This is a genomic window from Pseudomonas sp. CFII64, assembly GCF_000416235.1.
GTDB lineage: Bacteria > Pseudomonadota > Gammaproteobacteria > Pseudomonadales > Pseudomonadaceae > Aquipseudomonas.
In genome coordinates this window covers 57,672-114,057 of the sequence record NZ_ATLO01000026.1, presented here as the reverse complement: position 1 = coordinate 114,057, position 56,386 = coordinate 57,672, and the positions used below count along the sequence as shown (strand labels likewise).

The 56,386-nt window shown below is 57.8% G+C and carries 55 protein-coding genes and 6 tRNA genes (1 of these 61 running past the window's edge); 25 read left to right on the top strand and 36 right to left on the bottom strand.

Annotated features, from left to right (window positions below; all coding sequences use genetic code 11):
* The 3 genes from CFII64_RS12135 to CFII64_RS12125 form a co-directional block, all read left to right on the top strand.
* Positions 1–591: the 3' portion of a WecB/TagA/CpsF family glycosyltransferase gene (locus tag CFII64_RS12135; protein WP_020291070.1), read on the top strand. 177 nt of this gene lie to the left of the window's left edge; 591 of the gene's 768 nt are visible here — the last part of the coding sequence; its start codon lies off the left edge, out of view; its stop codon occupies positions 589–591.
* Between the two features lie 210 nt (positions 592–801).
* Positions 802–1,095, top strand: a complete 294-nt coding sequence (locus CFII64_RS12130; RefSeq protein WP_020291069.1) for a hypothetical protein — start codon at positions 802–804, stop codon at positions 1,093–1,095.
* A gap of 50 nt (positions 1,096–1,145) precedes the next feature.
* The gene (locus CFII64_RS12125; RefSeq protein WP_020291068.1) at positions 1,146–1,418 is read left to right on the top strand and encodes a hypothetical protein; all 273 of its coding nucleotides are present in this window, start codon (positions 1,146–1,148) and stop codon (positions 1,416–1,418) included.
* Positions 1,419–1,543: 125 nt separating this feature from the next.
* Here the strand turns inward: CFII64_RS12125 and CFII64_RS12120 are convergent.
* Together CFII64_RS12120 and CFII64_RS12115 are read right to left on the bottom strand one after the other, a co-directional pair.
* Positions 1,544–1,620 (bottom strand) — tRNA-Thr (locus CFII64_RS12120).
* Between the two features lie 46 nt (positions 1,621–1,666).
* The gene (locus CFII64_RS12115; RefSeq protein ID WP_020291067.1) at positions 1,667–2,101 is read right to left on the bottom strand and encodes a pilin; all 435 of its coding nucleotides are present in this window, start codon (positions 2,099–2,101) and stop codon (positions 1,667–1,669) included.
* Positions 2,102–2,325: 224 nt separating this feature from the next.
* Here CFII64_RS12115 and pilB point away from each other — a divergent pair, with 224 nt between their 5' ends.
* From pilB to yacG, 5 genes are read left to right on the top strand one after another with little or no spacing between them, the layout of a single operon-like run.
* Positions 2,326–4,023: a type IV-A pilus assembly ATPase PilB gene (gene pilB / locus CFII64_RS12110; RefSeq protein WP_020291066.1), complete on the top strand. Its 1,698-nt coding sequence runs from the start codon at positions 2,326–2,328 to the stop codon at positions 4,021–4,023.
* 2 nt (positions 4,024–4,025) lie between these two features.
* Complete coding sequence (locus CFII64_RS12105) at positions 4,026–5,243, top strand: type II secretion system F family protein (RefSeq protein WP_020291065.1); 1,218 nt, start codon at positions 4,026–4,028, stop codon at positions 5,241–5,243.
* Between the two features lie 2 nt (positions 5,244–5,245).
* On the top strand, positions 5,246–6,118 hold the full coding sequence (locus CFII64_RS12100; protein ID WP_020291064.1) for an A24 family peptidase: 873 nt from the start codon (positions 5,246–5,248) through the stop codon (positions 6,116–6,118).
* Positions 6,115–6,738 (top strand): dephospho-CoA kinase, encoded by a 624-nt coding sequence (gene coaE, locus CFII64_RS12095; RefSeq protein ID WP_020291063.1) that lies wholly within the window; start codon positions 6,115–6,117, stop codon positions 6,736–6,738. Before CFII64_RS12100 ends, coaE begins: the two co-directional genes overlap by 4 nt.
* On the top strand, positions 6,735–6,938 hold the full coding sequence (gene yacG / locus CFII64_RS12090) for a DNA gyrase inhibitor YacG (RefSeq protein WP_020291062.1): 204 nt from the start codon (positions 6,735–6,737) through the stop codon (positions 6,936–6,938). Before coaE ends, yacG begins: the two co-directional genes overlap by 4 nt.
* A 22-nt stretch (positions 6,939–6,960) precedes the next feature.
* Here yacG and CFII64_RS12085 read toward each other — a convergent pair whose 3' ends face one another.
* Together CFII64_RS12085 and CFII64_RS12080 are read right to left on the bottom strand one after the other, a co-directional pair.
* The gene (locus CFII64_RS12085; protein ID WP_020291061.1) at positions 6,961–7,656 is read right to left on the bottom strand and encodes an energy-coupling factor ABC transporter permease; all 696 of its coding nucleotides are present in this window, start codon (positions 7,654–7,656) and stop codon (positions 6,961–6,963) included.
* Positions 7,653–8,120, bottom strand: coding sequence for a hypothetical protein (locus CFII64_RS12080; protein ID WP_020291060.1), 468 nt, complete (start codon positions 8,118–8,120; stop codon positions 7,653–7,655). Before CFII64_RS12080 ends, CFII64_RS12085 begins: the two co-directional genes overlap by 4 nt.
* A 229-nt stretch (positions 8,121–8,349) precedes the next feature.
* Between CFII64_RS12080 and CFII64_RS12075 the strand changes: the two genes are divergently transcribed.
* The 5 genes from CFII64_RS12075 to CFII64_RS12055 all read left to right on the top strand — a co-directional run bounded on the left by CFII64_RS12075 (position 8,350) and on the right by CFII64_RS12055 (position 12,723).
* On the top strand, positions 8,350–8,979 hold the full coding sequence (locus CFII64_RS12075; protein WP_020291059.1) for a DUF1780 domain-containing protein: 630 nt from the start codon (positions 8,350–8,352) through the stop codon (positions 8,977–8,979).
* Positions 8,976–9,485, top strand: a complete 510-nt coding sequence (locus tag CFII64_RS12070; protein WP_020291058.1) for an MOSC domain-containing protein — start codon at positions 8,976–8,978, stop codon at positions 9,483–9,485. The genes CFII64_RS12075 and CFII64_RS12070 overlap by 4 nt, the downstream gene beginning before the upstream one ends.
* A gap of 40 nt (positions 9,486–9,525) precedes the next feature.
* Positions 9,526–9,699 (top strand): DUF3094 family protein, encoded by a 174-nt coding sequence (locus tag CFII64_RS12065; protein ID WP_020291057.1) that lies wholly within the window; start codon positions 9,526–9,528, stop codon positions 9,697–9,699.
* Between the two features lie 69 nt (positions 9,700–9,768).
* On the top strand, positions 9,769–11,067 hold the full coding sequence (locus CFII64_RS12060; protein ID WP_020291056.1) for an NAD(P)/FAD-dependent oxidoreductase: 1,299 nt from the start codon (positions 9,769–9,771) through the stop codon (positions 11,065–11,067).
* A gap of 171 nt (positions 11,068–11,238) precedes the next feature.
* Positions 11,239–12,723, top strand: coding sequence for a diguanylate cyclase domain-containing protein (locus CFII64_RS12055; RefSeq protein WP_020291055.1), 1,485 nt, complete (start codon positions 11,239–11,241; stop codon positions 12,721–12,723).
* A 158-nt stretch (positions 12,724–12,881) separates the two neighbouring features.
* On the opposite strand, the gene CFII64_RS12050 is transcribed toward CFII64_RS12055, so the two are convergent.
* From CFII64_RS12050 to rluD, 8 genes are all read right to left on the bottom strand, one after another.
* Positions 12,882–12,958, bottom strand: a tRNA-Pro gene (locus CFII64_RS12050).
* A gap of 123 nt (positions 12,959–13,081) precedes the next feature.
* Positions 13,082–13,158, bottom strand: a tRNA-Pro gene (locus CFII64_RS12045).
* A 102-nt stretch (positions 13,159–13,260) separates the two neighbouring features.
* Positions 13,261–13,336 (bottom strand) — tRNA-Lys (locus CFII64_RS12040).
* Positions 13,337–13,341: 5 nt separating this feature from the next.
* Positions 13,342–13,418: transfer RNA gene (locus CFII64_RS12035), tRNA-Pro, on the bottom strand.
* Between the two features lie 21 nt (positions 13,419–13,439).
* Positions 13,440–13,515, bottom strand: a tRNA-Asn gene (locus CFII64_RS12030).
* A gap of 307 nt (positions 13,516–13,822) precedes the next feature.
* Positions 13,823–16,387 carry an ATP-dependent chaperone ClpB gene (gene clpB / locus CFII64_RS12025; RefSeq protein WP_020291054.1) on the bottom strand — a complete coding sequence of 855 codons (2,565 nt, stop codon included), beginning with the start codon at positions 16,385–16,387 and terminating at the stop codon, positions 13,823–13,825.
* A 246-nt stretch (positions 16,388–16,633) separates the two neighbouring features.
* Complete coding sequence (pgeF, locus tag CFII64_RS12020; RefSeq protein ID WP_020291053.1) at positions 16,634–17,362, bottom strand: peptidoglycan editing factor PgeF; 729 nt, start codon at positions 17,360–17,362, stop codon at positions 16,634–16,636.
* On the bottom strand, positions 17,359–18,321 hold the full coding sequence (gene rluD, locus CFII64_RS12015) for a 23S rRNA pseudouridine(1911/1915/1917) synthase RluD (protein ID WP_020291052.1): 963 nt from the start codon (positions 18,319–18,321) through the stop codon (positions 17,359–17,361). Before rluD ends, pgeF begins: the two co-directional genes overlap by 4 nt.
* A gap of 148 nt (positions 18,322–18,469) precedes the next feature.
* Between rluD and CFII64_RS12010 the strand changes: the two genes are divergently transcribed.
* The 4 genes from CFII64_RS12010 (at position 18,470) to CFII64_RS11995 (ending at position 23,054) form a co-directional block, all read left to right on the top strand.
* A complete protein-coding gene (locus CFII64_RS12010) occupies positions 18,470–19,486 on the top strand; it encodes an outer membrane protein assembly factor BamD (RefSeq protein WP_020291051.1) in 1,017 nt (338 codons plus the stop codon).
* 403 nt (positions 19,487–19,889) lie between these two features.
* Positions 19,890–20,129 (top strand): PP0621 family protein, encoded by a 240-nt coding sequence (locus CFII64_RS12005; RefSeq protein WP_080290886.1) that lies wholly within the window; start codon positions 19,890–19,892, stop codon positions 20,127–20,129.
* Entirely contained in the window at positions 20,119–21,711 is a 1,593-nt protein-coding gene (locus CFII64_RS12000; RefSeq protein ID WP_020291049.1) for a PAS domain-containing sensor histidine kinase, read from the top strand. The genes CFII64_RS12005 and CFII64_RS12000 overlap by 11 nt, the downstream gene beginning before the upstream one ends.
* 5 nt (positions 21,712–21,716) lie before the next feature.
* Positions 21,717–23,054, top strand: coding sequence for a sigma-54 dependent transcriptional regulator (locus CFII64_RS11995; RefSeq protein ID WP_177325416.1), 1,338 nt, complete (start codon positions 21,717–21,719; stop codon positions 23,052–23,054).
* Positions 23,055–23,157: 103 nt separating this feature from the next.
* Here CFII64_RS11995 and thiO read toward each other — a convergent pair whose 3' ends face one another.
* The 7 genes from thiO to CFII64_RS11960 are packed head-to-tail and all read right to left on the bottom strand — an operon-like array spanning position 23,158 to position 30,174.
* Positions 23,158–24,264: a glycine oxidase ThiO gene (gene thiO, locus CFII64_RS11990; RefSeq protein WP_020291047.1), complete on the bottom strand. Its 1,107-nt coding sequence runs from the start codon at positions 24,262–24,264 to the stop codon at positions 23,158–23,160.
* 26 nt (positions 24,265–24,290) lie between these two features.
* On the bottom strand, positions 24,291–24,686 hold the full coding sequence (locus CFII64_RS11985; protein ID WP_020291046.1) for a type IV pilin protein: 396 nt from the start codon (positions 24,684–24,686) through the stop codon (positions 24,291–24,293).
* Between the two features lie 12 nt (positions 24,687–24,698).
* Entirely contained in the window at positions 24,699–27,965 is a 3,267-nt protein-coding gene (locus CFII64_RS11980) for a pilus assembly protein (RefSeq protein WP_044901313.1), read from the bottom strand.
* Positions 27,952–28,437, bottom strand: a complete 486-nt coding sequence (locus CFII64_RS11975; RefSeq protein WP_020291044.1) for a PilX N-terminal domain-containing pilus assembly protein — start codon at positions 28,435–28,437, stop codon at positions 27,952–27,954. Before CFII64_RS11975 ends, CFII64_RS11980 begins: the two co-directional genes overlap by 14 nt.
* A 35-nt stretch (positions 28,438–28,472) precedes the next feature.
* Positions 28,473–29,180, bottom strand: coding sequence for a PilW family protein (locus CFII64_RS11970; RefSeq protein ID WP_020291043.1), 708 nt, complete (start codon positions 29,178–29,180; stop codon positions 28,473–28,475).
* Positions 29,177–29,707: a type IV pilus modification protein PilV gene (pilV, locus tag CFII64_RS11965; protein ID WP_020291042.1), complete on the bottom strand. Its 531-nt coding sequence runs from the start codon at positions 29,705–29,707 to the stop codon at positions 29,177–29,179. The genes CFII64_RS11970 and pilV overlap by 4 nt, the downstream gene beginning before the upstream one ends.
* Complete coding sequence (locus CFII64_RS11960) at positions 29,707–30,174, bottom strand: GspH/FimT family pseudopilin (RefSeq protein WP_020291041.1); 468 nt, start codon at positions 30,172–30,174, stop codon at positions 29,707–29,709. The genes pilV and CFII64_RS11960 overlap by 1 nt, the downstream gene beginning before the upstream one ends.
* A 132-nt stretch (positions 30,175–30,306) precedes the next feature.
* On the opposite strand from CFII64_RS11960, the gene CFII64_RS11955 reads away from it, so the two are divergent.
* Positions 30,307–30,807 carry a GspH/FimT family pseudopilin gene (locus tag CFII64_RS11955; RefSeq protein ID WP_020291040.1) on the top strand — a complete coding sequence of 167 codons (501 nt, stop codon included), beginning with the start codon at positions 30,307–30,309 and terminating at the stop codon, positions 30,805–30,807.
* 137 nt (positions 30,808–30,944) lie between these two features.
* Here CFII64_RS11955 and ispH read toward each other — a convergent pair whose 3' ends face one another.
* The 6 genes from ispH to murJ form a co-directional block, all read right to left on the bottom strand.
* Positions 30,945–31,892 (bottom strand): 4-hydroxy-3-methylbut-2-enyl diphosphate reductase, encoded by a 948-nt coding sequence (ispH, locus tag CFII64_RS11950; protein WP_020291039.1) that lies wholly within the window; start codon positions 31,890–31,892, stop codon positions 30,945–30,947.
* A gap of 71 nt (positions 31,893–31,963) precedes the next feature.
* Complete coding sequence (fkpB, locus tag CFII64_RS11945; RefSeq protein WP_020291038.1) at positions 31,964–32,431, bottom strand: FKBP-type peptidyl-prolyl cis-trans isomerase; 468 nt, start codon at positions 32,429–32,431, stop codon at positions 31,964–31,966.
* Positions 32,424–32,930, bottom strand: a complete 507-nt coding sequence (gene lspA / locus CFII64_RS11940) for a signal peptidase II (protein ID WP_020291037.1) — start codon at positions 32,928–32,930, stop codon at positions 32,424–32,426. The genes fkpB and lspA overlap by 8 nt, the downstream gene beginning before the upstream one ends.
* Entirely contained in the window at positions 32,923–35,754 is a 2,832-nt protein-coding gene (gene ileS, locus CFII64_RS11935; RefSeq protein WP_020291036.1) for an isoleucine--tRNA ligase, read from the bottom strand. Before ileS ends, lspA begins: the two co-directional genes overlap by 8 nt.
* The gene (gene ribF / locus CFII64_RS11930) at positions 35,751–36,701 is read right to left on the bottom strand and encodes a bifunctional riboflavin kinase/FAD synthetase (protein ID WP_020291035.1); all 951 of its coding nucleotides are present in this window, start codon (positions 36,699–36,701) and stop codon (positions 35,751–35,753) included. The genes ileS and ribF overlap by 4 nt, the downstream gene beginning before the upstream one ends.
* 132 nt (positions 36,702–36,833) lie before the next feature.
* On the bottom strand, positions 36,834–38,372 hold the full coding sequence (murJ, locus tag CFII64_RS11925; protein WP_020291034.1) for a murein biosynthesis integral membrane protein MurJ: 1,539 nt from the start codon (positions 38,370–38,372) through the stop codon (positions 36,834–36,836).
* Positions 38,373–38,623: 251 nt separating this feature from the next.
* Here murJ and rpsT point away from each other — a divergent pair, with 251 nt between their 5' ends.
* A complete protein-coding gene (gene rpsT / locus CFII64_RS11920) occupies positions 38,624–38,902 on the top strand; it encodes a 30S ribosomal protein S20 (protein WP_020291033.1) in 279 nt (92 codons plus the stop codon).
* A 195-nt stretch (positions 38,903–39,097) separates the two neighbouring features.
* Here the strand turns inward: rpsT and CFII64_RS11915 are convergent, their stop codons facing one another.
* From CFII64_RS11915 to rplU, 5 genes are all read right to left on the bottom strand, one after another.
* The gene (locus CFII64_RS11915; RefSeq protein ID WP_020291032.1) at positions 39,098–39,562 is read right to left on the bottom strand and encodes a CreA family protein; all 465 of its coding nucleotides are present in this window, start codon (positions 39,560–39,562) and stop codon (positions 39,098–39,100) included.
* A 29-nt stretch (positions 39,563–39,591) separates the two neighbouring features.
* Positions 39,592–40,710 carry a glutamate 5-kinase gene (gene proB / locus CFII64_RS11910; protein WP_020291031.1) on the bottom strand — a complete coding sequence of 373 codons (1,119 nt, stop codon included), beginning with the start codon at positions 40,708–40,710 and terminating at the stop codon, positions 39,592–39,594.
* 103 nt (positions 40,711–40,813) lie between these two features.
* Positions 40,814–42,037, bottom strand: coding sequence for an Obg family GTPase CgtA (cgtA, locus tag CFII64_RS11905; RefSeq protein WP_020291030.1), 1,224 nt, complete (start codon positions 42,035–42,037; stop codon positions 40,814–40,816).
* Positions 42,038–42,272: 235 nt separating this feature from the next.
* Positions 42,273–42,548: a 50S ribosomal protein L27 gene (gene rpmA, locus CFII64_RS11900; protein ID WP_020291029.1), complete on the bottom strand. Its 276-nt coding sequence runs from the start codon at positions 42,546–42,548 to the stop codon at positions 42,273–42,275.
* A 32-nt stretch (positions 42,549–42,580) separates the two neighbouring features.
* A complete protein-coding gene (gene rplU / locus CFII64_RS11895; RefSeq protein WP_020291028.1) occupies positions 42,581–42,895 on the bottom strand; it encodes a 50S ribosomal protein L21 in 315 nt (104 codons plus the stop codon).
* A gap of 240 nt (positions 42,896–43,135) precedes the next feature.
* Here rplU and CFII64_RS11890 point away from each other — a divergent pair, with 240 nt between their 5' ends.
* Both CFII64_RS11890 and CFII64_RS11885 read left to right on the top strand, forming a co-directional pair.
* Complete coding sequence (locus CFII64_RS11890; protein WP_020291027.1) at positions 43,136–44,104, top strand: polyprenyl synthetase family protein; 969 nt, start codon at positions 43,136–43,138, stop codon at positions 44,102–44,104.
* 255 nt (positions 44,105–44,359) lie between these two features.
* Complete coding sequence (locus tag CFII64_RS11885) at positions 44,360–44,602, top strand: hypothetical protein (RefSeq protein WP_020291026.1); 243 nt, start codon at positions 44,360–44,362, stop codon at positions 44,600–44,602.
* A 90-nt stretch (positions 44,603–44,692) separates the two neighbouring features.
* Here the strand turns inward: CFII64_RS11885 and CFII64_RS11880 are convergent, their stop codons facing one another.
* The 5 genes from CFII64_RS11880 to CFII64_RS11860 all read right to left on the bottom strand — a co-directional run bounded on the left by CFII64_RS11880 (position 44,693) and on the right by CFII64_RS11860 (position 49,647).
* The gene (locus CFII64_RS11880) at positions 44,693–45,310 is read right to left on the bottom strand and encodes an FKBP-type peptidyl-prolyl cis-trans isomerase (protein ID WP_020291025.1); all 618 of its coding nucleotides are present in this window, start codon (positions 45,308–45,310) and stop codon (positions 44,693–44,695) included.
* Between the two features lie 219 nt (positions 45,311–45,529).
* Positions 45,530–45,835, bottom strand: a complete 306-nt coding sequence (locus CFII64_RS11875; RefSeq protein ID WP_020291024.1) for a DUF6482 family protein — start codon at positions 45,833–45,835, stop codon at positions 45,530–45,532.
* Between the two features lie 140 nt (positions 45,836–45,975).
* Entirely contained in the window at positions 45,976–46,464 is a 489-nt protein-coding gene (locus tag CFII64_RS11870; RefSeq protein WP_020291023.1) for a TIGR00645 family protein, read from the bottom strand.
* A 170-nt stretch (positions 46,465–46,634) separates the two neighbouring features.
* Entirely contained in the window at positions 46,635–46,964 is a 330-nt protein-coding gene (locus CFII64_RS11865) for a hypothetical protein (RefSeq protein WP_044901312.1), read from the bottom strand.
* Between the two features lie 247 nt (positions 46,965–47,211).
* Positions 47,212–49,647: a Lon protease family protein gene (locus CFII64_RS11860; RefSeq protein WP_020291021.1), complete on the bottom strand. Its 2,436-nt coding sequence runs from the start codon at positions 49,645–49,647 to the stop codon at positions 47,212–47,214.
* A gap of 277 nt (positions 49,648–49,924) precedes the next feature.
* Between CFII64_RS11860 and CFII64_RS11855 the strand changes: the two genes are divergently transcribed.
* The 4 genes from CFII64_RS11855 to CFII64_RS11840 all read left to right on the top strand — a co-directional run bounded on the left by CFII64_RS11855 (position 49,925) and on the right by CFII64_RS11840 (position 53,471).
* A complete protein-coding gene (locus tag CFII64_RS11855; RefSeq protein ID WP_020291020.1) occupies positions 49,925–50,413 on the top strand; it encodes a DUF3015 domain-containing protein in 489 nt (162 codons plus the stop codon).
* An 80-nt stretch (positions 50,414–50,493) separates the two neighbouring features.
* Complete coding sequence (locus tag CFII64_RS11850) at positions 50,494–52,347, top strand: DUF4105 domain-containing protein (protein WP_020291019.1); 1,854 nt, start codon at positions 50,494–50,496, stop codon at positions 52,345–52,347.
* A gap of 211 nt (positions 52,348–52,558) precedes the next feature.
* Complete coding sequence (locus CFII64_RS11845; protein WP_020291018.1) at positions 52,559–52,912, top strand: hypothetical protein; 354 nt, start codon at positions 52,559–52,561, stop codon at positions 52,910–52,912.
* A gap of 61 nt (positions 52,913–52,973) precedes the next feature.
* Positions 52,974–53,471, top strand: coding sequence for a GreA/GreB family elongation factor (locus CFII64_RS11840; protein WP_020291017.1), 498 nt, complete (start codon positions 52,974–52,976; stop codon positions 53,469–53,471).
* Between the two features lie 246 nt (positions 53,472–53,717).
* On the opposite strand, the gene ettA is transcribed toward CFII64_RS11840, so the two are convergent.
* Positions 53,718–55,382 carry an energy-dependent translational throttle protein EttA gene (gene ettA, locus CFII64_RS11835; protein WP_020291016.1) on the bottom strand — a complete coding sequence of 555 codons (1,665 nt, stop codon included), beginning with the start codon at positions 55,380–55,382 and terminating at the stop codon, positions 53,718–53,720.
* Positions 55,383–56,386 lie beyond the last annotated feature (1,004 nt).

The window sequence follows — 56,386 nt, the reverse complement described above, 5'->3', positions numbered from 1 at the left end:
TGCGACAGCCGGGTACTTTTCCCGCTGTTGAATCGACTGCACGCCGACATCGCCGAAGCGATTCCCGGCAGTACGCTGACGCGGGACATGATCCAGATTGCGCAGGAGCGCGGCTGGACGGTGACGGTCATCGGCTGTGAACAGGAAGTCATCACCACGTTGCAGCAGATGCATCCCTCGATCACCTTCCGCCACTACAACCCGCCGATGGGCTTCATCGACGACGCCCGGGAAATCCAGCGCGCCGTTGATTTCATCAATCAACATCCGGCGCGCATGGTGGTGTTTTCAGTCGGCTCGCCGCGCCAGGAAATACTTGCGCTGCGCGTGTTCGAAGGTCGCGCGGCGGTCGGGGTTGGCCTCTGCGTTGGCGCGTCGCTGCTGTTTCTTTCAGGGAAAGTCAGGCGCGCGCCGGAATGGATGCAACGCCTGTCACTTGAATGGCTGCATCGTTTCATTCATGAGCCACGGCGGCTGGGCAAGCGTTACGTGAAGGATGCCTACCGGATCGTTCCCGTCATCATCAAAGAGATCAGGAGCGACACAGAGAAACCCTCGAATTCCGACAACGACCCGCGAGGCCTGTCCTAGAGATGCAGCCCGCTGGGATGCCTGGAAGACCTGCAGCCAGTGTAGCCACAGATGATTTTTTTGCAGGCGATGTAAGGCTCTGCTGACAAGTGGTTCTCGCTTGGGAGAGAGACGCGGACAGCGGCGACGAGCGGCGCTGCACTTGCACGAATTTGTACTAACTTCTACCGAAGATGTGCGCACGTATTACGCCAGACTGGGGTCGCGGCAATGAACGACAACCTGGATGAATCGCTGAAAACCCAACGACGACTTGAACTCCATATGGCACTGGAGGAGTTGGGGCAACCCGACGAAGTCGCGACCCGCATCTTCCGCATCGGCATCTTTTGCGGACGGCTGCTGGAGCTTCAGCGTACCGGCGTATTCACCTTCGCCGAATACCAGGAATGGGCAAGCAATGCCTGCAGAGCGTTGGCCAATGGAGAATCGGCCGACCTGTCATTGCAACTGGCCGAATGCATCTGGCTAACCGCCAACCAGACATCAACCTCCAACAACTGAACAGACCTGGTCTTACGTGCAGTCGGCCACGCCTGAAAACGGACACTGCCATGACTGCCAACTTCGTCTTCGACCCTGCCGCCACCTACGACGTAAAAGACCCCGATCAGAAAAACCCCGTCTGGCGCATCCAGAACCGACGGGTCTACGCCTACCTCGAACACGACCCGCGCCGCGACTGGAGCGGCGACATCGGCATCCTCGTCCTCTGCTCACCCAGACGCCTCGTCGACCACGACGGCCACGACATGGCTTTTATCGACGGACCAGATGTGCGCTGCGTTGATGGGCGGCATTTCGGGCTGTATCAGGTGAATGTCTGACGCGGTGGTTGTGCTGGAAGAGATGTGATCGACGACCGCTATAACGCGAAAAGCCCCGCATGTGCGGGGCTTTTCGTTTGCGGCGGTGTAGGTAGGTGAAGCGTGAAACGGGTAAATCATGAAGCTGGTGCCGAAAACAGGAATCGAACCTGCGACCTTCGCGTTACGAGTGCGCTGCTCTACCGGGCTGAGCTATTTCGGCTTGAAATATCCAACGCTAGTAGAGCCGTACCTCAAAAGCCAATCGCTTAACGACAGCTAGCAGGTAAGTGTTTCGCTTCACCAGCGGCCGAAGCGCACGTCCAAGTGATTTGGTCGTTAACACTTGCTTGAACTGGCGTCAGGGTAAATGACGGCTGCGTCGCAGCGCCTGTATTTTGCGTTACAACTGTAATTGCACCGCCAGCGGCAATCGCTACTGACGCGACATACGTATTGGTGCCGGTGGTGACCTGAGTGAAAGTGTACCCGGAGTTTGCTTGTGTAACGTTAGCAACACCACCAAGAGATGCAGCAGCTTCCGTTACTGCAAGCTTGGCAGATGCAGCCTGCCCCATACCTTCAGTAACTTTGGCGCGAATGGTGTAATCCTGATATGCAGGCAGCGCGACGGCCGCCAAAATGCCGATGATCGCAACAACGATCATCAGTTCGATAAGAGTAAAACCTTTTTGTGCCTTCATGGGTACCGCTCCGCTACGTCAATAAGATGTTGCCTGCGGAGACAAAAGCATAGGTCGTGCCAACATAATACTTACGCCTTCTATTACTCGCTTTGCCTTGAGGTCGATGTTCTCAGCGTGAGCTTCTACGCACAAACTGACAAATTACGTCACATTGCCATACGTCATTGGCAGCATCGCCCGACTACGCTATAAACCTCGCACTGTCTGTGTCTGGTGGTTTTATGAGTGATGTCGTCCTCACCGGTTTGGCCAAACAACTGGTTGTTACCGAACTTCTGAATGAAAAAGCTGCGCAGCAGGCGTTTCAGCAAGCGCGCCGTGACAAGGTTTCGTTGGTCAGTTATCTGGTCCAGAACAAGCTGGTCAAGGCGCTGGTACTGGCGGAAATGGCTTCGGACCAATTCGGGATCCCGTTTTTCGATCTGAGAAGCCTGGACAAGGACAGCCAGCCCAAAGGTTTGGTCAGCGAAAAACTCATTCGCCAGCATCAGGCGCTGCCTCTCTGGCGGCGTGGCAACAAGCTGTTTGTCGGAATTTCGGACCCGTCCAATCATCAGGCCATTACCGACATTCAGTTCAATACCGGCCTCACGACAGAGGCCATTCTGGTCGAAGACGATAAGCTCAGCGATGCTATCGAAAAGTTTTTCGACTCCAGTAGCGGTTTGGGTGATCTGACGGATGTTGATCTAGGTCTGGAAATCGAAACAACCGACGACAGCAAAGAAAGCACTCTTTCCACCAAAGGCGATGCAGACGATGCGCCGGTGGTGCGGTTCGTCAACAAAATGTTGCTGGATGCAATTCGCCTCGGTTCATCGGACTTGCACTTTGAACCCTACGAAAAAATGTTTCGGGTGCGCTTGCGCACCGACGGCATCCTCCATGAAGTGGCCAAGCCACCGATCCATCTCGCCAGCCGCATCGCTGCACGCCTGAAGGTAATGGCCAGCCTGGATATCTCCGAGCGGCGCAAACCGCAGGACGGGCGCATCAAGTTGCGCATTTCTAAAACCAAAGCCATCGACTTCCGGGTCAACACCCTGCCGACGCTGTGGGGCGAGAAGATCGTAATGCGGATTCTTGACCCTACCAGCGCGCAGATGGGTATCGACGCGTTGGGTTATGAACCAGAGCAAAAAGAACTGTACCTGGAAGCGTTGCGCCAGCCTCAGGGCATGATTTTGGTCACCGGGCCTACCGGTTCCGGTAAGACTGTATCGCTGTATACCGGGCTGAATATTCTCAACACCGTGGATATCAATATCTCCACCGCCGAAGACCCGGTCGAGATCAACCTTGAAGGTATAAACCAGGTCAACGTCAATCCGCGTCAAGGAATGGACTTTTCCCAAGCGCTGCGCGCCTTCCTGCGTCAGGATCCCGACGTGATCATGGTCGGCGAGATCCGTGACCTGGAAACCGCAGAGATCGCCATCAAGGCTTCGCAGACCGGTCACCTGGTATTGTCGACCCTGCACACCAACAGTGCAGCGGAAACCCTGACTCGCTTGCACCATATGGGCGTCGCGGCATTTAACATCGCCACGGCCATTAACCTGATCATTGCCCAGCGGCTGGCGCGCAAGTTGTGCCCCCATTGCAAGAAAGAAGCGGATATTCCCCGGGAAACCCTGATCAAGGAAGGCTTCCCGGAAGACCAGATCGGCAAATTCAAAATATACGCGCCGGTTGGGTGCGATCTTTGCAATGGCGGTTACAAGGGCCGCGTCGGGATCTACGAAGTGGTCAAGAAAACCCCGGCGCTGGAACGGATCATCATGGAAGAGGGCAACTCCCTGGATATTTCCATTCAGATGCGCAAGGACGGCTTCAATGATCTGCGTACATCGGGCCTGAGAAAGGCCATGCAAGGCATAACCAGCCTCGAAGAAGTCAACCGCGTGACCAAGGACTGACCATGGCCAGCAAAGCAGTAAAAGTCGGCACGTATACATGGGAAGGCACGGACAAGAAAGGCACGAAAATGACCGGCGAACTGACCGGGCATAATGTTGCCTTGATTAAAGCTCAGTTGCGCAAGCAAGGTATCAACCCGTTAAAGGTACGCAAAAAATCCGTCTCGATTTTTGGCCAGGGCAAGAAAATTAAGCCGTTGGACATTGCATTCTTCTCCCGGCAAATGGCGACAATGATGAAAGCCGGTGTACCGCTGCTGCAGTCCTTCGACATCATCATTGAAGGCGCAGACAACCCGAACATGCGCAAGCTGATCAATGACGTCAAACAGGAAGTCGCTGCTGGCAATAGCTTTGCCACTGCGCTGAGGCAAAAACCGCAATATTTCGATGAGTTGTATTGCAGTCTTGTGGACGCAGGCGAACAGGCTGGTGCACTGGAAACCCTGCTGGAGCGGGTAGCCACCTATAAAGAAAAGACCGAAGCACTCAAAGCCAAGATAAAAAAAGCAATGACGTATCCTATTGCCGTACTGGTCGTTGCCTTTATCGTGTCCGGCATTTTGCTGATTAAGGTTGTACCGCAGTTTCAGTCAGTATTTGCGAGCTTCGGTGCGGACTTGCCAACATTTACTTTGATGGTGATTGGCCTTTCCAATGTCGTTCAGGAGTGGTGGCTCATCATTCTTGGAGCAATGTTTGCCACCTACTTTCTTCTAAAACGGGCGCACAAACAGTCGCAAAAATTTCGCGACAGCATCGACCGAGGTCTGTTGAAACTGCCAGTTGTTGGACCCCTGCTTTATAAATCGGCAGTCGCTCGTTATGCGCGCACGCTCTCTACCACTTTCGCAGCTGGCGTGCCCTTAGTCGAAGCTTTGGATTCCGTCGCTGGCGCCACCGGCAACGTCGTTTTCAAAAACGCCGTCATGAAAGTCCGTCAAGACGTTTCAACTGGCATGCAACTCAACTTCTCCATGCGCGCAGCTGGAGTGTTTCCCAGCCTGGCGATACAAATGACCGCCATCGGCGAAGAATCCGGCGCACTCGATAACATGCTCGACAAAGTCGCCACCTACTACGAAGACGAAGTCGACAATATGGTCGACAGCCTTACAAGCCTGATGGAACCGATGATCATGGCTGTGCTTGGTGTTCTTGTCGGCGGATTGGTCATTGCCATGTATCTGCCTATTTTCAAACTCGGAAACGTCGTCTAAACATGTCCCTCCTCGACTTTCTCGCCACCTCCCCCCTCGCCTTCATCCTGTCCACACTCATCCTGGGCGTGTTAATCGGCAGTTTCCTCAACGTCCTGATCTATCGCCTGCCGAAAATGATGGAGCAGGACTGGAAAGCGCAGTCCCGGGAAATGCTTGGTCTGCCCGCCGAGCCTGCGGGGGAAACGTTCAACCTGATCCTGCCGCATTCGCGCTGCCCGCATTGTGCCCATCAGATTCGCCCTTGGGAAAACCTGCCGGTATTGAGTTATCTGTTTTTGGGCGGCAAGTGTTCGAGCTGCAAGGCGCCGATCAGCAAGCGTTACCCGCTGGTGGAATTGGCGTGTGGCGTGTTGTCGGCATTTATCGCCTGGCATTTCGGCTTTGGCTGGCAGGCCGGGGCGATGCTGGTGTTGACCTGGGGTTTGCTGGCGATGAGCCTGATCGATGCCGACCATCAGTTGCTGCCGGATGCGCTGGTGCTGCCGTTGCTGTGGCTGGGCCTGATCGTCAACTCGTTCGGGCTGTTCACCAGCCTGGGCGATGCGCTGTGGGGCGCGGTGGCGGGTTATCTGACGCTGTGGTCGGTGTTCTGGCTGTTCAAATTGGTCACCGGCAAGGAAGGCATGGGCCAGGGTGATTTCAAGTTGCTCGCCATGCTCGGCGCCTGGGGCGGCTGGCAGATTTTGCCGCTGACCATCCTCTTGTCCTCGCTGGTGGGCGCGATTCTGGGCCTGATCATGCTGCGTATGCGCAACGTCGCGACCAGCACGCCAATCCCCTTTGGTCCTTATCTGGCCATTGCAGGCTGGATCGCTTTGCTCTGGGGTGGTCAAATAACCGCCTCTTATTTGCAGTTTGCCGGTTTCAAATGACCAACAGCGTTGTCAAACCCTGGATTCTCGGCCTTACCGGCGGCATCGGTAGCGGCAAAAGCGCGGCTGCGCAGTGTTTTATCGGCCTTGGCGTTCACGTGGTCGATGCCGATCACGCCGCGCGCTGGGTAGTCGAACCGGGCCGGCCTGCGCTGACGAAAATCGTCGAGCATTTCGGCCCCACGGTGTTGCAAGCCGACGGCACCCTCAATCGCAGCGCCCTGCGCGGTCTGATTTTCGAAGATGCCGAGCAGCGCCGCTGGCTGGAAGCCCTGCTGCATCCGCTGATCGGCGAAGAAATCCAGCGTGATCTGGCCAGTGCGACTTCGCCCTACGCGATTCTGGTTTCGCCGCTGTTGATCGAGTCAGGTCAATACAAGCTGACCCGCCGCGTATTGGTGATCGACGCGCCGCAACAGCTGCAAGTGCAGCGCACCATGCTGCGCGACAGCTCCAGCGAAGAGCAGGTCCAGGCGATTCTCAAGGTGCAGGCCAGTCGCGAAGAGCGGCTGAGCCATGCCGACGATGTATTGGTCAACGACCGCGATCACGCCTGGCTGCAAAGCGAAGTCGAGCGGCTGCATCATTTCTATTTAACGTTGTCTGGAGGCCAGTCATGAGCCAAGCAAAAACCGTCGATTGCCCAACCTGCGGCGCACCTGTGGAATGGAGCGCCGCCAGCCCTGCCCGGCCATTCTGCTCCGACCGCTGCAAGCTGATCGACCTGGGCGCCTGGGCGTCGGAAGAACACGCGATCCCGGTCAGCCCGGATGCCGAAGACGAATTGTTTTCCGGTGATTTGCCCGAACGCGGCCATTGATCAACGCGGCACCGGGCACGGCTCAGGTGTCGTCGCCTGAGCGCCCGTCATTCCAGGGCGCCGACAGGTAACGCGTACGATTGAAGGTCTCCAGCCATTCAGGGCTGAACACCACCAGAGCGCTGACGATCATGCCGTTGATAAAGGCTTCGGGGAAAATGATCAGCCACAGGTAGCCGATAAAGTCCGACAGCCAGATCGGCATTTCGAACAGCCCTTCAAACCACAACAGCCCCAACGCCAGCAGCAGGCACAGCAATGCTGCCAGCGCCGCCGCGAGAAATCCCGAGCAGAAGATATACACGAACGGGCTTTTCGGTTGCGCCCGCTCGACGAGGATCGCGCAGGCTTCGGTGACCAATACCGGCAGCCCGATGAACAGCAGGCCGTTGACGCCTAGTGCGGCCAGATCCTGGCGACCCAGCGCCACTAATCCCAACTGCGCCACCAGCCCGCCAACAAGCGCTAAAGGCCAGTCCAGCAGCAGGGTCACGGCGGTCATGCCGATGAAGTGATACGACACGCCGGTGTCGAAATCCCGCCGCACCAGCCAGAGCAAAAACAGCGCGAACACGGTTCCGAACAGCAAATGCTGACGGCGGCTGTCGGTGAACAGCTCAACCCAGGGCGAACGCCAGATGGCCCAGCACAACACCGGCACGTATAGCAGCCAGGCTGTGGTCATGGTTTCCGCAGTCAAGACCTGCGCGCCGATCATGGTTGTTCAAGCGCCTCCCGCAATTCGTCCGGGCCGTTGAATTCCCGACGCTCCACCAGCTTGCCGTCCTTGAGTTGCAGCCATTGCACTTTGCTGGCGTCGCCGCCGTAACCTGGCGCAATCAAGGCTTCGCGGTCCAGCGCCACGCGATAGGAATACACCTTGCGCATTTTTGGCACAGCGAAAAACTGAGTGATCAGCGCGGGCATCGGCTTGATGTCGGCGATGAATACCGTGCGGCGCGCTTCGAGAAAGCCTTTGGGCTTGTCCTTGAGAGCCTTTTCCATGGTCTTGCCGGCGCTCATGCTGCTGGCGACCAGAATCGTCTGGGTTTTGTGTTGGTCCATCGCGTAAGGCTGGTCGAACTGATCCAGCAGAGACCATGACGGCACAGGGTCGCCGATTTCAATGGCCTGCGCGGTCAATGGCAGCAAGATCAATAACAGGATTGGCCAGAGCTTCAAACGTCAGTTCTCCCAGGTTGGCTAAAACCACAGGATAGCCGAGATGGCCGTCCTAAATCTGTTGGAGCGAGCGGGCGGCGATCCGACTTGCCCGCTAATCGGCCGTAGGAGCGACTTTATCCGCGAGACCGTCAATTGCCCTCCCGGCTAAAGCCGGTCCTGCAGCAAGCCGGGCCTGGAGACTAAACATCGTTTCAGTTATCGCGAATTGAACGCTAAGCTTGGCCGTATGGATGACTCAGACTACCTTCGCCTGCTCACGATCCAGGCCGAACAAGCCAACGCGTTCCTCTCCAATGCGCGAAAGTGGGAGCGTGAGCGATGGGTTTGTCAGCGCCTGCTGCAGGGCTTGAACATCCCCCATCGCAATGAAGACTTCGCCGCCGCCGGGCAGGAACCGCCGGATGTGCTGTTTCGCGACGCCTGTTTCGAGGTGTTTTTCGTGCTCGACGAAGGCCGGCGCCTCAACGACGAGTGGCGCGAGGAACTGGCGCGGCGGCGCAGCGCGTTTTCCCTGAGCCAGCTGGTGCGGCGTGAAGCCAAGCCCAAGCGAATTCCCGCGCCGGAATTGCTGCAACGCCTGGGTCCGACCTTGCGGAAAAAAGCCCACAATTATCGCGAACGCGGCCTGGATCTCGGTGAGCTGGACATCATCGCTTTCGCCAGTCTCAAGCGCGAAGTGCTGGATCTGAACAGTCATTTCCCGCCGCCCACCGAATACCTGCGCCAAGGCTGGCGGTCGCTGTCACTGGTCGGCCCCACGTTTGCCAGGGTGCTGTTTGCCCATCCCGGCGCACCAGATTTTCTGCGGACCAATCTGGGTCGCAGCGTTGTCTTCGATGTTGGAATCAGTTTATGAGCCCACTGCAAGAACTGCTGGCTGATGTGCCCCAGCAAGGCCGCGTGCGCTGGATCGGCGTGCGTCCCGAATCCCGCGCCGAGATGATCGAGCTGGAGGCCGTGGAAGCGCGGCGTGAAGCAGGCCTGACCGGCGACCATTCGCGCCCCGGCCCACGCAACGCGCGCCAGGTGACCTTGATTCAGTGGGAGCATCTGGCGGTAGTCAGCTCGCTGCTCGGTCGCGCCGCCGAGCAACCCATCGTGCCCCAGGACTTGCGGCGCAACCTGGTGATCAGCGGCATCAATCTGTTCAGCCTCAAAGGCCGACGCTTCAAGGTCGGTCAGGCTATTCTGGAAACTACCGGTTGGTGCCAACCCTGCGCCCGCCTGGAACAACGGCTTGGGCATGGCACGTTTCAAGCGGTACGCGGGCATGGGGGCATTACTGCCCGAGTGATCCAGAGCGGAATCATTCGTCTTGATGACGGATTGAGCGTCGAACCACTGGATTTCATTGCCGACTAGCCGTTCTATTCAACGAGGCAGCTTTTTACAGAGAGGCTTTATGTCCAGCCGTCTGAACCCTGAAGACCAACAGCGTGTCGAAGAGTACCTGCAAGCTCCCCAACATCAAGTCGAGCGCCGGCCTTTTCGGCCATGGCTGCTCCTGATCGTGGTGGTGTTTGTCGTGGTTGGCCTGGGCCTGTTGAGCCGTTTGTTGAGCTATCTGACGCTATGAGCTGCCTTTTCGCGCTCGCGCAGATTCCGCCTTCCCCCCCGAATTCCTTAAACCTTATGAGATATCCCTATGACCCATCGTATTGTCATCGTTGGCGGAGGCGCCGGCGGTCTGGAGCTGGCTACCCGTCTGGGTAAAACCCTGGGCAAGAAAGGCACGGCCAGCGTCACGCTGGTAGACGCCAATCTGACCCACATCTGGAAACCGTTGCTGCACGAAGTGGCGGCGGGCTCGCTGAATTCCTACGAGGACGAACTGAACTACGTGGCGCAAGCCAAGTGGAACCACTTTCAGTTTCAGCTCGGGCGCATGACCGGCCTGGACCGCGAGCAACGCCAGTTGCATCTGGCTGCAACGCTGGATGAAAACGGTCAGGAACTGGTGCCCGCGCGCAGCCTGGACTACGACTCGCTGGTCATATCGGTTGGCAGCACCACCAACGATTTCAACACCCAAGGCGCGGCAGAACATTGCCTGTTCCTCGACACGCGTGTGCAGGCGGAAAAATTTCACCAGCAGCTGCTCAACCAATACCTGCGCGCCCATGCAGGCCAAACCGACATCACCGAAGAAATCACCGTGGCCATTGTGGGCGCCGGTGCGACCGGGGTGGAGCTGGCGGCCGAGTTGCATAACGCGGCACACGAACTGGCGGCTTACGGCCTGGGCCGCATCAAGCCGGAAAACCTGCGTATCACGCTGATCGAAGCAGGCCCGCGAGTCTTGCCAGCGTTACCCGAACGCATCGGCGGCCCGGTCCACACCACGCTGGAGAAACTCGGCGTCACGGTCCTGACCAATGCGGCGGTCAGTGAAGTCACCGCCGACAGCTTGATCACCGCCAGCGGCCAGGTGATCCCGGCCACGCTGAAGGTCTGGGCGGCCGGCATCCGTGCGCCGGTTTTCCTGCATGAACTGGACGGCCTGGAAAGCAATCGTATCAACCAGCTGCAAGTGCGCACGACCCTGCAAACGACCCGCGACGACAATGTCTTCGCCTTCGGTGACTGCGCGGCCTGCCCGCAAAAAGGCTCGGACCGCAACGTCCCGCCCCGCGCCCAGGCGGCGCATCAACAGGCCTCGCTGCTGGTTAAATCCTTGCGCCTGCGGATCGAAGGCAAGCCGTTGCCCGAGTACAAGTACACCGATTACGGCTCGCTGATCTCGCTGTCCAAGTTCTCCGCCGTGGGTAATTTGATGGGTAACCTGATGGGCAGCGTGATGCTCGAAGGCTGGCTGGCGCGGATGTTCTACATCTCGCTGTACCGCATGCATCAAATGGCCTTGTACGGCACCTTCCGCACCCTGATGCTGATGCTCGGCAGCCGCATCGGCAAAGGTACTGAACCGCGGATGAAGCTGCATTGATGTAACGTCCTGCGCTGCCGGGTAGCCAACATCCACCGTAGGACCGGCTTCAGCCGGGAGTTCGTCCTCCCAGCTAAAGCCGGTCCGACGGAATGCCGCTGCGAGCCATCCAATTGACAAGGTCAGCGGCGCAGACAATGATGCCCGTCACCCGTTTCTGGATGTCGGTGAATGATCGTTCCACCCGTAAAATTCTGGCAGCGCCCTGGCTTGCTGTTCTGCGCGCTGCTCATGCTGATTCATTTCGCCAGTGTCAAGCTGACCTTTTTTTGCGCGGTCACACCGGACAACGTCGTTGTCGTATGGCTCCCCAACGCGGTGTTGCTCGCGGCATTGCTGCGGGTTCGTGGGCAGCGCGCGCCACTGCTGGCCGCCATCACTTTCAGTTCCGACGTGCTGGCCAATCTTGGCGTATTCAGCTGGTACGAAGCGGTTTTGCTCAGCGCCATCAATCTCACCGAGGTCGTCGTCGCTTACCTGCTGATGAAACGCAGCGGTGCCTCCCCGCGCTTGCAGCGCCTGGAAGACCTGGTCAAGTTCGTCCTCGCCGGTCCGTTGATCGGCGCGCTGCTCGCCAGCCTGATGGCGGCGTTCGTGCTCCAGCAACTCGGCGGCGCCACCAGCCACTATCTGACGCTGGTCCGTTTATGGTGGTTCGGCGATGCGCTGGGCCTGCTGATCTACACACCTCTGCTGCTGGCCTTGACTCAGCCAGTACTGCAGAAAATTCGCCTGACGCGGTTCGACAAGGCCTTGCTGGTCCTGACGCTGATGGTGGTAACCACGGTCATCGTCGAGCATTTTGACGGCAACCTGGACGAAATAACCGTGACACCGACCCTGCTGCTGCCGGGCGCCGCCGTCATCGCCTTTCGGTTCGGTATCCGCCTGACCACCGTTTTCGTCGCGTTGGTGTCGCTGTCGATCACCATGATGATGAGCATGGGGTTCAAGCCGTTCGGTGGTCTGTCCATGCAGCTGGAAGTGCTGCGCGCCCAAGAGTTTATTTTCACCCTGAGCCTTATTGGCATTGGCTTTTCCATTTTGCTCAAGGAAATGCAGGTGCGCGAACTTGAGCTGGAGGCGCGGGTGCGCAGCCGCACTCACGAACTGGAACTGTCGAACCGACAACTCGCCGCGATCAGCGCCACAGATGGTCTGACCGGCATTCCCAATCGCCGCCAATTCGACGAAACCCTGACCACCGAGTGGAATCGCGCACGCCGCAACGACCAGAAACTGATGCTGGCGATGCTCGACGTAGATTTGTTCAAGCAATACAACGACCGCTACGGCCACCAGGCCGGGGATGAGGTGCTGCGGCGGGTGGCGGCAGAGTTGACGACCCATGTGCGTCGCAACGGCGACTTTGTGGCGCGCTACGGCGGAGAAGAGTTCGCCATCATCTTGCAATCAACCGGCGAAGAACGCGCGCGGGCGTTCGCTGACACAATTTGCCGGGAGATCGAGCAATTGCAGCTGCCGCACGATATGTCGCCGTTCAAGAGTCTGACCGTGAGCGTGGGCGTCGCGGTATTCACTCCCGATGCGCATTCCAGCATTACCGACTTCCTGAAAGCCGCCGATACCGCGCTGTACCGCGCCAAACAGCAGGGGCGTAATCGGGTGGAGTTGGCTGCGCAAAGGGCTGGCTAGACGATTGATTGTTGGAGCGAGGCTTGCCCGCGAAGAACGATGACGCGTTGGATCTGGGCAACCGAGGCGCCTGATTCGCGGGCAAGCCTCGCTCCAACGAACAGACGCAAAAAAGCCCGACTCAAGCACAAGGCTTAAATCAGGCTTTTTTGTGAAGATGGTCGGGGTAAGGGGATTCGAACTCCTGACATCCTGCTCCCAAAGCAGGCGCGCTACCGGACTGCGCTATACCCCGTTTGAAACTTTTTAAAGACGCCTCAACCAGCCGCCTGCGATTTGATGCTAATGGCATCAGATCTATAAGATTCGGCCCCAACATTACTGTTGAGGCCGCTTAAATCAGGCTTTTTTGTGAAGATGGTCGGGGTAAGGGGATTCGAACTCCTGACATCCTGCTCCCAAAGCAGGCGCGCTACCGGACTGCGCTATACCCCGTTTGAAACTTTTTAAAGACGCCTCAACCAGCCGCCTGCGATTTGATGCTAATGGCATCAGATCTATAAGATTCGGCCCCAACATTACTGTTGAGGCCAAAAATGGTGGGTCGTGTGGGATTCGAACCTACGACCAATTGGTTAAAAGCCAACTGCTCTACCAACTGAGCTAACGACCCAAAAATGGTCGGGGTAAGGGGATTCGAACTCCTGACATCCTGCTCCCAAAGCAGGCGCGCTACCGGACTGCGCTATACCCCGATACAGCTACATAGTGAAATCTGGCTCCACGACCTGGACTCGAACCAGGGACCCAGTGATTAACAGTCACTTGCTCTACCAACTGAGCTATCGCGGAACTTATCGATTTCAGATGCAACTTTTACAACTTTACAACCTTGAATTAACGCGCTGTTAACGTGTTAATTCGTCCTCTTCGCTGTGTTTGCATCGCTGCGTTCACGTCTCTGAGGCGCGCTATTCTACAATTTTAAAAACAGGTGTCAACCCCCTAAATTGCTTTGAAGACAATGATTTGCGATTTTTTTTCAGATCGCCATTGGAACAAGACAAATCAGGGGATTGCGCCCAATCAACCCTTGCAACAATCAAAGGCCGCCGCTTGCCCGCGATAAATCTTTGCGGGCAAGCGGCCTGGCTATTTATCAACCAAACACGATCTCGTCGTCGACCACGGTGCCGGTGACGCTCGAACCGGGCATCAAGCCGCCCGACAGGATCAACTGCGCCAACGGGTTCTCGATCCAGCGCTGGATCGCGCGCTTGAGCGGTCGTGCGCCATACACCGGGTCGTAGCCGACCGCGATCAGCTTGTCCATCGCCTCAGGGCTCAGCTCAAGCGTGAGCTCACGCTCGGTCAGACGAGCACGCAAGCGACTCAGCTGAATATCGGTGATACCGGCGATCTGGTCGCGAGCCAGCGGCTCGAAGATCACCACTTCATCGATACGGTTGACGAACTCCGGCCGGAAGTGGGTGCTTACCGCATCCATGACTGCCGCACGCTGTGCTTCACGATCGCCGACCAGTTCCTGAATTTGCGCAGAGCCCAGGTTGGAGGTCATGACGATCACCGTATTGCGGAAATCCACCGTGCGGCCGTGGCTGTCGGTGAGGCGTCCGTCTTCGAGCACTTGCAGCAGGATGTTGAACACATCCGGATGCGCCTTCTCGACTTCGTCCAGCAGGATCACCGAATAAGGCTTGCGACGCACCGCCTCGGTCAGATAACCGCCTTCTTCATAACCGACATAGCCTGGCGGCGCACCGATCAGCCGCGCCACAGAATGTTTCTCCATGAATTCGGACATGTCGATGCGAATCATCGCCTCTTCAGTGTCGAAGAGGAATTCCGCCAACGCTTTGCACAGCTCGGTTTTACCCACGCCGGTCGGGCCGAGGAACATGAACGAGCCGCTTGGGCGATTCGGGTCGGACAAACCGGCGCGGGAACGGCGCACGGCATTGGAGACGGCGACGACCGCTTCGTCCTGGCCGATCACGCGCTGGTGCAACAGGCTTTCCATCTTCAATAGCTTGTCGCGCTCGCCTTCGAGCATCTTCGATACCGGAATGCCGGTCCACTTGGACACAACTTCAGCGATTTCTTCTTCAGTGACCTTGCTGCGCAGCAACTGGTTCTCTGGCTTGCCGTGCTGATCAACCATTTGCAGGCTGCGTTCCAGGTCCGGAATGATGCCGTACTGCAATTCAGCCATGCGGTTCAGGTCGCCGCGCCGACGTGCCGCTTCCAGCTCCTGACGCGATTGCTCGATTTTCTGCTGGATCTGCGCCGAACCGGTGACTTCGGCTTTTTCCGACGTCCAGATCTCTTCGAGATCGGCGTACTCGCGCTCCAGGCGGACAATCTCTTCCTGAAGTTTTTCCAGGCGCTTGATCGCCGCTTCGTCGTCTTCTTTCTTGAGTGCCTGGGATTCGACCTTGAGCTGAATCAGGCGACGTTCAAGGCGATCGAGCACTTCGGGCTTGGAGTCGATTTCCATACGAATACGGCTGGCCGCTTCATCGATCAGGTCGATGGCCTTGTCCGGCAACTGGCGGTCGGTGATATAGCGATGGCTGAGCTTGGCCGCTGCGATGATCGCGCCGTCAGTAATGGCGACTTTATGGTGAACCTCGTAGCGTTCTTTCAGGCCACGCAGAATCGCGATGGTGTCTTCTTCGCTCGGCTCTTCCACCAGCACTTTCTGGAAGCGTCGTTCGAGGGCCGCATCCTTCTCTATATATTGGCGGTATTCGTTGAGCGTGGTCGCGCCGACGCAATGCAACTCCCCACGGGCCAGGGCTGGCTTGAGCATGTTGCCCGCATCCATCGAGCCTTCGCCTTTACCGGCGCCGACCATGGTATGCAGTTCGTCGATGAACAGAATGATCTGCCCTTCCTGCTTGGACAGCTCGTTGAGCAGCGACTTCAGACGCTCTTCGAACTCACCCCGGAACTTGGCGCCCGCGATCAGCGAACCCATGTCCAGCGACAGCAGACGTTTGCCCTTGAGGCCGTCCGGCACTTCACCATTAATGATGCGTTGCGCCAGACCTTCGGCAATGGCAGTTTTACCCACGCCAGGCTCACCGATCAACACCGGGTTGTTCTTGGTCCGGCGTTGCAGCACCTGAATGGTCCGACGAATTTCATCGTCGCGGCCGATCACCGGATCAAGCTTGCCTTCTTCGGCGCGCTTGGTCAGGTCGACGGTGTATTTATCCAGCGCCTGACGCGACTCTTCGACGTTGGCGTCGTTGACTGCCGCGCCGCCACGCAAATTGGTGATGGCGTTTTCCAGGGCTTTCTTGCTGACACCCTGGCCGAGCAGCAATTTGCCGAGCTTGCTGTTCTCGTCCATGGCGGCGAGCAGCACCAGTTCGCTGGAGATGAACTGATCGCTTTTTTGCTGGGCCAGGCGATCAGCCTGATTCAGCAGGCGCGCCAGATCCTGGGACATGTTGACGTCACCGGTGGGATTCTGGATTTTTGGCAGTTGGTCGAGCTCTTTGCTCAATTCCTTGCGCAGGCTGTTGACGTCAAAGCCGACCTGCATCAGCAGCGGCTTGATGGTGCCGCCTTGCTGCTCAAGCAACGCCTGCATCAAATGTGCAGGCTCAATGGCCGGATGGTCGAGGCCGACCGCCAGTGATTGGGAATCAGATAACGCTAACTGTAATTTGCTGGTCAATCTATCGATACGCATTTGTCACCTTCCTATATAAGCAGGCCGGAGCAATGAACACACACCTATGACGAAAACCTGCTGGATGCCAAATAGATGCGGGCGATTGTGCGAGATTCAAGCGTAGTTCGATTGATGCAGGTCAGTATTACCTCCCCGCTGGACCGGCTTTAGCCGGGAGGGCTGGATTTGTGACGAAACAATGTAGCGCCTTTACCGACATCCTTCCGGCTAAAGCTGGTCCTACAGGGTTACATTCGCAAAAGATCAGCCTAGATCAATCCAGATCAAAGACGCGAAACGGCCGATTCGGGCGTTGCGGCGGTAGGAATAGAAACGTGCATCGGTAAAGGTGTCGAAACCGCCGCCATAAACAGCAGTAATTCCGTGGGCTGCAAAGCGTAAACGCGCCAGGGCGTAAATGTCGGCCATGAAGCGCCCGGGATTTACGCTGGGGATAAACGCTTCAGCGGTTTGCGGGTGAGTGCTTATAAAAGCTTCGCGGACTTCCGCACCGACTTCGAACGATGGCTGACCGATAGCCGGACCGAGCCAGACCATGATTTGCTCGGGCGGCACATCCAGACTGTCAGCGGTTGCTTCAAGAACCCCGGCTGCCAATCCACGCCATCCGGCATGAGCCGCAGCGACGCGCTTGCCGTCCAGGGTACAAAACAAGGCAGGCAGACAGTCGGCGGTCATGATCGTGCACGCGATGCCGGGAGTTGCCGTCCAGCTGGCGTCGGCTTCCATCACACGTGATGGATCCGCCTCTGCCACGACAACGCCGTGGACCTGTTTCAACCAGGCAGGCCGGATATTCAGGGTCGAGGTCAGATGCAGGCGATTACGGGCCACGGCTTGTGGGTCGTCATCAACATGATCGCCCAGGTTCAGGCTGTCGAATGGCGCCAGACTGACGCCGCCCTCGCGGGTCGTGACACAGGCGTTGATTCCCGCAGGCGCGGGCCAGTCGGGAATCAACCAGTCACTCACCCGATGAACGCCTCGCGGTCTTGCTTGAGCAGCGACAGCAGCCAGACAAAATCGTCAGGCAGCGGCGATTCCCAGCTCATGCGCTTACCGGTGGTCGGATGATCCAGTTCCAGGAAACGTGCGTGCAAGGCCTGGCGCGGGAAGCTTTTCAGCGACTCGACCATGGTCACGCTCGCCGCTGGCGGGATACGGAAACGACCGCCGTAGGCAGGATCGCCGACCAATGGATAGTTGACGTGCGCCATGTGTACGCGGATCTGGTGAGTACGACCGGTTTCCAGCTTGACCCGCACATGCGTGTGGGAGCGGAAACGTTCGAGCACGCGGTAATGACTGACGGCTTGCTTGCCGCCTTCCATGACTGCCATGCGCTGACGCTGCTGACCGTGACGGCCAATCGGCGCGTCGATCTTGCCGCCGGCCGTGACCACACCGATCACGATGCACTCGTAAACACGACTGACTGTGCGGTTTTGCAGTTGCGTCACAAGCTGGGTCTGGGCCTGAATGGTCTTGGCGACCACCATCAGACCAGTGGTGTCTTTGTCCAGACGATGCACGATACCCGCACGCGGGACGTTGATGATGTCGGGAATGTGATGCAGCAAAGCATTCAGCAGTGTGCCATCGGCATGACCGGCGGCAGGATGAACAACGAGACCGGAAGGCTTGTTGATCACCAGGATTTGATCGTCCTCGTAGACGATATCGAGCGCAATATCCTGCGCAACCCATTCACCTTGGGCTTCCTGTTCGGCAATGAGCTGCAAAACAGCGCCACCATGGACGATGTCACGCGGACGCAAAACGTCCCCGTCCACTGTCAGGCGACCGTCTTTGATCCAGGCGGAGAGGCGCGAGCGCGAGTGCTCAGCGAATAATTGTGCGGCGACTTGATCGAGGCGTTGACCGCCCAAATCGGACGGCACCTCTGCGCGAAGTTCTATATTTTCGGACATGGCCAGACTAGGTGGCGGCTAGCCTTTGGTTTCGGCAGCGCGCTTGTGGTTAAATACGGCGTCTTTTGCCCCGGGGGTTCCGCGGGGCGCCCATCATAACAGGACGGTCACGCCCAAGACAGCGACCGTTATAGGGACGCAAGCCGCCATGCAAGTGAAACACCTGCTGCTGATAGCCATCCTCGCACTCACCGCTGCCTGTTCGTCGAAGGAAGTGATCGACGAAAATCTGAGTGAAGTCGAGCTGTACCAGCAGGCGCAGGCCGATCTGGGTAATAACAGCTATAGCACTGCCACTGACAAGCTCAAGGCACTGGAATCGCGCTATCCGTTCGGTCGCTACGCCGACCAGGCGCAGCTCGAACTCATCTACTCGAACTACAAGAGTGGTGAACCGGAGGCTGCGAAATCGGCTGCCGAGCGTTTCATTCGCCTGCATCCGCAGCATCCGAACGTCGACTACGCCTATTACATGAAAGGCCTGACTTCTTTCGACCAGGACGTCGGCCTGCTGGCGCGCTTCCTGCCGCTGGACCAGACCAAACGTGACCCGGGCGCGGCGCGCGACTCGTTCAACGAGTTCGCCCAGCTGACCAGTCGCTTCCCGAACAGCCGTTATTCGCCGGATGCCAAGCAGCGCATGATTTATCTGCGCAACCTGCTGGCCTCCTACGAAATCCACGTAGCCGACTACTACCTGACGCGTCAGGCCTACGTAGCTTCAGCGAATCGCGGCCGTTACGTGGTCGAAAACTTCCAGGAAACCCCATCGGTGGGCGACGGCCTTGCGGTCATGGTCGAATCCTATCAGCGTCTGCACCTGGACGACCTGGCGGCGACCAGCCTTGAAGTGCTCAAGACCAATTACCCGAACCACCCGCAACTGGTGGACGGTCAGTTTGTGCCGCGCGAAGCCGAAGCCGACAACCGTTCGTGGCTGTCCAAGGCAACGCTGGGCCTGATCGAGAGCAGCCCGCCGCTGCCACCAGGTCAGACGCGTGCCAACCAGGACGTGATCAAGCAGTACGAAGATGCCAAGGAAGCCATCCCTCGCGAGCTTCTGCCTGAAAACCAGGACGAAATCGACGAGCAGGAACACGAAGCGGAAGGCAATAACAACAACCGTTCATGGTTCAGCTACATGACGCTGGGCGTCTTTGACTGATTCATTTGCGTACAAAAAAGAGACCTTCGGGTCTCTTTTTTTTGGCTTGTTGGAGCGAGGCTTGCCCGCGAAGAACGATAATTCGGTGGGTCTGGCTCACCGCGGCGCCTGATTCGCGGGCAAGCCTCGCTTGTATGTTTAGACTTGAAGGGGTGGGTGGGCGCGCTTTTCGGGGACAAGTCCCCCCCTACCGGTTGTATCTGCCCGGTAGGACCGGACTTGTCCGGGAAGAACGATAACGCGGTGGATCTTGCCCACCGAGGTGCGCGGTTCGCGGGCAAGCCTCCAACGGGGCCGGTGTTTATTGCACAAGGGTACGGCGGCTGATCGCCACTGACATACAAGGAGCGCAACAGACGTTCCTTCGCTACACTGCGAAATCTCAATCACCAAGCTGGTAGTCATGATTCGCTTAATTATGTGGGTTGCGCTGATCGCGGCAATCGTATGGTTCATCAAGCGTCTGCTTAACCCTCCCGCCAAAAAAACCAGGGCACAAGCGCCCGAAGTTGCCGCCGCACCCATGGTTCGTTGTGCGCAATGCGGTGTTCATCTGCTTCGCGACCGCGCCTTGAGCCAGGATCAGCAATGGTATTGCAGCGAGGCGCATCGGCTAGAAGGCCCCGCCGCCCGTGATCGCTGAGGCCCTTTCCCTCGGCAGTCCACAAGCCCAGCGGATTCTGCGGCTGTACCACCTGTATCGACTGACCATTGGCATCATGCTGGTCCTGTTGATCTCCAGCGGCATGGACACCGAGCTGCTGGAGTTCGTCAATCCGAACCTGTTTCGGACCGGTTGCTGGCTGTATCTGGTGTTCAACATCCTGGTCGTGGTGCTGCTGGATCGGCCGGGCCACAAGGCGCAGCTTTTCGCCCTGGCCATGGCCGACGCCATCATGCTTTCCGGATTGTTCTATGCCGCAGGCGGCCCGCCCAGCGGCATCGGCAACCTGTTGATTGCATCGGTGGCGATCAGCAACGTCCTGTTGCGCGGACGCACCGGCATAGTGATCGCAGCGGTTTCGGCCATCGGCATTATTTACCTGACGTTCTACATCAGTTTCAGCAGCCCCTCTGCCGCCAGCCATTACGTGCAGGCCGGCTCGCTGGGGGCGCTGTGCTTTGCTGCGGCGCTTTTGGTGCAAGCGCTGACCCGCCGACTGCACATCAGCGAAGTGCTGGCCGAACAGCGGGCAACCGACGTCCACAATCTGGAAGAACTCAACGCGCTGATTCTACAGCGCATGCGCACCGGGATTCTGGTGCTGGACGCCCGGCGCCAGGTAGTACTAGCCAACCAGAGCGCGCTGATCCTGCTGGGCCACGAAAACCTCATGGGCGAGACCATCGACAGTTACTCGCCGCAACTGGTCACGCGCCTTCGCCAATGGCTGATCAATCCGGTTCTGGCACCGCAGAGCGTCTCCACTTCCGCCATCGGGCCAATCCTGCGACCTACATTTGTCGCGCTCAATCGCGGCGAGCAGCGCCAGACCCTGATTTTTCTCGAAGACCTTTCGCAGATTTCCCAACAGGCGCAACAACTGAAACTGGCCGCACTGGGTCGCCTGACCGCCGGCATTGCCCACGAAATCCGTAATCCGCTGGGCGCCATCAGCCACGCAGCGCAACTGTTGCATGAGTCCGATGCGCTGGAAGGTGGCGACCGCCGCCTGAATCAGATCATTCAGGACCAGTCGCTACGCATGAACCGGGTGATTGAAAACGTACTGCAGCTGTCGCGACGTCGCCAGGCTGAACCGCAAATGCTGGATCTCAAGGCCTGGCTTGAACAGTTCGTCGCCGAGGCGTGCAGCAGCGAAGTGCCCAACCAGACCATTCATCTGGACATTGAAGCCGCACCGCTGGCCACCCGCATGGACCCGGAGCAGCTCACTCAGGTATTGAGCAATCTGCTGCAAAACGGTTTGCGCTACAGTGGTAAGCAGCATGCACACGCGCAGGTCTGGCTTCGGCTGTTTCAGGACCCGCGCAGCGAATTGCCGGTACTGGAAGTCCTCGACGACGGCCCCGGCGTAGCTGACGAACATCTGAGCAAGCTTTTCGAGCCGTTCTACACCACTGAAAGCAAAGGCACCGGCCTGGGCCTTTATCTTTCCAGAGAACTTTGCGAGAGCAATCAGGCACAGCTGGACTACACATTTCGGGAAGGTGGCGGCAGTTGTCTGCGCATCACCTTCGCTCACCCGTTGAAGTTGAGTTGACCATGATCCAGCGACAAAAAATTCTGATCGTCGATGATGAACCAGACATTCGCGAACTCCTGGAAATCACCCTTGGCCGGATGAAGCTCGATACCCGCAGCGCCCGCAACGTCAAGGAAGCCCACGACTGGCTGGCCCGCGAAGCCTTCGATTTGTGCCTGACCGACATGCGCCTGCCGGACGGCAACGGCCTGGAACTGGTCCAGCACATCCAGCAGCGTCATTCACAAGTGCCTGTGGCGATGATCACCGCCCACGGCAACCTCGACACCGCGATTCACGCCCTCAAGGCCGGGGCGTTCGACTTTTTGACCAAACCCGTGGACCTGGGCCGTCTTCGTGAATTGGTGAGCAGCGCCCTGCGGCTGCAAGCGCCGAGTCAGAGCGAACGCAGCATAGACCGCCGCCTGCTGGGTGATTCGCCGCCGATTCGCGCCCTGCGCCAGCAAATCGACAAACTGGCCCGCAGCCAGGCACCGATCTACATCAGCGGTGAATCCGGCAGCGGCAAGGAACTGGTGGCGCGCCTGATTCATGAGCAGGGGCCGCGCGTTGAACGGCCATTTATTCCGGTCAACTGCGGAGCCATTCCTACCGAGCTGATGGAGAGCGAGTTCTTCGGCCATCGCAAAGGCAGCTTCAGCGGTGCCCACGAGGACAAGCCGGGGCTGTTTCAGGCAGCCAACGGCGGCACGTTATTTCTCGACGAAGTCGCCGATTTGCCACTGGCGATGCAGGTAAAACTGCTGCGTTCGATTCAGGAAAAATCTGTGCGCAGCATCGGCGATCAGCAGGAACAGATCGTCGATGTGCGAATCCTGTGTGCGACCCACAAGGATTTGAGCGCGGAAGTGGCGGCCGGGCGTTTCCGTCAGGATCTGTATTACCGCCTCAACGTCATCGAACTGGCTGTTCCGCCGTTGCGCGAGCGTCGCGAAGACCTTGATCAATTGACGGCACATGTTCTCCAGCGCCTGGCGAACGGTTCGGGGCAAGCGGCTGCACGTCTTGAACCCCAAGCGTTGTCAGCGCTGAAAAGCTATCGATTTCCGGGCAACGTGCGTGAACTGGAGAATATCCTGGAGCGCGCCTACACCCTGTGCGAAAACCAGCGCATCGACATCGGCGACTTGCGCCTGGCGCAAACCTCCGGCCCGCTTGAACAGGACGAACACAACCTCGCCGATATCGACAACCTGGAAGACTATCTGGAAAACATCGAACGCAAGATCATCCTCCAGGCCCTGGAAGAAACCCGCTGGAACCGCACGGCTGCGGCGCAGCGCCTGAATCTGACGTTTCGGTCGATGCGCTATCGATTGAAGAAGTTGGGCCTGGAATAACAAACACCCAGTCTGTAGGACCGGCTTTAGCCGGGAGACGTCCCTCCCGGCTAAAGCCGGTCCTACAGATGGATGCAGAGATTTCGATGGCAATGTTCGGCCTCTACAAACCGACCACCCTGCCCTGCGGCGCATACGGCGCGGCATTGATCTCCGGTTCGTGCCCCAACAACAGATCGGCCAATAGCTGACACGACGCGGGCGCCAGAACCAGCCCATTGCGGTAATGGCCGCAGTTCAGCCAAAGCCCTTCAAATCCGCTCATTGCCCCGATGTACGGAATGCCCTCGGGCGAACCGGGACGTAAACCAGCCCAATGACCCACAACCTGTGCATCGGCCAGCGCCGGAATCAATTCGATGGCCGAAGCCTTGAGACTTTCCAACGCCGCATCAGTGGGCGTCTTGTCGAAGCCTTCATGCTCCAGCGTGCTGCCCACCAGAATATGTCCGTCACGCCGTGGGATCGCGTAACGCCCTTTGGCGAGCACCATGCTCGACAGGAAATTCGATGCGCACTTGTAGAGGATCATCTGGCCTTTGACCGGCTCCACCGGCAAATCCAGTCCGAGGGTCTTGAGCAACTCGCCACTCCAGGCCCCGGCAGCCAGAACGACCTGATCGGCAAGAATGTCGCCAGACGCAGTACTCACACCCAGAATTCGCTCACCATCGCGAACAAAACCACTGACCTCACACTGCTCATGAATGGTGACATTCGGCAGCGCCAGCAAGGCCGCCGTCAGCGACTTCACCAGTCGCGGATTACGCACATTGGCGACATTGGCCATGTAAATCGCGCTCGAATAACCTGCGCCGAGCACCGGCACCGCGTCATGCACAGCCGCGACGTCAACGGCGCTCAACGGACGATTGTTCTGCGCAGCCCAATCCAGCGCCGCCTGCTCGTCATCCAGATCCAGCCAGTACAACCCGGTGGTATGCACCTCGGGATCAATCCCGGTCCGCACAAACAACCGCTCGGCCAGCTGCGGATAGAAATCCTGCGACCAATGCGCCAGTGCCGTCACCGCCGGGCTGTAGCGCCACGGATAAAGCGGCGAAACAATCCCGCCACCGGCCCAGGAAGACTCCTGGCCGACATTGGAGCGATCCAGCAGAACGACACTTTCCACCTCGGCAGCGAGGTTGAGCGCCGTCAACAACCCAATGACCCCACCGCCGACAATCACAACGTGTTGCTTGGACATCTTGCTCTCTATGTCAAAAGTAGAAGTCAGCGGCTCCAGCAGTCTTTGCTGGTTACACCGCTGGTTGCGCCTGGATTGGTGCGCGCGCCGGTGTTGGTGATCGTGAAGACACCGCATTTATCGTTTAGCATCATCCCTTTCCCGGTGGCTGCCAGCGTGAAGTCTTGAGCATTCAGGGTCTTGGCGATGGTGTAGTAACCGTTGCCTGTACTCACCCCTGTCGCATCGGTGTAGCTACCGTTTTTTGAATAGAAGCGCTCAAGCGATTGAGTCTGCTCCGACAACAGGCTGGCAATCTCAGCCCGATGCGTTCGCCGCACATATTCCGTGTAGTTGGGGTAAGCGATGGCCGCAAGAATACCGATAATCGCCACGACGATCATGAGCTCGATCAAGGTAAAGCCTTTGGATATGTTGCGCATGGATCGCCTTCCCTACTGGATTTGTCGCCACATGATTCGTTGATAGACGTTCGAGGTGCCGCCTTTTTCCAAGAGCTTTGTGGCCAGATTACCACTGGAATCAATCAGGTATTTGTTGTCATTGGCCCCACCGGTTCCCGCTACGATGGAGGCCAGATTGGGAATACCCGTGAACACTGCCAACCCGCTGACCATGGTATCGGAAGTGGTGATGTCGTTATCGCCATTGGTATCGAGCACCTGATAGTTCAGCATGCCGCCCTTCACCGCATCCAGTTCGAACAAACGGCCTGTCCCCGTGCTTTCACAGGGATCCGTGGAACTCACCGATGCCGTGGTGAAGATGATGCGACCGCGACTGGTTTGTGCCGGATAGATGATTCGCTCGCCCGGATAGGGGCTGCTAGACGCCAAGTTCATGTACCAGCCTTTCTTGGCGGTCCAGTCCAAGTCGTTGTTGGAGGTGGTGTAGTAAGTATTGTTGTTAAGCACGGTAGGAGTCGCTGAAACGGTTTGCTCCTGAAGATTGCTCTGAGTAATGCTCCCTGCCCCGGCATCCGCGTCCCAGATAGCGTAGAACGTCTGCTGAGCAGTAATGGTTTTGTCAGCAATTTCGTTGAATTTTCCAGTACCGAAGTAAACAATCTTGCCGTTGGTTGGGTGGTCGATAATTGTGGGCTGTACGGTAATGGCCTTGGTTCCATCGTCGGATGCCGTGAACAGCGGCAAGCCGTTGAACGCAACCTTCCAGGAAGCGGCGGTTGCGCCACTCATATCGAACTTCCACAGACGGCCTTTTAGATCGCCTGCGTAAGCAGCTTGAACGACATTCTGTGAGTTGACCTTGAGTTTGACCGATGAAAGACCATTATCTGTTTCGCCGGTTTTGATGATAGGCGTCTGGATCTCCCGGATCAGCGCCCCGGTATTAGCGTCCAATACAAATAGCGAAGCCCGGCCGGTAAAACTGCCATAACCATTACCTACCACAACGATGCTGGTCCCAGCGGTGTCGCCCATCCGCGCAACATCAGGCTTGGAGTATGCATAACCCAGGTTGTTGAATTTGTTATTAATGTCGGAGGAAGCGGGGGGACTGACCTCCCACAAGGCAACTGGAACATTATCGCTTTCGTACAACTTGATCCCGTAGTAAGCCTTGCCGCCCGCACCGGTGCCACCGAACGCAATGGTTCGCCAAGACGTACCTAGTTGAGCATCAAACACCGAGATCTGACCATCAACAGTAAATTTATGCGCGCTAGAGCCATACCCTATCGTCGCAATGGCAGCCAGTGAAGAAAGCGCGGTGGAAGGCATGTAAGCATAACGACGAGTGCCATCGGCATTGATCACATTGAAAAAACCATCGTTGGCATTGACCAGCAGGCTGTAGCTCATGCCTCCGGAGGAAGCCGCTTTTTTCGTCAGGTAGGTGCTGTATGTCGCATTGCCGGTGAGATCTGCCGAGGTCTTATCGGCAGGCAAAGCAGCGACGAGAGGGGAATTGACGATATCGCCAATCAATTTGGTGCGGATGCGCAACTTGGTGTTAGGTGTGCCTTTGGCCCAGTCGATCAGATTGATCCCCGTGACTCCGGTGGGCAGACCAGTAGTCAGAGTTGTTTGCTGTGCGGGGGCAAACTTGGTGAAGTCCAAAGTGATTTTTGCCGGTGTCGTACCCGTACTCCAAGACTCGAATAGAGGTGTCCCGCCACTAACAACTTTATCGTCGGTAGTCCATACTGCGCTGGAAAGCGCGCCGGTGGTGGTGTTCAGGTCATAGGCGTTGATAGTGCCGTGCCAATCGCTGGGATCGTATAGGGTCTGATAAAAGCGCGTACCAGAGGTGAGTGTGGCCGAGTTTGCCGCCCCACCACCGCCGGATCCGGCCTTGGCATAGATATCACTCAATGCAGTGCTTAACGCGGCTGTCAGTCCCGCGCTATCGTTGGTCTGGAAGTACTTGCCATGGCCATGATCGGTATCTGCCGCATCTATCAGCATCTGGTTAGCAGCGGTGAAACCGATGGTATATGTGCTCATGTTCTGCTGAAGAAAACCTGCATCGTCCCAGCTTTTCAACGTTAGATCCGCACCCACACCTTTAACGGTTCTGCGCATATCGATATCGTAGGCAAACTTCGCTACATCATCCAGGTACAGCGTGTCGCCTTCGCCATCTCCATTTAAATTCGCACCATCATTGGCCGCATTCAAATCCCAGTCTGGAAGACTACGTCCCTTGTTCAGCACATCATCAGGGTCATCCAGAGGAAAGGTACGATCATAAGTCGGTAAACCATCAGTAATGACTACACCGAAGTTTTTTTGACACCTATACTGTATCGGACTGGTATAGGTAGTGGGCGCACCGGAGTAGGTTGAAAACGGCTTCAGCCCCCGAAAATACCGGGTCACTTCATAATAAGTTTCTGCAAGAGGCGTATTTGCTTCCGCCCTCAACGCAGCGATTTTCGCCTTTAAGTCAGTGACATTCGCAGCAGCAACGTTTGCACTCACCGCTTCTTGATAAGTTGTCTTCTTTACTTCTGAAAGATCTTTGACGTCTTTGGTAATCTTACCGCCTGGCCCTGAGTCAGCATTAACTGGAGCATTGAAGTTGGCAAGACCGATTCTCAAAGGAATATAGCTTGTACCGGCAGCCGCGTTATTAGCAACCAACGCCACGCTGTTACTCACAAAATTCGTTGACACCGTTCGCGCCACATTCATACGGAAATCATTTGGAATATCATTTTTTGTGAATTCTTTTGTCCTGGTCCCCGCGGCCACTGCTAAATCGATGAGATAAGACAAGTAATCGGCCGTATAACGGGTAGAGCCTTCACCGGCGACGCTCACTGGATCAAGTAACTTAAGGCAGTATTCGACGCTGTTCCGCTTAAGGTAAGTATACGCTGAGGAACAGCCATTATTATCCGCCTGGTTCAATATCAGTGTATCATCGCCCACTATATTTATCGCCGCACGGCAATAGTAGTACCCGCTCCTATCGTTACCGCAGATAGCGTTGTCATTAACATAAGTGATAGCAGGACGAGCAACGGTCGGATTAAACGCAGAGGCCCAGATAATATTGTTCATGCTCCCGGAGTTATCCACCAGCAACATAAGATTGGGCGGCACAGCTGACGCACTCAACAGTGGCACCGGAGAGGGAGTAAATGCCCCATAGACCGGAGCGGTCACATATAGAGCCAACAACGCACCGTACACATAATGCAAGCCAAGGCGTAGCGCTTTAGCACTTACCATAAATACTCTCCAACACAGTTCTCGTCACACCCTGAATGCCGACAGCAGTGACCCGGTAAACCGTGACCGAGCCTGAACAGGTTGGAGGGCGAATAATCGGGGTCGTTGTGGTCCCAAGGTTCTGGATACCGTAAAACGCATTGGTACCTACGGCGTACCACCGCACGCCGGAGGCACCATAAACTCCCGCTGAAAGTGTATCAAGGGTAGATTCTGACGGAGGTACACATTTCGCACTTGGCGTACAAGGATCCAGGACATACCCGCTCACCTGAATCGACGATTCTCCCACCCGCAATGCAGCTTCAGCAGTCTGGAACGACTGATTACGGAACGTCACGCTGCCAGCCATTTTTTCCTGCAGAGTCGCACTCTGCATTGAGGAGATGCCTATCAGTGTCAGCAACAGCAGAAAGACCAGACTGACCACCAAAACCATGCCCCGTTGTTGGGCACGAAACATCATCGACATTCCGCATGGTCTTGTTTTCATAGCATTCAGCCCGTTCAAAATCGATTACGCAGAGCAGCGACTACGCTGTAAGTCTGGGTGCGAACGCGGTTATCAGGGTCTTGCAACGTCAACTTGATGCGGACGCTGCGTATATTTCCTGATGTACCCGTAGTAACAACGCTGGTGTAGGACATCGGATAGCCCGCCCCCATGCCAAAGGAAACTTCCAGGCTCGCGACGTTACTGAGTATTGTCTGCGGCGCATCAGTGCCGATTCCGGCTTTAAACTTCAAGTCGGTTCCGCTCAGTGTGTAAACCAATTGCCGCAACGGAAAGGCCGTGAGTCCGGTAGACGTGACTTTCCCTAAATAGATCTGATTGGTGGTCTGGCAATCGGAAGCCACCGTCCAGGTGGACGTAGAGCCGGAAGTACCTACGTCCGCAGAAATCAGCGTTAATGCCTTGGTCGTGTTATCCCAGAGAATCGGCGTATTGAAAGCAGTGGGCTTGGCAATGGAACCGGTGACAAGCGTGGCACTGTCCAGGCTCATGCAGCCGAACATGCCCGTCATGCGAATTTCCTGCATCAACTTGCTCAACACGAACCGCGCATCTTCCTGCATTCGGGCCGAAGAGTTCTGCGACATGAAAGTGGTACGCGACGAAACAAAGATCTGCGTGATGCCCAGCGTAACAACAAGGCCAAGAACCAGCGCCACCATGATTTCAACCAGACCGAAGCCTTTGTTGAGCTTTTTCATGGGGTCACCCCCACTGCGTCAGCGCCAATTCTTGAGCTGAGGACGAAGGTACGCTTGGTCGCTGGATTGGTCGCGTCTCCGGTTGCCTGAGCGCTGGAGCCAACAGCCCGGGCGTCATCCCACTCGATAGTGATGGTCACTACCGGTTTGGTGATGACGATTTTGCTATTGGCACCGTTGTCACCCGCAAAAGCCGTGATATTCGCCTTGAAGTCGTACAGATCCTGATCCCTAGCATTGTTCAGATTGGCAGAGGGCACAACACTTAAGGAGGCCAGAGCATAGCTACCCAGCACATCGTTCACGCCGTTGCTTGACGCATTGCCATCCACATTCGCGCGGATGCGATCCATCATGTCGTAGGCAATGAAGCTAGCCTGACTGGTCATGGCCGCGCTGTCGGTGTATTTCAAGGCATTAAGCTGGATCGCCGCTGCGCCAAGCAAACCGATCGCCAGGATCAGCACCGACACCAGCACTTCTATGAGCGTCATCCCTGTCTGTGTACTGCGACTACATTCGGCCATCAGCAGCTTCCACCCAAAACAACTCGTCCATTCAGACAAACATTCACTGTTTTACTAATCGTGCCCAGCGCATAGGCCATGGCCACCGCAGTGGAAGGCGCTTGCAGACCACCCAGATTATTGAACTCGATAGCAGTTACGTTCGTTGCAGTTAGCTTGGCGCCGCTGGTCATGGCCGGCACTATCCGGATGGCCTTGCCCGTTGTATCTGAGGACAGGACTACTTTTAGCTCGCTGTTCCAACTAGCGCCAGCACTGGTTGGCAGCACTTTCGTAGCCAGCCCCCGGTTTATCGCCTCCAGCCGCGCAAAGTTGAGCGCCCGCTGCAGCGTAGTTACCTCGGCATCGGCTTTTGAGTTCCTGATGACACTGCTAAAACTGGGAATCGCAATCGCCGCCAGAATACCCACCAAGGACACAGTGACTAACAATTCGATCAGGCTGAAGCCCTTGGCGCGGTGGCTCATTGAGTGTCTCCTAGACGTTACAACTATAGGGCAGCGGCTGCGTCCTGAAGTTGACTGAAGGATATACGGTTGTTTAGTCAGGACGAATGCCCGGATGGCATTCAGGTGAAGTATTTTCAGGGAGGAATGCTCATGAAGCAGGCAGGTTTCACGCTTGTCGAATTGATGGTGACGCTGGTGCTGCTGGCGGTAATTTCGCTGGTGGCGCTGCCGGCGCTTGGGGAAATGGTCGATGCGCAGCGACGGCAGGATGTGGCGCAGCAGTTGGCCAGCGGCATACGCTCGGCGCGCACCGAGGCAATCCTGCGGAATCAGGTCGTGACCCTCCACAGCATCGACGCTGACTGGAGCAATGGCTGGCGAATCATTGCGGATAAGGATGGCAAGGGGCCTGATGAATACGATCCGGTGCTTGTGGAGCGGGCGGCCAGTGGCAAAGCCAAAGTTGTTGGAAACCAGAAAGTCGAAAGCCACATCAGTTTCAACGAGCTTGGTGGGCTCATGGGTTCAGCCAATGGGACTTTGTTTGTTTGCCTGAAAGACCAGCCGGTGAGCCGTTATCAAGTTGTATTGGCGTTAACGGGACGGGTCACCATCAGGAATGAGGAGAAGCCAGAGGCGTTATGTGGGTAACGCGAATGGGCTCGGGCGCTGTTGGAGTAAGGTTTGCCCGCGTATCGACCGTAGGAGCGACTTTAGTCGCGAGAGCGCCAATTGCCCTCCCGGCTAAAGCCGGTCCTACACCAAGCCTCGCTTCAACATTCCCGCCATCACAACAACGACTTGACCCGCAATTCCTTGGGCATCGAGAAGATGACGTTCTCCGCGCGGCCGGCCAGTTCGTCTGCGCCGGTGGCGCCCCAGGCGTGGAGTTGCTGGATCACGCCGCGCACCAGGACTTCCGGGGCTGACGCGCCCGCGGTGATGCCGATGCGCTCAACGCCGTCGAACCAGCTGCGCTGCATGTCTTCGGCGCCGTCGATCAGGTAAGCCGGAGTTGCCATGCGTTCAGCCAGTTCCCGAAGGCGGTTGGAGTTGGAGCTGTTTGGGCTGCCGACCACCAATACCACGTCGCATTCGTCGGCCAGCAACTTGACCGCATCCTGGCGGTTTTGCGTGGCGTAGCAGATGTCGTCCTTGCGTGGCCCGCCGATGGCCGGGAAACGGCTGCGCAACGCATCAATCACACGACTGGTGTCGTCCATGGACAAGGTTGTCTGGGTCACGAACGCCAGGGATTCCGGGTTGCGCACCTGCAAGTTGGCGACATCTTCTTCGTCTTCCACCAGATAGATCGCGCCGCCATTGCTGGCATCGTACTGACCCATGGTGCCTTCGACTTCGGGATGGCCTTCGTGACCGATAAGAATGCATTCACGACCGTCGCGGCTGTAACGCGCCACTTCGATGTGAACCTTGGTCACCAGCGGGCACGTCGCGTCGAACACTTTCAAGCCACGCCCGGCGGCTTCGGTGCGCACGGCCTGGGAAACGCCGTGGGCGCTGAAAATCACGATGACGTCGTCCGGCACCTGTTCCAGCTCTTCGACGAAGATCGCGCCACGTGCGCGCAGGTCTTCGACGACAAATTTGTTATGAACCACTTCATGGCGCACATAGATCGGCGGACCAAACACTTCCAGGGCACGATTGACGATTTCGATCGCACGGTCCACTCCAGCGCAGAAGCCGCGGGGGTTGGCGAGTTTGATTTGCATAGCGTGCCTCGTGTCTACGTGCGGAACAGCCCAACCGGAGTCGGGCTGATTTTCTAACCCTGTATCAGGCCTCAGAGCGCCTTGACCTCGAAAATCTCGACTTCGAAGTTCAGGGTCTTGCCCGCCAGCGGGTGGTTGAAGTCGATGGTGACCTGCTCATCATCGAAGACCTTCACCACGCCTGGCAGCTCAGTATTGGCCGCATCGTTGAAGATCACCAGCAAGCCTTCGGACAATTCCATGTCCTTGAACTGCGAACGCGGGATGATCTGGACGTTTTGCGGGTTTGGCTGGCCAAAGGCGTTTTCCGGCAGAACCTGCACGGTGCGCTTGTCGCCAGCCTTGAAGCCGAACAACGCTGCTTCGAAACCAGGCAGCAGGTTGCCATCACCCACTTTGAACGTGGCCGGAGCCTTGTCAAAGGTGCTGTCTACCGTATCGCCGTTTTCCAGACGCAAGGCAAAATGCAGGGTGACTTCGGTGTTCTGACCGATGCGCTGCGCTTTCGCGGCGTTGTCGGCCAATACCTGTTCAGTCATTAACGGGCTCTCCGGTTTTCTTGCTCTTGAACATATCCAGCGCCAGCATGATTGCGCCGACGGTGATCGCACTGTCGGCAACGTTGAACGCCGGGAAGCGGTATTCGTTACGCCAGTGTACAAAGATGAAATCGATCACATGGCCCAGCGCGATACGGTCATAAAGGTTGCCCAAAGCTCCCCCCAAAACCAGCGCCAGTGCCACGGCGAGCCAGGTTTCATCCCGGCCCAGACGCTTGAGCCAGACGACCAGCACGGCGCTGACCACTACCGCGATCAGGGCGAACAGCCAACGCTGCCAGCCCGAACTGTCTGCCAGGAAGCTGAATGCCGCGCCTGTGTTGTAGGCCAGGGTCCAGCTGAAGTAGTCCGGAAACACGATGATCTGTTGATACAGGCTCAGCGTGTTTTCGAAGTAGTACTTGCTGGCCTGGTCGATGACCAGGATCAGCACACTCAGCCAGAGCCAGGCCAGACGGCCGAAACCTGCCTTAGGCATAGTGACGAACCTCACCCGAGCCGCTGATATTGTCGACGCAACGACCGCAAATTTCAGGATGCGCCGGATCTACGCCAACGTCAGCACGGTGATGCCAGCAACGGGCGCACTTCGGATGGCCGGACTTGACCACTTTCAGCTTCAGGCCGGTGACTTCGGTAACTACCGCATCGGCAGGTGCATCAAGCACCGGCTCGACGCTGGCAGTCGAGGTGATCAGCACGAAGCGCAGCTCGTTGCCGAGTTTGGCCAGGTCCGCAACCAGCGAGTCCTGGGCATACAAGGTCACTTCGGCTTGCAGGTTGCCGCCAATGGCCTTGGCTGCCCGCAGGTTTTCCATTTCCTTGTTGACCGCGACTTTGACTTCCATGATCCGCTCCCAATAGGCGCGGTCCAGTTCGAAGTCAGCCGGCATTTCGCTCAGGCCTTCGTACCAGGTGTTGAGCATCACGGATTCGTTACGCTCGCCCGGCAGGTACTGCCACAGCTCGTCGGCGGTGAACGCCAGGATCGGCGCGATCCAGCGCACCAGCGCCTCGGAGATGTGGAACAGCGCGGTCTGGCAGGAGCGTCGGGCCGTGCTGTCGGCCGCCGTGGTGTACTGACGGTCCTTGATGATGTCCAGATAGAACCCACCCAGTTCCTGCACGCAGAAATTGTGGATCTTCGAGTAGACGTTCCAGAAACGGTATTCGCCGTAGTGTTCCTGCAGTTCACGTTGCAGCAGCGCAGCGCGATCAACAGCCCAGCGATCCAGCGCGAGCATTTCTTCGGCCGGCAGGATGTCGGTCGCCGGGTTGAAGCCGGTCAGGTTCGAGAGCATGAAACGTGCAGTGTTGCGGATCCGCCGATAGGCGTCTGCGCTGCGCTGCAGGATCTGATCGGACACCGCCATCTCGCCGGAGTAGTCGGTCGCGGAAACCCACAGACGCATGATGTCGGCGCCCAGGGAATCGTTGACCTTCTGCGGCGCAACCACGTTGTTCAGCGACTTGGACATCTTGCGACCGTTTTCGTCGACGACAAAACCGTGGGTCAGCAGTTCGCGATACGGCGCGTGGTCGTCCAGCATGCAGCCGGTCAGCAGCGACGAGTGGAACCAGCCACGGTGTTGGTCCGAACCTTCCAGGTACAGATCGGCGCGCGGGCCAGTCTCGTGGCCCATCGGGTGCGAACCACGCAGGACATGCCAGTGGGTGGTGCCGGAATCGAACCAGACGTCCAGGGTATCGGAGATCTTGTCGTACTTGGGCGCCTCGTCACCGAGCAACTCGGCGGCGTCCAGCTTGAACCAGGCTTCGATACCTTCCTGCTCGACACGCAGGGCAACTTCTTCCATCAGCTCGACGGTACGCGGGTGCAGCTCACCGCTTTCCTTGTGCAGGAAGAACGGGATCGGCACGCCCCAGTTGCGCTGACGCGAGATGCACCAGTCAGGACGATTGGCGATCATCGAGTGCAGGCGCGCCTGGCCCCAGGCCGGAACGAACTGGGTCTCTTCGATGGCTTTGACGGCACGCTCGCGCAAGGTTTCGCCCACTTCGGGCTGCTTGTCCATGCCCACGAACCACTGCGCGGTGGCGCGGTAGATCAGTGGCGACTTGTGGCGCCAGCAGTGCATGTAGCTGTGAGTGATGGTTTCGGTGTCCATCAGGCTGCCGACTTCGGCCAGCTTGTCGATGATGTTCTGGTTGGCCTTGAAGATGAACTGGCCGCCAAAAAACTCCAGCGATTCGACATACACGCCGTTGCTCTGCACCGGGCTGATGATGTCATCGTTGGTCAGGCCGTAGCTTTTGCTGATCACAAAGTCGTCGACGCCATAGGCGGGCGAGCAGTGAACAATGCCGGTACCGGCGCCCAGCTCAACGTAGTCAGCCAGATACACAGGCGACAGGCGATCATAGAACGGATGACGGAAGTTGATCAGTTCCAGCTCGGCACCGGTCGTGGTGGCGATCACTGTGCCCTGCAGCTTGTAGCGCGCCAGGCACGATTCGACCAGCTCCGAAGCCAACACCAGCAATTTGTCACCGACATCGACCAGCGAGTATTCGAACTCGGGGTGCACGTTCAGCGCCTGGTTGGCGGGAATGGTCCACGGCGTGGTGGTCCAGATGACGATGGATGTGGGTTTGCTCAACGCAGCCAGGCCGAACGCATAGGCCAGCTTGGCTTCATCGGCGATCGGGAAAGCCACATCGATGGTCGAAGACTTTTTGTCCTGGTATTCGACTTCCGCTTCAGCCAGTGCCGAACCGCAATCGAAACACCAGTTCACTGGCTTGAGGCCCTTGAACACGAAACCGCCCTTGACCATTTCCGCCAGCGCACGGATTTCTCCGGCTTCGTTGGCGAAGTCCATGGTGCGGTACGGATTGTCCCAGTCGCCCAGCACACCCAGGCGGATGAACTCGGCTTTCTGACCTTCGATCTGCTCGGCCGCGTAGGCACGGCACAGCTCGCGAGTCTTGTCCGCCGGCAGGTTCTTGCCGTGGGTGACTTCGACCTTGTGCTCGATCGGCAGGCCGTGGCAGTCCCAACCCGGAACGTAAGGCGCGTCGAAGCCCGAAAGGGTTTTCGAGCGGATGATCATGTCCTTGAGAATCTTGTTTACGGCGTGACCGATGTGAATATTGCCGTTGGCATAAGGAGGACCGTCGTGCAGGACGAATTTCGGACGATCCTTGCCAATTTCGCGCAGCTTCTGGTACAGGCCAATGCTGTCCCAGCGCTGCAGAGTTTGCGGCTCGCGCTGGGGCAGGCCGGCCTTCATTGGGAAGGCGGTGTCCGGAAGGTTTAGCGTGGCTTTGTAGTCGGTCATTTAAGGCTCTTCGTTAGCGGTTGGCCATGCCAATGGGCACGGGCGGCGGCGACGTCCGCATTGATCGCCGTCTTGAGCGCCTCCAGTGAGGCAAAACGCTGCTCATCACGCAGCTTATGGTGGAAAGCCACCGTCAAACGCCGGCCATACAGGTCACCGGCAAAATCCAGAAGATGCACTTCAAGGTGGGCACTGCCATCACCTGCCACGGTCGGGCGCACGCCGATATTGGCGACTCCCGGCCAGGTCTTGCCGTCTATGTCCGCACTGACCAGATACACCCCGGTCAGCGGTACACGACGGCGTTTGAGTTGCACGTTGGCCGTGGGCGTACCCAACTGGCGTGCCAGTTTCTGGCCGTGCAGTACTCTTCCGGTAATCCGGAACGGTCGACCGAGCATGCGCTCGGCAAGGGTGAAGTCCGCCACAGCCAAGGCGTTACGCACCTTGGTGCTGCTGACCCGAACACCATCGATCTCGACGGTCTGTGCCGCCTCGACCGTGAAGCCCTTGGTGGCACCCACGTGTTGCAGAAAATCGAAATCGCCGATCCGGTCGCAACCGAAACGGAAGTCGTCGCCGACTTCAAGATGCCGCACGCCCAAGCCTTGAATCAGCACCGTTTCGACAAACTCGGCAGCACTGAGCTCGCTCAAACGTTGATTGAAAGCCAGGCACAGCACCTGATCAACACCTTCGGCGGCCAGCAATTCCAGCTTGTCGCGCAAGCGTGCCAGGCGCGCTGGCGCGGTCGCCGGGGCGAAAAACTCACGCGGCTGCGGCTCGAAAATCACCACGCAGGTGGGCAGGCCCAACTCGACAGCACGATCCCGCAAGCGCGCCAGAATAGCCTGGTGGCCTCGGTGAACACCGTCAAAGTTGCCGATAGTGGCGACGCAACCCCGATGATGGGGAAGCAGATTGTGAAGGCCTCGAACCAGCTGCATAACGCGCTTCTTGCTCATAAAGTGGCCGATTATAACCACACACAGCCCTGGACGACAGGCAACACGCCAAGGCAAAACAACAGTCGTGCGCCCATAACGGCAAAAATCGACGACTACCCTTTGAATCTCTTCCTACATCACCGCACTGCGGGCGAAGTCTTTCAGACGAAAGCCCAGTGCCAGAAGCATCACGAAATACGTTGCCAGCCCCGCAGCGACCAAGCCACCCAGACGAATGAAGCGCTCCAGCATATGCCCCTCGTCCCAGGCCGGCATGAAGTGCATGAGCCCCAGCAGAACGCCGGACATCACGGCGACGGCCAGGATCAGCTTGAACAAATACTTGGTCCAGCCCGGTTGCGGCTGAAACAAATCCTGCTTGCGCAACTGCCAGAACAGCAATCCGGCGTTGATGCAGGCGCCAACACTGATCGCCAACGCCAGGCCCGCATGCTGCAGCGGACCAATGAACGCGAGGTTGAGCAGTTGCGTAACAATGAGGGTGAAGATCGCGATTTTCACCGGGGTACGAATATTTTGTTGTGCATAAAAGCCGGGCGCCAGCACCTTGATGACGATGATGCCCAGCAGGCCGACTGAATAAGCGATCAATGCACGCTGAGTCATGGCGGCGTCCAGAGCGTCGAATTTTCCGTATTGAAACAGAGAAACGGTCAGCGGTTCAGCGAGGATTCCAAGTGCCAGCGTACAGGGCAGGACCAGCACGAAGCACAGTCGAAGCCCCCAGTCGAGAATCCGCGAATACTCGTGGCGATCCTTGCTGGCGTAGGTTTTGGAGAGGATTGGCAGCAAGATCGTGCCGAGCGCAACGCCCAGCACACCTGATGGCAATTCCATCAAACGGTCGGCGTAGTACATCCAGGACACCGATCCGGCTACGAGGAACGAGGCAAAGATCGTATTGATAATCAGAGAAATCTGACTCACGGAAACGCCAAGGATGGCCGGCAGCATCTGCTTCATCACCCGCCAGACGCCAGAATCGCGCAGATTCAGTCGCGGCAGGACCAACATGCCGATCTTTTTCAGGTGCGGGAGTTGGTAAAGGAGCTGCAACAGGCCACCGACCAGCACTGCCCAACCCAACGCCATTACCGGCGGATCGAAGTATGGCGTGAGGAACAGCGCGAAGAAAATCATGCTGACGTTGAGCAGGGTCGGCACGAACGCCGGCACCGAGAAACGATTCCAGGTATTGAGGATCGCGCCCGCCAACGATGACAGCGAGATCAGCAATATATAAGGAAAGGTCACCCGCAACAGGTCGGAGGTCAGCGCGAATTTTTCCGGTGTGTCAGCAAAGCCGGGGGCCGTGGCCCAGATCACCCAAGGGGCGGCAATGATGCCCAGCAAGGTCACCAGCGCCAACACCAGAGTCAGCAAGCCGGTTACATAAGCGACAAAGGTTCGCGTCGCCTCCTCGCCCTGCTGGCTTTTATATTCCGCCAGGATCGGCACGAACGCCTGGGAGAAAGCGCCCTCGGCAAAGATCCGGCGCAGCAGGTTGGGCAGCTTGAATGCTATGAAAAAGGCATCCGTTGCCATTCCGGCACCGAAAGTTCGCGCGATGATGGTGTCCCGAATAAAGCCCAAAACCCGGGAAAGCATCGTGATAGAGCTGACGGCAGCCAATGATTTGAGTAGATTCATTAAGGAATTATTGCCTTGGCTAAAGGACCGGGCGATTAACCTGTCCATTTATGCGATACTCCGCGCCGCAAAAGCCCAGAGTCAAAGTCGGCGAGTTTACAGGTCGCGCACCGGAAATAAATATCCCGGTCAAACACAGCGACCACTCAGCGGAACACATCAACTGCCCTTGACAACACATCAAGTCATCGGCATGATTCGCGGCCTATTTTGTTTGCTATTTCCTAAAAAGTCTTTCGAGGAGCTCGACGGTGGCCAACACACCTTCCGCCAAAAAACGTGCAAAACAGGCTGAGAAGCGTCGCAGCCACAACGCCAGCCTGCGTTCCATGGTTCGTACCTACATCAAGAATGTAGTTAAAGCCATCGACGCAAAAGACGCTGAAAAAGCGCAAGCTGCTTATGTTCTGGCCGTGCCAATCATCGACCGTATGGCCGATAAAGGCATCATCCACAAGAACAAAGCTGCTCGCCATAAAGGTCGTCTGAATGGTCACATCAAGGCTCTGAACCTTGCTGTTGCTGCCTAAGCGACACGATTGTTAAAAAACCGACCTCAGGGTCGGTTTTTTATTGGGTGGGATTTGGCGATGCGCGGCTGAGCCAATGGGACTGGACGTGATGGATCCCGCAGGACCGGCCTCAGCCGGGAGACCGGAACTCTGACGACGCAGCTGCTGCGGATCAGCTGCCCCACCCCTCCTGGCCGAAGCCGGTCCTACACGTCAAGGCGCTGGCACCCACGGCAGGATAGGAATCGCTGTCACGGCATTCTGCGGGCTGCCTTCGATGATTCGGTCGCTGTAAACCAGATACACCAGCGTGTTGCGCTTCTTGTCCAGGAAACGCACGACCTGCATGGTCTTGAAGACCAGCGACGTGCGCTCCTTGAACACCTCGTCACCGTCCTTCAGGTTTTCCTTGAAGCGAATCGGCCCGACCTGACGGCAGGCGATGGATGCTTCGGCACGGTCTTCAGCCAGGCCGAGACCGCCCTTCACTCCTCCGGTCTTGGCGCGGGACAGATAACAGGTCACGCCCTCGACCTTCGGATCATCGAATGCCTCGACCACAATCCGGTCATTGGGCCCGACAATCTTGAACACGGTTGAAACCTGACCAATCTCTTCGGCCGAAGCCAGCAACGGAAAAGCCAGCAACAATCCCAATATTCCCTTCACGACGCGCATCAAATCTTCCTTCTAGCAAAAGAACCTGATCAAACCAGAATCAGATTATCCCGGTGCACCAACTCCGGCTCAGCCATGTAGCCCAGCACGCGCACAATGGCGTCGGATGACTGACCAATAATCTTCTGCGCCTCAAGGGCACTGTAATTACTCAAACCCCGCGCAACCTCGCGACCGTCCGGCGCGACACAGACCACCATCTCACCGCGACGGAAGCTGCCTTGCACCAGCTTCACGCCGACCGGCAGCAGACTTTTGTGATCAGTGCTCAGCGCCTTCACGGCACCGGCATCGAGCACCAGCGTGCCACGGGTCTGGAGATGCCCCGCCAGCCATTGCTTGCGCGCCGCGAGCATTTCACGCTCCGGCGAGAGCAGCGTACCCAGGCGCTCACCGGCCTTGAGCCGCGCCAGCACCCGCTCGATGCGCCCACCGACGATAACGGTGTGTGCGCCGGAACGAGCAGCCAGACGCGCCGCACGCAACTTGGTCTGCATGCCGCCACGACCCAACGCGCCGCCGGTACCACCGGCAACAGCGTCCAGCGCCGGATCATCGGCACGCGCTTCGTAGATCAGCTGAGCTTCGGGGTTGTTGCGCGGATCGGCGTCGAACATGCCGTCGCGATCAGTAAGAATCACCAACAGGTCAGCCTCGACCAGATTCGCCACCAGCGCCGCCAGCGTGTCGTTGTCGCCGAACCGAATTTCATCAGTCACGACCGTATCGTTTTCGTTGATGACCGGGATGACACCCAGCTCGACCAGCGTACGCAGGGTGCTGCGGGCGTTCAGGTAGCGCTTGCGATCAGAAAGATCGTCATGGGTCAGGAGGATTTGCGCAGTATGCCGGCCATGCTCGGCAAAACTCGATTCCCACGCCTGAACCAGACCCATCTGACCGATAGCGGCAGCAGCCTGCAGCTCGTGCATGGCACTGGGTCGTACCGTCCAGCCCAGACGACTCATCCCGGCCGCGACGGCCCCGGATGACACCAATACCAGCTCAACGCCTGCTTCATGCAGCGCCACCATTTGCTCGACCCACACACCCATCGCCGAACGATCAAGGCCTTTGCCGTCTGCCGTAAGCAGGGCACTGCCGATCTTCACGACCCAGCGCTGGGCGCCCGTCACTTTGCTGCGCATCATCTTCCAACCTTAGCCAGAGAATTTTGGTAGATACAAATTCAAGAAACCGGATACAAAAACGCCGCTTATAAATAAGCGGCGTCTAGTTTACTGCACCCGATCAGTCACGGACGTAAATGATTTCCGGACCATCTTCATCGTCCTCGTCATCTTCATCCCAATCGTCTTCACCAATGTCATGCACGCTCTTCACGCCGCTGCGGCGCAAGGCACGCTGATCATCCAGCGCCTGCAACTGGGCACGCGCTTCATCTTCGATGCGCTGATCCAGCTCGGCCAGCTCTTCAGCATAACCAGGCTCCTCGACCAGCCGCAGGTTGCGCTCTTCGAGGTAACGCATGATGTCGCGACTCAGCTGCTCGGTGCCTTCTTTGGCAATCGCCGAGATCACGTAGACCGGACCGGTCCATTCAAGACGATCAACGATTTCCTTGACCCGGGCTTCGTGCTCTTCTTCAAGGATCTGGTCGCACTTGTTCAGCACCAGCCAGCGGTCACGCTCAGCCAGGGACGGGCTGAACTTGACCAGCTCATTGACGATGATTTCGGCGGCATCCGGAGCACTGGATTCATCCAGCGGCGCCATGTCGACGAGGTGCAACAGCAAACGCGTGCGCGCCAGGTGCTTGAGGAAACGAATCCCCAGGCCCGCACCATCGGATGCGCCTTCGATCAGGCCAGGAATGTCAGCAACAACGAAGCTTTTCCAGCGATCAACACTGACCACACCCAGGTTCGGGATCAGGGTGGTGAACGGGTAATCAGCCACTTTCGGCTTCGCAGCGGACACCGAGCGAATGAAGGTGCTCTTGCCGGCATTTGGCAAACCCAGCAGACCGACGTCAGCGAGAACCTTCAGCTCCAGCTTCAGATCGCGCTGATCACCAGGCTTGCCCGGCGTGGTCTGACGTGGCGCACGGTTGGTACTGGATTTGAAACGGGTGTTACCCAGACCGTGCCAGCCGCCCATGGCAACCAGCAAGCGCTGACCGGCCTTGGTCAGGTCGCCGATGATTTCCTGGGTGCTCGCATCGATAACCGTGGTGCCAACCGGCACGCGCAGCACCAGCTCTTCGCCTTTCTTGCCCGTGCAATCGGCGCTACCGCCATTGGAACCGCGCTCGGCGTCGAAGTGACGGGTGTAACGGTAGTCGACCAGGGTGTTGAGGTTTTCGTCGGCGATCATGTAGATCGAGCCGCCATCGCCGCCGTCACCGCCGTTAGGGCCGCCATTCTCGATGAATTTTTCGCGACGGAAGCTCATGCAACCGTTGCCGCCGTCACCGGCCTTTACTCGAATGGATACTTCATCAACAAATTTCATAACGCACGCCTCCCGCCACAGGGACGAGCTGAACAACATAAATTCATAAGACTCTTGCAAAAATGAGCGTTGCGATACCGATCAGAAACCAGCGACCTCAAGGGGTCAACATCACAACAGCCCGCACAAACAGTTTTGCAAGAGACTCACCAGAAACGTTTACAACCTGCAACCAACAACCTTCAAAAACGAAAAAGCCCCGTCGCGAGACAGGGCTTTTCCAGCTGCTGCATGATTACGCTGCGGAGACTGCAGTCTTCGGAACGATGCTCACGTAGCGACGACCGAAGGCGCCTTTAACCTGGAACTTGATCACGCCTTCCACTTTCGCGAACAGGGTGTGATCTTTACCCATGCCAACGCCGTAGCCAGCGTGGAATTGGGTGCCGCGCTGACGCACGATGATGTTGCCCGGAATGATAGCCTGGCCGCCATACATCTTAACGCCAAGGCGTTTGGCTTCTGAGTCGCGACCGTTACGGGTACTACCACCAGCTTTTTTGTGTGCCATGAGTCAATTCTCCAAATGAGGATTAGGCTGAATTAAGCCTGAATACCGGTGATTTTGATCTCGGTGTACCACTGGCGGTGGCCCATACGCTTCATGTGGTGCTTACGACGACGGAACTTGATGATGCGGATTTTGTCGTGACGACCTTGGGAGATCACTTCAGCAACAACGGTGGCACCAACAACAACTGGAGCGCCGATGTTCACGTCGTCGCCATTGGCAACCAACAGAACGCGATCAAAAGTAACGGATTCGCCAGTGGCGATTTCCAGTTTTTCGATCTTCAGGTATTCACCTGGGGCAACCTTGTATTGCTTGCCACCGGTTACGATTACTGCATAAGACATGGTATTTCTCCGTAAATCCTGCTCACCCAGCTCTTTATAAGTAGAGTATCGGCTGGCATGGCTGCTTGGGGCTGGAACGGCCCGTTTGCAATTGCGTAAGGCAGGTGCTGCCCAGGAAAGTTAGGGTGCGCGATTGTACGCAAGGCGCAAGACTGATGCAAGAGCCCAAACGTCATGCCTTGACACCTTCGGACCCGCAACCTAGCATGCGGCGCATCCCTTCTGGAGCACCTGTCGCTGATGCAACCTCAAGCCTTCTACCGCGCGGTGGCGGACGATTTTAGTGCCGTTGACGTCATAATCAAGAAGCAGCTGACGTCGCGCGTACCGCTGGTCTCGAAAATCGGTGACTACATCACTTCGGCCGGAGGCAAACGCCTGCGCCCGTTGCTGGTACTTCTGTGTGGCAAGGCCCTGGGCCGCGAAGGCGATGACCTGCGCCTGCTGGCCGCCACCATCGAGTTCCTGCACACCGCAACCTTGCTGCACGACGACGTCGTCGACATGTCCGGCATGCGCCGTGGCCGTTCCACCGCCAATGCGCTGTGGGGCAATGCGCCCAGCGTGCTGGTCGGCGACTTCCTTTATTCGCGCTCTTTCGAAATGATGGTTGAGCTTGGCTCGATGCCGGTCATGAAGATCCTGTCGAAAGCGACGCGAGTGATTGCCGAAGGCGAAGTGCTGCAGCTGTCGAAGATCCGCGACGCCAGCACCACCGAAGAAACCTATATGGAAGTGATTCGCGGCAAGACAGCCATGCTGTTCGAAGCCTCGACGCACAGCGCCGCAGCCTTGTGCAACGCGAGCGAAGCACAGAGCGAAGCCCTGCGCACGTTCGGTGACCATTTGGGTGTGGCCTTCCAGCTGGTTGACGATCTGCTCGATTATCGCGGCGACGCGGAAACCCTGGGCAAGAACGTCGGCGACGACCTGGCCGAGGGCAAGCCGACCTTGCCATTGATCTACACCATGCGCGAAGGCACGCCGGAGCAGGCAGCCCTGGTGCGTCAGGCCATTCAAAAAGGCGGCCTGGAAGATCTGGAAAGCATCCGCGACGCGGTCGAGAAAGCCGGCGCACTGGATTACACCGCACAATTGGCCCGGGATTACGTCGCCCGCGCCATCGCCTGCCTCGATGCCCTGCCGCCCAGCGAGTACCGCGATGCGTTGGTGGAGTTGAGCGAGTTTGCGGTAGCGCGTACCCACTGATCGCTTGCCTCAGGCAAACGAAGCCCGTCCATGTGACGGGCTTTTTGTTGCCCGACCATGCAGGGGGCGGGCAGCGGCAGGTATAAAATCATCACAGCCTGAACTGGCGCTATCGGGGACAAGCCCCCTCCTGCCGACTCCGCTATTAACTGACCTCAGTCAACCACTCGGCGCAAAATGCGAACAATTCTCAATAGAGACTTGCTATTCCATCAATAAGAATTATTCTCATTGGACATACCAAGGAGAAGACGCATGACTTATTTGATCGATGCATGGCTGGATCGCCCGCACCCTTACCTCAGGATTCTTCACCGGGAAACGGGCGAAGTCTGTGCAGTGCTGGAAGAGGAAGCGCTGGATGAATTACGTGATCAGGGCGATCTGGACGTGCATGACCTGAGTTCGAGCGAACCGGTGGTGCTCAAGGAGCTGGTGCGCAATCTGTTTCTGTTCTGCTATGCGCGAGCGCTGCGCCCGGCGGGAGAGCTGCACTGACCATGAGCCAGCGCACTCCCCCGACCGAACGTCGATGCTGAACGAATCAGGGCGATCCGTTCAGCATGCACCTGATACGACTGGAGTCGATCAGAGAACGTCAAGCAACTCGACGTCGAATACCAGCACGCTGTGCGGCGGGATGCTGCCAACGCCTTGAGCGCCGTAAGCCAGCTCGCTCGGCACGTGCAGACGCCATTTGCTGCCGGCATTCATCAATTGCAGTGCTTCGGTCCAGCCAGGAATAACGCCGCCAACCGGGAATTCAGCCGGTTCGCCACGATCATAGGAGCTGTCGAACACAGTGCCGTCGATCAGTGTGCCGTGGTAGTGCGTACGAACCTGATCTTCACGCGACGGCTTGGCGCCATCGCCGGAGGTCAGCACTTCAAACTGCAGACCGGAAGCCAGCGTGGTCACGCCTTCACGCTTGCCGTTCTCGGCCAGGTAAGCCAGACCAGCGCCAGCAGCCTGTTCAGCCTTGGCAGCCGCTTCGGCCTGCATGATTTCGCGGATAACCTTGAAGCTGGCGGACATTTCTTCCTGACCCACACGGCTTGGCTTGCCACCGAATGCATCGGTGAGGCCTGCCAGGATTGCATCCAGATTTACGCCTGGTGGTGGATTGTCGCGCAGCTGGTCGCCCAGTTGACGGCCGATGCCGTAGCTGACGCGGGTTTCATCGGTAGACAGGTTAACTTCGGACATATCGCTGCTCCGCAAGGGGAACGCTCAAACAAAGCGCCCCGAACCAAAAGGGCGAGCAGCCTAGCACAGATGCATGACCCGATTCTGCAGGACCGCCTTCAGCCGGGAGAAGGTCAGCCGATTCGCAACTGGAACTCCCGTCCTCCCGTCCTCCCGTCCTCCCGGCTGAAGCCGGTCCTACGGACTGTGGCAAAGCAATGAGCTCAGAAGATGAGGCCTTTACCACTTCGAATGAAAACTGATCGGCACCCGCAGCGGGTCGCGCTTGTCCACCGGCATGCCACACATTTCGTCATGGACCACGGCGTGGACGAGGTGAAAGGGTAACGGCGGCAAATCCTTCAGCAACTCTCGGGCATGCTCGACCGAGCGCAAATGCATGATTTCGCCGTTGTCGTCATTCAAATAACCCACCGTGCCCTGCAATCGCGCCTGCAGCAGGTAGATTCCGCCTTCGATGGAGATCAGGTTCAGTTCGTCGATGCTTCCTGCGTTGGCATGCCTTGCCAGTTCATATGCGTTCATTTGCCATCCCTCTAAAGCTGCACGTTTGTTATGCAAAACCACAAACCCCGTACAACAACATAGCGGATCCAAACGCCAGCAACGACACCGCCCGTCCATCTTGCGATGGCCGGGCGGCGTGGTCATGCAGGGAGCCCGGATCAGTGCTTGGTCAGCTTGTCCAGGTAGCCCATGGCGAAGGCCGATACCACGAAGGTCATGTGAATGATCACGTACCACATCAGGTATTGCGGCTCGATGTTCTTGGCATCCATGAACACCCGCAGCAGATGGATCGAGGAAATCGCAACGATGGACGCGGCCACTTTCATCTTCAGCGATGAAGAGTCCATGGTGCCCAGCCAGTTGAGTTTTTCCTTGCCTTCATCGATATCCAGCTGCGAGACGAAGTTCTCGTACCCGGAAATCATCACCATCACCAGCAGGCCGCCCACCAGCGCCATGTCGATCAGCGACAGCAGCACCAGAATCAGGTCCGATTCAGCCAGGGCAAATACGTTGGGCAGGACGTGGTAAATCTCCTGGAAAAACTTCAGGACCAACGCGAGCAAACCCAGAGACAAACCGAAATACAGCGGCGCCAACAGCCAGCGCGAGGCGTACATGGCATTTTCGATAAAACGTTCCATTGAAACTCACAGATGGTTGGAAATGCCGGCGAGTATACCAGCAGCTCTGGAATTCATAGAACGCTGTTAAATGGGGGGGGAGAGAAACCGTAATGAACGATGCCACTGCTGCATTTCACGCCTCAGGCATGGCTTGCAAGACACCGCTGAAGGAAGAGATCGAATGGCCTCTAGAACGGCGAGGTCTTTCTGGGTTGAGTGGCATCGCCGTTGAGACGGCGTAGTTCACCTTGCAGATGCACGCTCCAGATGGGGATATCGTCGCTCACCTGATAACCCTGCAGGGCAAGGCTTTCGGCAATGGCCATCATCACCGACTCGGCGGCCAGAGAGCCGTGAAACGGTCCTTGAACCTTGATTGCGGAAGGCTGACTCCCTGACATTCCTGCGGCAAACAGCAACGTCCACATGCCGTTGTCACCTGAGAGGGGGCGGATTGCACATTCGATTCGGGTCATCAGACCCAGGCATTGGCGAGTAAGACAGAGGCTACGCAACATGGCGAGCTCCTCGTTGTTACGGTATTCACCTCCCGATACTACTGAAGCGGCGCGTCAGTCCCTTTGACAACCGTGGTAACAACAGAGGATAGAAGAAAAGCCGGAATCGAAAGGAGCTGGGGATGAATGGTCGCCTGTGAAGGAACTGTTGGAGTGAGGCTTGCCCGCGAAGAGGCCAGTACATTCATTGAATCCTTGTATCTGATCCAATGCCTTCGCGGGCCAGCCTCGCTCCAACGAGCCTGGGCTACGCCTTCAGCTCAGGCGCCAACTGCGCAGGTTCTTTCTCCAGTTCTTCCTTGAGGTCGTCGTCACTGAGCATTTCAGAGATGTCGCGCAGACGCTCCACCACCCGCGCATTGACGCTGCCTTCAGGAAACTCGCCATTTTCGTCAGGCTCGCCCGCCGGTTCACCCACCAACAGGCTCAACGCCTCGTCGGCCTGACGCACCGCATAGACGTGAAACTGCCCGGCACGTACCGCTTGCAGCACGCGTTCGTCCAGCATCAGCGTGGCGACGTTGGCTTGCGGAATGATCGCGCCGTGTTCGCCGGTCAGGCCCCGCGCCTCGCACAGTCGGAAGAAGCCTTCGATTTTCTCGTTGACCCCGCCCACTGCCTGCACTTCGCCAAACTGGTTGATCGAGCCGGTGATCGCGAAGCACTGCTTGAGCGGTGTTTTCGACAACGCCGAAATCAACGTGCACGCCTCACCCAATGACGCGCTGTCGCCATCCACGTAACCGTAGGATTGCTCCAGGGCGATGCTCGCGGAAATTGCCAGCGGGAATTCCTGGGCATAACGGCTGCCCAGATAACCGGTGAGGATCATCACGCCCTTGGAGTGGATCGGCTGGCCGAGATTGACCTCGCGCTCGATGTCGACAATGCCGCTGCCGCCGGGGTAAACCGTCGCGGAAATCCGCGCGGGCACGCCGAACGCCGAATCGCCGACCTCCAGCACCGTCAGGCCGTTGCATTTGCCCACGGCCGCGCCGTCGGTGTCGATGAGGATGATGCCCGCCAGCATGTCGTCGAGAATTCGCGCCGAGACTCGCCCGGTGCGCGTCGCCTTGGCCTTGAGGGCTCGTTCGATGTGCCCGGCGTCGGTTTTATCGTCGTTGGCCAACTGGCGAATGAAGTCCGCTTCGCTGACCAGCTGAAACAGATCACCGATTTTTGCCGACAAACGGCCCTGATGCTCGGCCAGACGTGCGCTGTAGGTCGCCAGTCGCGCCACCGCATCGGCGGTGAGCGGCGCCATGCCCTCTTCCGAGGTGCGGGTTTTCAGCAGTTGCGCGAACTGTTCGAGGGTCTCGTCGTACATCGGGATGTCTTCGTCGAAATCCACCAGTACACGAAACATTTCCTGGAAGTCCGGATCCAGGTCTTGCAGGGTGTAATACAGCGAACGCGCGCCGATGATGATGACTTTGACCTGCAACGGGATCACTTGCGGGCTCAGCGTCACGGTCGCCAGGCGACCCATTTCACCCAGCGGCGATTCCATTTTCAGCTTGCGTGATTGCAACGCGCGCTTCAGGGCATCCCAGACGTAGGGCTCGCTGAGCATTTTTTCCGCTTCGAGCACCAGGAAACCGCCGTTGGCCCGATGCAAGGCACCCGGCCGCAACTGACGATAGGTGGTGTAGAGCGCGCCTTGATCAGTGCTGTACTCGATACGCCCGAACAAATTGTCGTAGGTCGGATGCGGCTCGAACACCACCGGCGCGCCGCCGCTGGCGGAATGGCCGACCACCAGGCTCGGGCTGTATTGCTCTTCCAGCAGCTTGCGGGCCTGAGCATCGGTATTGCTTTCGTCGACCAGCTGCTCGACCACGGTTTTCAGCAGGTAAACCTGCATCGCTTGCAGATAAGCGCACACCGCGGCGTTTTCCGCGTACTGCTCGGACAACGGCGCCAGCAACGGCTGCAAGGCCAAGGTAATGGTTTCTTCGTTGAGCTGGCGCAGCAGATTGCTCGATTCGCGCTTCCACTGCGGCAGGCTGGCCAGTTCTTCGTTCAGACGCTCTTCCAGCGACGAAATGTCGTCGTGGAAGCGTTCGCGATCCGCTTCCGGCAGTTGCGAGAACTCGGCCTCGTCCAGCGCCTTGCCGTCCAGCATCGGCGTAAAGGCGATGTTGGTGCTGTCGCGATACAGGGCGATGTCTTTTTCCAGAGACAAACGTTCGATCACGTCCAGTGCCTTGTCGTAGCGCTGATTGAACGCGCGGTCGATGGCGCTTTTCTTCTGCTGGTAGGACGGGTGTTCGAACACTGCCGGGAACGTCGCCAGCAGGTTATCGATCAAGCCACCGATATCGGTGATGAACTGGTGCGCGGTGCCGGGCGGCAGCTCCAGCGCGCGAGGTTCGCGGGGCTCATCGAAATTATTGACGTAGACCCAGTCGCAAGGGGTCTGCATGCGCTTGCCCTCAGCCTTGAGGTAGCGCTTTACGAACGAGAACCGACCGGTGCCGGGCTCGCCCATGACAAATACGTTGTAACCGGGGCGCGGCATGGCCACGCCAAATTGCAGGGCTTCGACTGCTCGCTCCTGACCGAGCACTCCGCGAAAGGGTTCCAGATCATTGGTCGTCGAAAAGCTGAACTGTTCAGCGGAAAACGGACGTGTCAGCGCTTCGGGCGCAAGACGCAGGCTGGCAGCAACTGGATCGGGCATCGGGCATCCTTACATCACGGGGCAGATGACGGCATTCTGGCGCTCGCCGCACATGACTTGCAAGGCAGGATAATCCTGATGAGTGTATTGGCCCGCCAACGCTACAACCCGCTACGCGGCCGTTTTGTCGAATGAACAATTTGTAATAAACAGCGGAACCCTTGGAACCTGCCTAAACTCCAAGTTCCGCGTACCAGAAAAACACAACTCTGGCCGCCTTGGCGCTTGCACCGGCCATGAACCCTGACCCTTGGTTGAATATAAAGAGAACAAAGCTATGAAACGGATTCTTCTTGGTACTCTCTTCGCAGCTGTTTCCATCAACGCAATGGCCCAGGCTCCAGGCGGCCCGGATTGTGGCTGGGGCAACATGCTGTTTGAAGGTCAGCGCGGCACGCCCGCTCACTTTCTGGCATCAACTACCAACGGCACCTCCGGTAACGCCACTTTCGGCATGACCTCGGGCACCAACGGTTGCTCCACCAACAGCGCGCTGACCTACGGCGGTAAATCCTGGATTGCCATGAACGGCATGATGGACGAACTCTCCAAAGACATGGCAATGGGTCAAGGCGAAGCGCTGACCACTTACGCTGTGGTATTGGGCGTTGCACCGGAAGACCGTGCGCATTTCGCCGCAGTCACCCACGAGCACTTCAACCAGATCTTCAGCAAGGCCGACGCGACTGCTGACGACGTCCATAACAACACCCTCAACGTTCTGAAAAACGATGCAACCCTGGCGAAATACGCTACCCAGGCTTAAGCTCGTTGCGCCTGCCCCTCTGTCCGGAGGGGCAGGAGTTGTTGCGCTCCCGCGCCCGATCCCCTGACTAGTTGCCCTCTATGCTCAAACGCCTTGTGTATTTGGCGCTGTTTGTCTGCGCCCCGCTGTGCGCCGCTCCCCATGCGAGCGATGCCCGTTTGCAGCAACTGGCCAATGAGCCGTTCTGGATTTCCCTGGGCCACTACGAAACCGCCAAGCTCGGCGGCTGGCGCAGCTATGTCGATGATTCCAAATTCTTTCTCGCCGCCAACGGTGCCCATGACCCGAAGGCAGAGCTGAGCGCCACCCTGGACGCGATCTACGCGCCGGCCAGTGCTGGCGAAAAACATGCGCAATGCGTCTATCCAGCCCGTACCCGCTGGTTGCGTGATCAACTGAAGCTGACCGATCTGCCTGCGGTTGAGTGCAAGGAATTCAAGCAATGGTTCAAGGACGTCGCCCCGGACAGCGCTGTACTGATCTTCCCCGCCGCGTACCTGAACAGCCCGTCGTCGATGTTCGGCCACACCTTGCTGCGTATCGATCAGGCTGACGTACAAACCAATCACACCGCCCTGCTCAGCTATGCCATCAACTTCGGCGCTTACATCGAAGGCATGGACAACAGCATTCTTTACGCCTGGAAAGGCTTGATGGGTGGTTATCCGGGTTTGTTCGCGCTGGTGCCGTATCAAGAGAAACTCTCGGAATACCGCAGCCTGGAAAACCGTGACCTCTGGGAATACCGCTTGAACCTGACCCCGGAAGAAACCGGGCGCATGGTCGAGCACGTCTGGGAGCTGAAACAGATCCGTTTCGGTTACTTCTTCTTCGACGAAAACTGCTCTTATCGCCTGCTGGAATTGCTTCAGGTCGCTCGCCCAGGCTTGCAGCTGACCGAACAATTCCCGCTCACCGCAATCCCGACCGATACTGTCAAAGCGGTAAAGGCAGCCGGTCTGGTAGAGAAAATCGATTATCGCCCGTCACGGGAACGCGAGTTACTGGAGCGCGCCAAACCGCTGAACAGCGACGAGCAGCAATGGGTGCTGCAAGTCAGCGCCGATCAGAAACAACTGCAAAACGCCGATTATCTTGCCCAACCCAAAGAGCGCCGGGCGTTGATCCAAGATGCGGCGTATCGCCTGGAGCGCTACCGCGCCAACGGCCTGGAACGTGACAGCGCGCGTTCGCAGCGCAGTTTCGAGCTGCTGCGCGCGATCAATCAGAATCCGCCGCCCGCGCTGGACATCGCCCGACCCGGCTTGCCGGAAGACGGTCATCAGTCGCGCACCTGGCAGATTGGCGCGGGTACGCGGGACGACAAGGCCTTTGCCGAGTACGGCTTGCGCATGGCCTATCACGATCTCAATGACAACGCTTACGGCTTCCCGCTGGGTGCGCAGATTGAAATCCTGCAACTCAAGCTGCGTCAGTACGAAGGCAACAAGTGGCAGCTGCAACAGCTGGATATCGCCACCATCCGCTCGCTGACCCCACGTAACGAGCTGTTGCAGCCTTGGTCATGGCAAGTGGCCGGTGGGCTGGAACGGGTATTGGGCAAGCATGGCGACGAAACGCTGGTCAGCCACGTCAACGGCGGCGCGGGCGGCACCTGGCAGTTGGGCGAAGACGTGCTGGGTTTTGCGCTGGGCACGGTGCGGGTCGAACACAACAACGACTTCGCCGAGTTCGTTTCGCCAGCGGCTGGGTTCAATACCGGCGTGCTGTGGCGCAACCCGTTGGGCAACCTGAGCCTGGAAACCAAGGGCGATTACTTCACCAACGGCGAAGTACGCCGCAGCATCAGCCTTAACCAGCAATGGGAACTGTCGCGCAACCTCGGCCTGCGCCTGAGCGCCCAGCGCGAATTCAGCCAGCTGGCCTCGCCGCAGAATGAAGTGATGCTTGAAGTGAAGTGGTATCACTATTGAAGCGGCTGCTTGACCGGTTATTGGACCGGTCATAGGACCGGCTCGTAGGACCGGCTTCAGCCGGGAGCAAACTCTCGCGGCTGATACTCTCGCGGCTAAAGCCGCTCCTACGGAGTGTACGCTGCCAGCAAATCACTAATTTCCTACACGTCTTTAACGAATAACTCACAGAGCGGTTTCTAGACTTCGCCCACAAGTCGAGGAATCCGTGATGAACGTGCGTTGGGCTATGTTGTGGTTGGTGGTGCTGGTCGCGGGTTGTCAGTCCACTCACGAGCAGTTATTGGCAGAAGGCTATCCTCCGGCGTTCGCCGACGGGTTTCAGGATGGCTGCGGCAGTGGTCGGCAGGCGGCCGGATCAATTGGCGGGCAATACAAGAAGGATGTGCCGCGTTACCTCAAGGACGCGACTTACGCCCAAGGCTGGGGCGACGGTTTTCGGCAGTGCCAGAGCATGCTGGAAAGCCGTGATCGGCTGGACACGCAGCACATCTGGAACGACCGTGATCGGGCCTGGGAGCAGCAGAAAACCCAAGGTGAAGCCAAGGCTTACCGTTCGCATTAAACGATTGGACGAAACTAATCAGCCGCAAGCGTGGCCCAAATCTCATGAACAGGAGAACCCCATGAGCCGCGCTTTCGTCAATGAAGATAACGCCGCTGCGGATGCCAGCCAGCCGGTCGAGCGTCTCGTCAGCCAACAACCCAACTACGTTACCGCCCACGGTTTGCTGCAATTGCAGAACCGGGTCGCCGAACTTCAGGCGCAACACAGCGCGCAATCGGCGTTGGTCGACAACTCCGACAAACAGCGCCTGGCCGATCTTGAGCGCGATTTGCGCTATTTCAATCAACGCCTGCTGAGCGCTCAGGTCGTTACGCCGGCGATTTCAACGGAAAAGGTGCAGATCGGCAGCTGGGTGACCTTCGCCGACGAACAAGGCACCGAGCAGCGCGTGCAGCTGGTCGGCGAGGATCAGGCCGACGCCTCTGCCGGACTGATCAACTGGGGCTCACCGCTGGGCCGGGCGCTGCTGGGCGCGCAATTGGGCGATGAGGTGCTGTGGAAACGCCCGGCTGGGGATCAGTTGATTGAAGTGGTGTTGATTGAGGCGGATGTTTGAAGAAGCCAGCGCCAATCCCGTAGGACCGGCTTCAGTCGGGAGGGCGATTGTGCTGGCGACGAAGCAGCTGCGATGCATCGACCTGCTCCCGGCTGAAGCCGGTCCTACAGGACGAAGCACCAGCGCATGCATCGACCTGCTCCCGGCTGAAGCCGGTCCTACGGATTGCATTTCAGACCAGCTCCCGGCTGTTCCTCCCACAAAAAACGGAGCCCGAAGGCTCCGTTCTTGTGATACCTGAACTGATCAGGCCAGTTTCTTGTGCCGTACCCGGTGTGGCTGGGCGGCTGCGTCGCCGAGGCGCTTTTTGCGGTCGGCTTCGTATTCGGTGTAGTTACCTTCGAAGAATACCGCTTGCGAGTCGTCTTCGTAGGCCAGGATGTGCGTTGCCACACGGTCCAGGAACCACCGATCGTGAGAGATCACAATGGCGGCGCCAGGGAAGTCCAGCAGCGCTTCTTCCAGCGAACGCAGGGTTTCCACGTCGAGGTCGTTTGACGGTTCGTCGAGCAGCAGGACGTTGCCGCCCTCTTTCAAGGTCAATGCCAGGTGCAAGCGGCCGCGCTCACCACCGGAAAGGTCCTTGACGAACTTCTGCTGGTCGCCGCCCTTGAAGTTGAAACGACCGACATAAGTACGCGACGGAATTTCATAGTTGCCGATGCGGATCTGATCAGAGCCGTCGGAGATCTGCTGGAATACCGTTTTGCTGCCGTCCAGGTCGTCGCGGCTTTGATCCACGCAGGCCAGTTGCACGGTTTCACCGATTTCGATGCTGCCCGAATCCGGCTGTTCCTTGCCCATCAGCATGCGGAACAGGGTCGACTTACCGGCACCGTTACCGCCGATCACGCCGACGATGGCGCCTTTGGGCATGGCGAACGACAGATTGTCGATCAACACGCGGTCGCCGTAACCCTTGCTGACGTTCTTGAACTCGATGACTTTGTCGCCCAGACGCGGACCGGCCGGGATATAGATCTCGTTGGTTTCGCTGCGCTTCTGGAATTCCTGCGACTGCATTTCTTCAAAGCGTTGCAGACGAGCCTTGGATTTGGACTGACGCGCCTTGGCGCCCTGCCGAACCCATTCCAGCTCTTCTTTCATGGCCTTTTCATGGGCCGATTGCTGCTTGGATTCCTGGGCCAGACGATCAGACTTGGCTTCAAGCCAGCCCGAATAGTTGCCCTCGTAAGGAATGCCCGCACCGCGGTCGAGCTCCAGAATCCAGCCGGCGACGTTATCCAGGAAGTACCGGTCGTGCGTGATCGCAACCACGGTGCCCGGGAAATCGTGCAGGAAATGCTCAAGCCAGGCGACGGAATCGGCGTCCAGGTGGTTGGTCGGTTCGTCGAGCAGCAGCATGTCCGGCGCGGACAGCAGCAAGCGGCACAAAGCCACACGACGTTTTTCACCACCGGAAAGGACCGCGACTTTCGCGTCCCACGCCGGCAGACGCAAGGCATCGGCCGCGACTTCCAGCTGACGCTCAAGGTTGTGACCGTCGCTGGCCTGCAGGATGGCTTCGAGCTTGGCCTGCTCAGCGGCCAGCTTGTCGAAATCGGCATCCGGCTCGGCGTATTCGGCGTAGACCTGATCGAGACGCGCCTGGGCGTTCTTGATCACGCTGACGGCTTCCTCGACCACTTCACGAACGGTCTTGGTCGGATCCAGTTGCGGTTCCTGCGGCAGATAGCCGATGTTCAGCTCGGGCATCGGCCGCGCTTCGCCATCGAACTCGGTGTCGACACCGGCCATGATTTTCAACAGAGTCGATTTACCCGACCCGTTCAGGCCCAGAACGCCGATCTTGGCGCCCGGAAAGAACGAAAGGGAGATATTTTTGAGAATTTCCCGCTTCGGCGGCACAACTTTGCTCAGCCGATGCATGGTAAAGACGTATTGGGCCATTGAATAAAAACCTGGTGTATGTGGCTATTAAATAGGGCTGAATAGAGCGCGAGCTTAGAGCCCTGTCCTGAAAAAAGCTTTTTCTTATCGACGGCACTTGCCGTTTGACGTTTCCGAGCCTTGAATCAAGCACAGCGACTAGGCGATGAACGATAGGATTGGGATCGGGATCATTAAATGCAAGCAGTGGAATCACTCATGCAGAAATCAGGGCCGCGCGTCGGGCAAAGCTACCCGAATGCGCCCGGCAGGGCAAACCATCCGGCCTAACGGGACTGGCACTTTGCCACAACTAAAGGCATGCTAGCCGCCCTTTGGGCGTCCGGCTTATAGTGCATTTCGCATTAGTTGCCTCACTGATCGTGTGAAAACGTTGTTGCAGGAGTTTTCACGCTGTCTGTTCAGTCCAGTAGTCGTCAGGATCAGAGCTTGCCCACACCAATTCACCCCTATTCAACGCGTATGGCAAAAGGCGCGAACGTCACGCCCTTGCGCGGCTCACTGAAAGGTGCGCTCGCAGCTTTGGTGTTGCTGATGCTGGCGTTGTTGTTGTGGCAGTTGATCGAGCAGTTCCAGCAGACTCAGGATCGCCAGCGTCAGCGCAGTCTCGACTACAGCGTGCAGTTGGCTGATCGCCTGAGCCTGAACATGGCCCTCAGCGCGCAAGTCAGCCTCAACCTGCTGGCCGACAGTTCGCAACAATCACCTGACTCGACCGGATCGACCCAGCTTGCGGCGCTGCGTCAATCCCTGCCTTCGCTGCGCAGTATTGCCTTGCTTGACGCTACCGGCAGTGTCGTTGCCGATAGCGTGGACAACCCCCGGGACGCCGACGTTCTGAAAAAGGCCATGCAACAGGCAGCGGGCCGACCTTATTACTACGACAACGCGACCGATGGCTCAGTCATCTACCTGTTGGTGCGCAAGCCCGGCGACGTTCGCGAATACTGGGCCTTGCGGATGGCCCCGGAGGCCTTGAAAGCCCTGGCCCGACAGACTGCTCA

Bases quoted from the DNA above. Each gene is read 5' to 3' on its own strand.
- ettA (WP_020291016.1), bottom strand. From the start codon at position 55,382: ATGGCCCAATACGTCTTTACCATGCATCGGCTGAGCAAAGTTGTGCCG.
- pilB (WP_020291066.1), top strand. From the start codon at position 2,326: ATGAGTGATGTCGTCCTCACCGGTTTGGCCAAACAACTGGTTGTTACC.
- CFII64_RS12070 (WP_020291058.1), top strand. From the start codon at position 8,976: ATGAGCCCACTGCAAGAACTGCTGGCTGATGTGCCCCAGCAAGGCCGC.
- CFII64_RS12130 (WP_020291069.1), top strand. From the start codon at position 802: ATGAACGACAACCTGGATGAATCGCTGAAAACCCAACGACGACTTGAA.
- ribF (WP_020291035.1), bottom strand. From the start codon at position 36,701: ATGCAGCTGGTTCGAGGCCTTCACAATCTGCTTCCCCATCATCGGGGT.
- CFII64_RS12005 (WP_080290886.1), top strand. From the start codon at position 19,890: ATGATTCGCTTAATTATGTGGGTTGCGCTGATCGCGGCAATCGTATGG.
- CFII64_RS11850 (WP_020291019.1), top strand. From the start codon at position 50,494: ATGCTCAAACGCCTTGTGTATTTGGCGCTGTTTGTCTGCGCCCCGCTG.
- CFII64_RS11870 (WP_020291023.1), bottom strand. From the start codon at position 46,464: ATGGAACGTTTTATCGAAAATGCCATGTACGCCTCGCGCTGGCTGTTG.
- proB (WP_020291031.1), bottom strand. From the start codon at position 40,710: ATGCGCAGCAAAGTGACGGGCGCCCAGCGCTGGGTCGTGAAGATCGGC.
- CFII64_RS11840 (WP_020291017.1), top strand. From the start codon at position 52,974: ATGAGCCGCGCTTTCGTCAATGAAGATAACGCCGCTGCGGATGCCAGC.
- cgtA (WP_020291030.1), bottom strand. From the start codon at position 42,037: ATGAAATTTGTTGATGAAGTATCCATTCGAGTAAAGGCCGGTGACGGC.
- CFII64_RS12065 (WP_020291057.1), top strand. From the start codon at position 9,526: ATGTCCAGCCGTCTGAACCCTGAAGACCAACAGCGTGTCGAAGAGTAC.
- CFII64_RS11860 (WP_020291021.1), bottom strand. From the start codon at position 49,647: ATGCCCGATCCAGTTGCTGCCAGCCTGCGTCTTGCGCCCGAAGCGCTG.
- CFII64_RS11845 (WP_020291018.1), top strand. From the start codon at position 52,559: ATGAACGTGCGTTGGGCTATGTTGTGGTTGGTGGTGCTGGTCGCGGGT.
- thiO (WP_020291047.1), bottom strand. From the start codon at position 24,264: ATGTCCAAGCAACACGTTGTGATTGTCGGCGGTGGGGTCATTGGGTTG.
- CFII64_RS12060 (WP_020291056.1), top strand. From the start codon at position 9,769: ATGACCCATCGTATTGTCATCGTTGGCGGAGGCGCCGGCGGTCTGGAG.
- ispH (WP_020291039.1), bottom strand. From the start codon at position 31,892: ATGCAAATCAAACTCGCCAACCCCCGCGGCTTCTGCGCTGGAGTGGAC.
- rplU (WP_020291028.1), bottom strand. From the start codon at position 42,895: ATGTCTTATGCAGTAATCGTAACCGGTGGCAAGCAATACAAGGTTGCC.
- pilV (WP_020291042.1), bottom strand. From the start codon at position 29,707: ATGGCCGAATGTAGTCGCAGTACACAGACAGGGATGACGCTCATAGAA.
- CFII64_RS11955 (WP_020291040.1), top strand. From the start codon at position 30,307: ATGAAGCAGGCAGGTTTCACGCTTGTCGAATTGATGGTGACGCTGGTG.
- clpB (WP_020291054.1), bottom strand. From the start codon at position 16,387: ATGCGTATCGATAGATTGACCAGCAAATTACAGTTAGCGTTATCTGAT.
- fkpB (WP_020291038.1), bottom strand. From the start codon at position 32,431: ATGACTGAACAGGTATTGGCCGACAACGCCGCGAAAGCGCAGCGCATC.
- CFII64_RS11985 (WP_020291046.1), bottom strand. From the start codon at position 24,686: ATGCGCAACATATCCAAAGGCTTTACCTTGATCGAGCTCATGATCGTC.
- CFII64_RS12085 (WP_020291061.1), bottom strand. From the start codon at position 7,656: ATGATCGGCGCGCAGGTCTTGACTGCGGAAACCATGACCACAGCCTGG.
- rpmA (WP_020291029.1), bottom strand. From the start codon at position 42,548: ATGGCACACAAAAAAGCTGGTGGTAGTACCCGTAACGGTCGCGACTCA.
- CFII64_RS11970 (WP_020291043.1), bottom strand. From the start codon at position 29,180: ATGAAAAAGCTCAACAAAGGCTTCGGTCTGGTTGAAATCATGGTGGCG.
- CFII64_RS12010 (WP_020291051.1), top strand. From the start codon at position 18,470: ATGCAAGTGAAACACCTGCTGCTGATAGCCATCCTCGCACTCACCGCT.
- CFII64_RS11885 (WP_020291026.1), top strand. From the start codon at position 44,360: ATGACTTATTTGATCGATGCATGGCTGGATCGCCCGCACCCTTACCTC.
- CFII64_RS12100 (WP_020291064.1), top strand. From the start codon at position 5,246: ATGTCCCTCCTCGACTTTCTCGCCACCTCCCCCCTCGCCTTCATCCTG.
- yacG (WP_020291062.1), top strand. From the start codon at position 6,735: ATGAGCCAAGCAAAAACCGTCGATTGCCCAACCTGCGGCGCACCTGTG.
- CFII64_RS11875 (WP_020291024.1), bottom strand. From the start codon at position 45,835: ATGAACGCATATGAACTGGCAAGGCATGCCAACGCAGGAAGCATCGAC.
- CFII64_RS11975 (WP_020291044.1), bottom strand. From the start codon at position 28,437: ATGTCGATGATGTTTCGTGCCCAACAACGGGGCATGGTTTTGGTGGTC.
- CFII64_RS12075 (WP_020291059.1), top strand. From the start codon at position 8,350: ATGGATGACTCAGACTACCTTCGCCTGCTCACGATCCAGGCCGAACAA.
- CFII64_RS11880 (WP_020291025.1), bottom strand. From the start codon at position 45,310: ATGTCCGAAGTTAACCTGTCTACCGATGAAACCCGCGTCAGCTACGGC.
- CFII64_RS11865 (WP_044901312.1), bottom strand. From the start codon at position 46,964: ATGTTGCGTAGCCTCTGTCTTACTCGCCAATGCCTGGGTCTGATGACC.
- rluD (WP_020291052.1), bottom strand. From the start codon at position 18,321: ATGTCCGAAAATATAGAACTTCGCGCAGAGGTGCCGTCCGATTTGGGC.
- CFII64_RS11960 (WP_020291041.1), bottom strand. From the start codon at position 30,174: ATGAGCCACCGCGCCAAGGGCTTCAGCCTGATCGAATTGTTAGTCACT.
- CFII64_RS12105 (WP_020291065.1), top strand. From the start codon at position 4,026: ATGGCCAGCAAAGCAGTAAAAGTCGGCACGTATACATGGGAAGGCACG.
- CFII64_RS11890 (WP_020291027.1), top strand. From the start codon at position 43,136: ATGCAACCTCAAGCCTTCTACCGCGCGGTGGCGGACGATTTTAGTGCC.
- CFII64_RS12115 (WP_020291067.1), bottom strand. From the start codon at position 2,101: ATGAAGGCACAAAAAGGTTTTACTCTTATCGAACTGATGATCGTTGTT.
- CFII64_RS11915 (WP_020291032.1), bottom strand. From the start codon at position 39,562: ATGCGCGTCGTGAAGGGAATATTGGGATTGTTGCTGGCTTTTCCGTTG.
- CFII64_RS11855 (WP_020291020.1), top strand. From the start codon at position 49,925: ATGAAACGGATTCTTCTTGGTACTCTCTTCGCAGCTGTTTCCATCAAC.
- CFII64_RS12055 (WP_020291055.1), top strand. From the start codon at position 11,239: ATGATCGTTCCACCCGTAAAATTCTGGCAGCGCCCTGGCTTGCTGTTC.
- coaE (WP_020291063.1), top strand. From the start codon at position 6,115: ATGACCAACAGCGTTGTCAAACCCTGGATTCTCGGCCTTACCGGCGGC.
- CFII64_RS11980 (WP_044901313.1), bottom strand. From the start codon at position 27,965: ATGGTAAGTGCTAAAGCGCTACGCCTTGGCTTGCATTATGTGTACGGT.
- lspA (WP_020291037.1), bottom strand. From the start codon at position 32,930: ATGCCTAAGGCAGGTTTCGGCCGTCTGGCCTGGCTCTGGCTGAGTGTG.
- ileS (WP_020291036.1), bottom strand. From the start codon at position 35,754: ATGACCGACTACAAAGCCACGCTAAACCTTCCGGACACCGCCTTCCCA.
- CFII64_RS12125 (WP_020291068.1), top strand. From the start codon at position 1,146: ATGACTGCCAACTTCGTCTTCGACCCTGCCGCCACCTACGACGTAAAA.
- murJ (WP_020291034.1), bottom strand. From the start codon at position 38,372: ATGAATCTACTCAAATCATTGGCTGCCGTCAGCTCTATCACGATGCTT.